General features: G+C 71.5%; 51 protein-coding genes, 1 tRNA gene and 1 riboswitch (2 of these 53 only partly in view). Of the genes, 30 read left to right on the forward strand and 22 right to left on the reverse strand.

The window, feature by feature from the left end:
• Nucleotides 1-605, reverse strand: the 5' portion of a protein-coding gene (locus IE272_RS11020) for a MarR family transcriptional regulator (RefSeq protein ID WP_229897266.1). It extends 460 nt beyond the left edge of the window; the window shows 605 of its 1,065 coding nt (coding positions 1-605); it begins with the start codon at nt 603-605; the stop codon falls past the left edge of the window.
• Nucleotides 606-1,034: 429 nt separating this feature from the next.
• Here IE272_RS11020 and IE272_RS11025 point away from each other — a divergent pair, with 429 nt between their 5' ends.
• On the forward strand, nt 1,035-1,697 hold the full coding sequence (locus tag IE272_RS11025) for an HAD family hydrolase (RefSeq protein WP_097937065.1): 663 nt from the start codon (nt 1,035-1,037) through the stop codon (nt 1,695-1,697).
• Here the strand turns inward: IE272_RS11025 and IE272_RS11030 are convergent.
• Nucleotides 1,678-2,940 (reverse strand): helix-turn-helix transcriptional regulator, encoded by a 1,263-nt coding sequence (locus IE272_RS11030; RefSeq protein WP_373304169.1) that lies wholly within the window; start codon nt 2,938-2,940, stop codon nt 1,678-1,680. The two genes, IE272_RS11025 and IE272_RS11030, sit on opposite strands and share 20 nt — an antisense overlap.
• Before the next feature lie 693 nt (nt 2,941-3,633).
• On the opposite strand from IE272_RS11030, the gene IE272_RS38660 reads away from it, so the two are divergent.
• The gene (locus tag IE272_RS38660) at nt 3,634-3,858 is read left to right on the forward strand and encodes a hypothetical protein (protein ID WP_079044207.1); all 225 of its coding nucleotides are present in this window, start codon (nt 3,634-3,636) and stop codon (nt 3,856-3,858) included.
• A gap of 124 nt (nt 3,859-3,982) precedes the next feature.
• Nucleotides 3,983-5,086 (forward strand): methyltransferase domain-containing protein, encoded by a 1,104-nt coding sequence (locus IE272_RS11035; protein WP_190006742.1) that lies wholly within the window; start codon nt 3,983-3,985, stop codon nt 5,084-5,086.
• Nucleotides 5,087-5,638: 552 nt separating this feature from the next.
• Here the strand turns inward: IE272_RS11035 and IE272_RS11040 are convergent.
• Nucleotides 5,639-5,791, reverse strand: a complete 153-nt coding sequence (locus tag IE272_RS11040; RefSeq protein WP_190006743.1) for a hypothetical protein — start codon at nt 5,789-5,791, stop codon at nt 5,639-5,641.
• A gap of 221 nt (nt 5,792-6,012) precedes the next feature.
• On the opposite strand from IE272_RS11040, the gene IE272_RS11045 reads away from it, so the two are divergent.
• Nucleotides 6,013-7,131, forward strand: a complete 1,119-nt coding sequence (locus tag IE272_RS11045; RefSeq protein WP_190006744.1) for a hypothetical protein — start codon at nt 6,013-6,015, stop codon at nt 7,129-7,131.
• Nucleotides 7,132-7,374: 243 nt separating this feature from the next.
• Here IE272_RS11045 and IE272_RS11050 read toward each other — a convergent pair.
• The 4 genes from IE272_RS11050 to IE272_RS11065 all read right to left on the reverse strand — a co-directional run bounded on the left by IE272_RS11050 (nt 7,375) and on the right by IE272_RS11065 (nt 9,161).
• Nucleotides 7,375-7,462: transfer RNA gene (locus tag IE272_RS11050), tRNA-Ser, on the reverse strand.
• Nucleotides 7,463-7,552: 90 nt separating this feature from the next.
• Nucleotides 7,553-7,981 carry a tRNA adenosine(34) deaminase TadA gene (gene tadA, locus IE272_RS11055; RefSeq protein ID WP_056702300.1) on the reverse strand — a complete coding sequence of 143 codons (429 nt, stop codon included), beginning with the start codon at nt 7,979-7,981 and terminating at the stop codon, nt 7,553-7,555.
• Between the two features lie 165 nt (nt 7,982-8,146).
• Nucleotides 8,147-8,701, reverse strand: coding sequence for a tRNA adenosine deaminase-associated protein (locus IE272_RS11060; RefSeq protein WP_050359959.1), 555 nt, complete (start codon nt 8,699-8,701; stop codon nt 8,147-8,149).
• Between the two features lie 217 nt (nt 8,702-8,918).
• A complete protein-coding gene (locus IE272_RS11065; protein WP_050360040.1) occupies nt 8,919-9,161 on the reverse strand; it encodes a hypothetical protein in 243 nt (80 codons plus the stop codon).
• A gap of 102 nt (nt 9,162-9,263) precedes the next feature.
• Here IE272_RS11065 and upp point away from each other — a divergent pair, with 102 nt between their 5' ends.
• Nucleotides 9,264-9,899 (forward strand): uracil phosphoribosyltransferase, encoded by a 636-nt coding sequence (gene upp / locus IE272_RS11070; protein WP_007446314.1) that lies wholly within the window; start codon nt 9,264-9,266, stop codon nt 9,897-9,899.
• Between the two features lie 139 nt (nt 9,900-10,038).
• On the opposite strand, the gene IE272_RS11075 is transcribed toward upp, so the two are convergent.
• The 4 genes from IE272_RS11075 to IE272_RS11090 all read right to left on the reverse strand — a co-directional run bounded on the left by IE272_RS11075 (nt 10,039) and on the right by IE272_RS11090 (nt 13,843).
• Complete coding sequence (locus tag IE272_RS11075; RefSeq protein WP_098890975.1) at nt 10,039-10,641, reverse strand: LytR C-terminal domain-containing protein; 603 nt, start codon at nt 10,639-10,641, stop codon at nt 10,039-10,041.
• A gap of 254 nt (nt 10,642-10,895) precedes the next feature.
• Nucleotides 10,896-11,192, reverse strand: a complete 297-nt coding sequence (locus IE272_RS11080) for a type II toxin-antitoxin system VapB family antitoxin (protein ID WP_007446323.1) — start codon at nt 11,190-11,192, stop codon at nt 10,896-10,898.
• A 219-nt stretch (nt 11,193-11,411) separates the two neighbouring features.
• Nucleotides 11,412-12,941 (reverse strand): M28 family metallopeptidase, encoded by a 1,530-nt coding sequence (locus IE272_RS11085; RefSeq protein WP_190006801.1) that lies wholly within the window; start codon nt 12,939-12,941, stop codon nt 11,412-11,414.
• 221 nt (nt 12,942-13,162) lie between these two features.
• Nucleotides 13,163-13,843: an HhH-GPD-type base excision DNA repair protein gene (locus IE272_RS11090; RefSeq protein ID WP_050359962.1), complete on the reverse strand. Its 681-nt coding sequence runs from the start codon at nt 13,841-13,843 to the stop codon at nt 13,163-13,165.
• A gap of 263 nt (nt 13,844-14,106) precedes the next feature.
• Between IE272_RS11090 and IE272_RS11095 the strand changes: the two genes are divergently transcribed.
• Nucleotides 14,107-15,039: an eCIS core domain-containing protein gene (locus IE272_RS11095; protein ID WP_373304164.1), complete on the forward strand. Its 933-nt coding sequence runs from the start codon at nt 14,107-14,109 to the stop codon at nt 15,037-15,039.
• A 113-nt stretch (nt 15,040-15,152) separates the two neighbouring features.
• On the opposite strand, the gene IE272_RS11100 is transcribed toward IE272_RS11095, so the two are convergent.
• Nucleotides 15,153-16,499 (reverse strand): COG1470 family protein, encoded by a 1,347-nt coding sequence (locus IE272_RS11100; protein ID WP_190006746.1) that lies wholly within the window; start codon nt 16,497-16,499, stop codon nt 15,153-15,155.
• A gap of 212 nt (nt 16,500-16,711) precedes the next feature.
• Between IE272_RS11100 and IE272_RS11105 the strand changes: the two genes are divergently transcribed.
• From IE272_RS11105 to IE272_RS11120, 4 genes are all read left to right on the forward strand, one after another.
• A complete protein-coding gene (locus IE272_RS11105) occupies nt 16,712-17,338 on the forward strand; it encodes a helix-turn-helix transcriptional regulator (protein WP_050359963.1) in 627 nt (208 codons plus the stop codon).
• 230 nt (nt 17,339-17,568) lie between these two features.
• Entirely contained in the window at nt 17,569-19,566 is a 1,998-nt protein-coding gene (locus IE272_RS11110) for an HYR domain-containing protein (protein ID WP_190006747.1), read from the forward strand.
• A gap of 31 nt (nt 19,567-19,597) precedes the next feature.
• Nucleotides 19,598-20,401, forward strand: a complete 804-nt coding sequence (locus IE272_RS11115) for a Pvc16 family protein (protein ID WP_056702309.1) — start codon at nt 19,598-19,600, stop codon at nt 20,399-20,401.
• Between the two features lie 139 nt (nt 20,402-20,540).
• Entirely contained in the window at nt 20,541-22,616 is a 2,076-nt protein-coding gene (locus IE272_RS11120; RefSeq protein ID WP_190006802.1) for an AAA family ATPase, read from the forward strand.
• Nucleotides 22,617-22,655: 39 nt separating this feature from the next.
• Here the strand turns inward: IE272_RS11120 and IE272_RS11125 are convergent, their stop codons facing one another.
• From IE272_RS11125 to IE272_RS11140, 4 genes are all read right to left on the reverse strand, one after another.
• Nucleotides 22,656-23,054 carry a DNA-binding protein gene (locus IE272_RS11125; RefSeq protein WP_097935685.1) on the reverse strand — a complete coding sequence of 133 codons (399 nt, stop codon included), beginning with the start codon at nt 23,052-23,054 and terminating at the stop codon, nt 22,656-22,658.
• Nucleotides 23,054-23,335, reverse strand: a complete 282-nt coding sequence (locus IE272_RS11130; RefSeq protein ID WP_073958331.1) for a hypothetical protein — start codon at nt 23,333-23,335, stop codon at nt 23,054-23,056. Before IE272_RS11130 ends, IE272_RS11125 begins: the two co-directional genes overlap by 1 nt.
• 118 nt (nt 23,336-23,453) lie before the next feature.
• Nucleotides 23,454-24,014: a hypothetical protein gene (locus IE272_RS11135; RefSeq protein WP_073958332.1), complete on the reverse strand. Its 561-nt coding sequence runs from the start codon at nt 24,012-24,014 to the stop codon at nt 23,454-23,456.
• A complete protein-coding gene (locus IE272_RS11140) occupies nt 24,011-27,904 on the reverse strand; it encodes a phage tail protein (RefSeq protein ID WP_229897268.1) in 3,894 nt (1,297 codons plus the stop codon). The genes IE272_RS11135 and IE272_RS11140 overlap by 4 nt, the downstream gene beginning before the upstream one ends.
• 293 nt (nt 27,905-28,197) lie before the next feature.
• Here IE272_RS11140 and IE272_RS11145 point away from each other — a divergent pair, with 293 nt between their 5' ends.
• The 13 genes from IE272_RS11145 to IE272_RS38665 all read left to right on the forward strand — a co-directional run bounded on the left by IE272_RS11145 (nt 28,198) and on the right by IE272_RS38665 (nt 40,841).
• Nucleotides 28,198-29,769 (forward strand): phage tail sheath family protein, encoded by a 1,572-nt coding sequence (locus IE272_RS11145; RefSeq protein WP_190006748.1) that lies wholly within the window; start codon nt 28,198-28,200, stop codon nt 29,767-29,769.
• Nucleotides 29,770-29,831: 62 nt separating this feature from the next.
• Nucleotides 29,832-30,275 (forward strand): phage tail protein, encoded by a 444-nt coding sequence (locus IE272_RS11150; RefSeq protein WP_018960795.1) that lies wholly within the window; start codon nt 29,832-29,834, stop codon nt 30,273-30,275.
• The gene (locus IE272_RS11155) at nt 30,275-30,736 is read left to right on the forward strand and encodes a hypothetical protein (protein ID WP_050359969.1); all 462 of its coding nucleotides are present in this window, start codon (nt 30,275-30,277) and stop codon (nt 30,734-30,736) included. The genes IE272_RS11150 and IE272_RS11155 overlap by 1 nt, the downstream gene beginning before the upstream one ends.
• Nucleotides 30,733-30,876, forward strand: coding sequence for a DUF6760 family protein (locus tag IE272_RS11160; protein WP_007457431.1), 144 nt, complete (start codon nt 30,733-30,735; stop codon nt 30,874-30,876). The genes IE272_RS11155 and IE272_RS11160 overlap by 4 nt, the downstream gene beginning before the upstream one ends.
• A gap of 1,426 nt (nt 30,877-32,302) precedes the next feature.
• Nucleotides 32,303-32,737 carry a hypothetical protein gene (locus IE272_RS11165; protein WP_050359970.1) on the forward strand — a complete coding sequence of 145 codons (435 nt, stop codon included), beginning with the start codon at nt 32,303-32,305 and terminating at the stop codon, nt 32,735-32,737.
• 45 nt (nt 32,738-32,782) lie between these two features.
• Entirely contained in the window at nt 32,783-33,220 is a 438-nt protein-coding gene (locus IE272_RS11170; protein ID WP_007457427.1) for a phage tail protein, read from the forward strand.
• Nucleotides 33,221-33,225: 5 nt separating this feature from the next.
• Nucleotides 33,226-34,050, forward strand: coding sequence for a CIS tube protein (locus IE272_RS11175; protein ID WP_050359971.1), 825 nt, complete (start codon nt 33,226-33,228; stop codon nt 34,048-34,050).
• Nucleotides 34,050-36,041: a VgrG-related protein gene (locus IE272_RS11180; protein WP_190006749.1), complete on the forward strand. Its 1,992-nt coding sequence runs from the start codon at nt 34,050-34,052 to the stop codon at nt 36,039-36,041. Before IE272_RS11175 ends, IE272_RS11180 begins: the two co-directional genes overlap by 1 nt.
• 38 nt (nt 36,042-36,079) lie before the next feature.
• Nucleotides 36,080-36,370: a PAAR domain-containing protein gene (locus tag IE272_RS11185; protein ID WP_050359973.1), complete on the forward strand. Its 291-nt coding sequence runs from the start codon at nt 36,080-36,082 to the stop codon at nt 36,368-36,370.
• Nucleotides 36,371-36,379: 9 nt separating this feature from the next.
• Complete coding sequence (locus IE272_RS11190) at nt 36,380-36,820, forward strand: GPW/gp25 family protein (RefSeq protein ID WP_050359974.1); 441 nt, start codon at nt 36,380-36,382, stop codon at nt 36,818-36,820.
• A gap of 34 nt (nt 36,821-36,854) precedes the next feature.
• Nucleotides 36,855-38,837, forward strand: coding sequence for a putative baseplate assembly protein (locus IE272_RS11195; RefSeq protein WP_056702324.1), 1,983 nt, complete (start codon nt 36,855-36,857; stop codon nt 38,835-38,837).
• A 4-nt stretch (nt 38,838-38,841) separates the two neighbouring features.
• Nucleotides 38,842-39,393 (forward strand): phage tail protein, encoded by a 552-nt coding sequence (locus tag IE272_RS11200; protein WP_190006750.1) that lies wholly within the window; start codon nt 38,842-38,844, stop codon nt 39,391-39,393.
• 533 nt (nt 39,394-39,926) lie between these two features.
• Complete coding sequence (locus tag IE272_RS38665; RefSeq protein WP_229897269.1) at nt 39,927-40,841, forward strand: discoidin domain-containing protein; 915 nt, start codon at nt 39,927-39,929, stop codon at nt 40,839-40,841.
• A gap of 124 nt (nt 40,842-40,965) precedes the next feature.
• Here the strand turns inward: IE272_RS38665 and IE272_RS11210 are convergent, their stop codons facing one another.
• Both IE272_RS11210 and IE272_RS11215 read right to left on the reverse strand, forming a co-directional pair.
• On the reverse strand, nt 40,966-42,219 hold the full coding sequence (locus tag IE272_RS11210; protein WP_190006751.1) for an RNA polymerase sigma factor: 1,254 nt from the start codon (nt 42,217-42,219) through the stop codon (nt 40,966-40,968).
• 20 nt (nt 42,220-42,239) lie between these two features.
• A complete protein-coding gene (locus IE272_RS11215; protein WP_050359979.1) occupies nt 42,240-42,650 on the reverse strand; it encodes a YciI family protein in 411 nt (136 codons plus the stop codon).
• A 277-nt stretch (nt 42,651-42,927) separates the two neighbouring features.
• Between IE272_RS11215 and cbiE the strand changes: the two genes are divergently transcribed.
• From cbiE to IE272_RS11240, 5 genes are all read left to right on the forward strand, one after another.
• Nucleotides 42,928-44,199: a precorrin-6y C5,15-methyltransferase (decarboxylating) subunit CbiE gene (cbiE, locus tag IE272_RS11220; protein ID WP_190006752.1), complete on the forward strand. Its 1,272-nt coding sequence runs from the start codon at nt 42,928-42,930 to the stop codon at nt 44,197-44,199.
• Nucleotides 44,196-44,945 (forward strand): precorrin-4 C(11)-methyltransferase, encoded by a 750-nt coding sequence (gene cobM / locus IE272_RS11225; protein WP_050359981.1) that lies wholly within the window; start codon nt 44,196-44,198, stop codon nt 44,943-44,945. The genes cbiE and cobM overlap by 4 nt, the downstream gene beginning before the upstream one ends.
• A 299-nt stretch (nt 44,946-45,244) precedes the next feature.
• A complete protein-coding gene (locus IE272_RS11230; RefSeq protein ID WP_056702336.1) occupies nt 45,245-45,673 on the forward strand; it encodes a hypothetical protein in 429 nt (142 codons plus the stop codon).
• A gap of 5 nt (nt 45,674-45,678) precedes the next feature.
• Complete coding sequence (locus IE272_RS11235) at nt 45,679-47,808, forward strand: NACHT domain-containing protein (RefSeq protein WP_229897280.1); 2,130 nt, start codon at nt 45,679-45,681, stop codon at nt 47,806-47,808.
• A 74-nt stretch (nt 47,809-47,882) separates the two neighbouring features.
• Nucleotides 47,883-48,935 carry a DUF6801 domain-containing protein gene (locus IE272_RS11240; RefSeq protein ID WP_190006754.1) on the forward strand — a complete coding sequence of 351 codons (1,053 nt, stop codon included), beginning with the start codon at nt 47,883-47,885 and terminating at the stop codon, nt 48,933-48,935.
• Between the two features lie 120 nt (nt 48,936-49,055).
• On the opposite strand, the gene IE272_RS11245 is transcribed toward IE272_RS11240, so the two are convergent.
• On the reverse strand, nt 49,056-50,177 hold the full coding sequence (locus IE272_RS11245) for a cobalt-precorrin-5B (C(1))-methyltransferase (protein ID WP_056702343.1): 1,122 nt from the start codon (nt 50,175-50,177) through the stop codon (nt 49,056-49,058).
• 17 nt (nt 50,178-50,194) lie between these two features.
• Here IE272_RS11245 and IE272_RS11250 point away from each other — a divergent pair, with 17 nt between their 5' ends.
• On the forward strand, nt 50,195-50,980 hold the full coding sequence (locus IE272_RS11250) for a cobalt-precorrin-6A reductase (protein WP_190006755.1): 786 nt from the start codon (nt 50,195-50,197) through the stop codon (nt 50,978-50,980).
• Here IE272_RS11250 and IE272_RS11255 read toward each other — a convergent pair.
• From IE272_RS11255 to IE272_RS11265, 3 genes are all read right to left on the reverse strand, one after another.
• Nucleotides 50,965-52,482, reverse strand: a complete 1,518-nt coding sequence (locus tag IE272_RS11255) for a precorrin-2 C(20)-methyltransferase (protein ID WP_373304165.1) — start codon at nt 52,480-52,482, stop codon at nt 50,965-50,967. The two genes, IE272_RS11250 and IE272_RS11255, sit on opposite strands and share 16 nt — an antisense overlap.
• A 23-nt stretch (nt 52,483-52,505) precedes the next feature.
• Entirely contained in the window at nt 52,506-53,132 is a 627-nt protein-coding gene (locus IE272_RS11260; RefSeq protein WP_057664194.1) for a precorrin-8X methylmutase, read from the reverse strand.
• A gap of 64 nt (nt 53,133-53,196) precedes the next feature.
• On the reverse strand, nt 53,197-54,564 hold the full coding sequence (locus IE272_RS11265) for a ferredoxin-like domain-containing protein (protein ID WP_190006756.1): 1,368 nt from the start codon (nt 54,562-54,564) through the stop codon (nt 53,197-53,199).
• A gap of 412 nt (nt 54,565-54,976) precedes the next feature.
• Nucleotides 54,977-55,056: riboswitch (cobalamin riboswitch) on the forward strand.
• 117 nt (nt 55,057-55,173) lie between these two features.
• Here IE272_RS11265 and cobN point away from each other — a divergent pair.
• Nucleotides 55,174-56,805 carry the beginning of a cobaltochelatase subunit CobN gene (gene cobN, locus IE272_RS11270; protein WP_073747165.1) on the forward strand. 1,974 nt of this gene lie beyond the right edge of the window, so 1,632 of the gene's 3,606 nt are visible here — the first part of the coding sequence; the start codon lies at nt 55,174-55,176; its stop codon lies off the right edge, out of view.

Below are 56,805 nucleotides of genomic sequence, written 5' to 3' on the forward strand. Positions count from 1 at the left end.
GGGGCATGGGGCGTCGCGGGCTCGGTGTCCGGTGCGCGGGCCGGGGTGCGTTGCTGCGGTACGGCGGTGGGGTCGGGGGTCTGTTCCGTACGGGGACGCTCCGGTGCAGGCGGCAGCAGTTCCTCGGCCGGGGCCCACGGTGGCGGTGGTGCCGTGTCGAGGGTGGAGGCTTCCGGTACGGGGGCTGCGGCCAGGGCGGCCTTCTCGGTGGCGAGGTAGGTGTTCCACCACTCGTTGTCGCGTGCGGTGCGGGACCAGAAGGTGCGGAAGACCCAGCGGGTCTCGTCGCCCGCGCCGACGACCGCGCACCGTACGCGCCGCAGATGCCCGGCGACGGACAAGGCGGTCAGCGCGGTGGAGATGGCCTGCTGGCCGTAGAGCGGGAGCTGTTTCGCCAGGGTCTTCACGCTCATCGCGGCACCGTCGGGGAGGTGGTCGACGAACCCCGCGACGTACCGCTCGCGGGTCGGCAGGAGGGCGAAGTCGTGGCGTGTTCGGGCCTGTTGTTCCGGTGCGGAGCGTTTGCCGTAGCCGGGCTTGGCCATCGGGTACGCGGCGGAGAGTGCGGGGGCGTGCAGGGCGGAGCTAGGGTGCTGGGTAGCCACGGGATCGGCTTTCTGGGTTATCGATCTTGCGGTAAGACCCCGGCTCGGTGTGCAACCACCGGTCGGGGTCGTTTGGTTCTCGCACCGTAAGCAGTCGTGACGCTGTGCCGCAAGCCGTCACGATTAGTCATATTTCCTGGCCGTGACGGGGCAGGGAGGTAGGGGAGGTTTTCCCCAAACCCCTTCTTCTGCCCACCGGTTAAAGAAGACGCTCGAACCCCGGGTCCCGCATCCCGACACCCGAATCCCGGCACCCGAGCTTCGGGCCAGGGCCCCATCCACATACCCCCGCAGGAGTGACCGGACGCTCCCGAAGCCCGAAGCTCAGGGCTCGGGATCCGAGCTTCGGGGGAGGGCGGGGCGGCCCGGCCTGCGAGTGCAAGGTGCCTTCCATCTCGCGATCATCCGGCCGCCGCCTACGATCGCAGCATGATTCGTGCAGTCGTGTTCGATGTCGGTGAGTGCCTGGTCGACGAGACCCGTGAGTACGGCACTTGGGCTGACTGGCTCGGTGTTCCTCGCCACACCTTTGCCGCGCAGTTCGGAGCTGTGATTGCTCAGGGCAGGGACTACCGCGAGACGTTTCAGGTCTTCCGCCCCGGGTTCGATCTCTACGCCGAGCGGGAGGCCCGGGCAGCAGCGGGGCAGCCTGAACACTTCGACGAGTCGGATCTGTACCCCGACGTACGCGACTCCCTGGCGGCCTTGCGCGCGGACGGCCTGTGGCTCGGTATCGCCGGTAATCAGACGGTTCGGGCGGGCGGCATCCTGCGAGCTCTGTTCGCTCAGGACGTCGACCTGATCGGTACGTCTGACGACTGGGGTGCGTCGAAGCCTGACCCCGAGTTCTTTGTACGCGTCGCCGAAGTCGTCCCCGCCGAACCCGACGAGATCCTCTATGTCGGTGACCGCGTCGACAACGACCTGCGGCCGGCCGTTGCTGCGGGCATGTGGACCGCGCTTGTGCACCGCGGGCCGTGGGGGACGATTCAGTGGGAGACGGAAGAAGCGAGGAGGCTCCCCACCTTCCGAGTGGAGAGCCTTGTCGAACTGTCGCCGCTGATCAAACAGTTCAACGAGCGAGAGCGCTGACGGTCGTCGACCAGTCGTAGAGTCGTTCGTCCAGATCCCGCACGCACTGTTCGTGTTGGTGGGCGACCAGGGCTTGGCGAACATCGCGCACCCGGTCCATGCCGGTCGCGTACCAGGTGCGCTTCAACTGGTCGAGTGCGCGGACAGCGTAGTGGCACGCCGCATCGACGTCGCCCGCTGCGGCCTCGACGGCGGCGAGATCACCCAGTACGACGGACCGCTGCTTCTCCTCCGCCTCGGGCAGTTGGTCGAGGGCAGCGGACAAAGTGGCCCGAGCCTGAGGCAGATGTCCCGCCCGTAGCTGCGTGTTGCCTTTGAACGCGGCCAGACGCGGAGCGCTGAACCAGTCGAACCATTCGGGCACGGGGTGCTCGTTGCCCGCTGCGAGCGCGTCTTCCCCATGGCTGATGAGGTGAAGAGCGGTGCGGGTGTTGCTCGCCCGGGTCTCGCACTCGGCTTCGACGGCATCGAGCCATGCGAGGAGCAGCGCCGGGGAATCACCGCGACGAGCATAGGTTCGCGCCGCGACAATCCGCCGTGCGGCCTCATCCCGGCGCCCTTCCCATCCCGGAACGAAGGCCATGTGTGCAAGTGTCGCCGCCCCGAGGAGATGATCCTCGGCCTCCCGGGCCGCCTGCAGGCCGCGCAGCCATGTCTCATCCGCTTCGTCGGACTCCCTGAGGTCGAAGAACTGAATGCGCCCTGCGAGTAGCCACGTTTCCGACAGCGAGGAAGCCACTGACTGGCGGGTACGGCCGACCGTTTCCGTCAGCAGGACACACCCGAGTTCCGCGTGCCCGATCACGGTCGGGTAGAGGGCTGTCGGCGCGACGGACCAGTAGAGGTTCCGATGGGCACGGGTAACAGCGGCGAAGTCGCTGCCGACCGACACCGGTTGGATCGTGGTTGTCGACTGGACGGGTACAGCAGCCAGGCCCTTCCCGGCGGCGTTCATTGCGGAGTGCGGTCGCTGCCCGCCACTCTCCCTTCCCGGCGGCGGGGCGAACCCAAGCTCCTCCATGCTCTGGCCCAACAAGTGGACGAGCGCTGACTGCAGATCCGGGTGGGGCCACGGCGGTGCCGAGGACTCCCAGCGCCTCACCTGCCGTACTCCAACGCCGAGGGCTTCTGCGAGCGCCTGTTGTGAGTGATATCCGGCGGCTACGCGCGCCGACCTTAGGCGGGTGTTGATTCGTGGTTGGGGCACCGTGCACCTCCGTAGCGGTTGTACTGATGGTGACAGTAGGCCCGCTCTGATCCAGGCGATCCCTCAAATGGTGGCAGATAAGTCCTCTTTGGCACCTCGAAGGGTCCTATGAAAGTCCTCGAAAGTGGTCATTGATAGGGCCAGTCTGGGCTTTCGTCAGACACCACGCAGCGAGGAAGACCATGATCGGCGCTCCGACATCACAGCAACGCCACGGGAAGCCACCGGCGGACGAGGAGGTTCGACCACCTTCTCCCCGCACTCCAGAACGGAAGGTTCTTGCCCTGATCACCTTGTCCAAGCGCGCAGCCGCACCGGATGCCGCGTACCGCACATTGCTCGGTCACACCACGACCTGCGCTGCGTGCCGCGAGGGAGTCTCCTGTCCGACGGCCGTGCGCTTGGGGCGGGCTTGGCGGAAGGCCCGACGCGGATGAAGTGCTACGCGGGCGAGGAAGCACACGAGTTGCCGATTGAGGGCGAGTCAGGTGCCTACTGTCCGGAGCATGAGGTGACGTTGCTGTGGCGGGGTGATCCGATCACGGCCGCCGATGCGACCGGGGGTGCGGGCGTCGGCCTGGACGGGTTGTCGGCGGGTGCGGACGGTCCGTACGGCGTTGTCTGCCGCAGTGCGTTGGTGACGGGTCTGGCCGACGTGCACGCCCTCTGCCTGCGGCCGGACTGTGTCTGCCCGTGTCATGCGGTCGCCACCGCTCTTCGGGAAGCCGGATGAGCATCAACTTCTCGGCAACGGATGTCCGTACGTGCGAGGCGTGTTGGCGCGCACCGGTCACCGCCGTACGGCACACCGAGGGCGGCCGGGATCTGCTGTGCCGGGCGTGCGCCGAGAGTGGCCGTCCGCGCCGGGTCGATCTCTTCCCTCCGTACGGGATCTACCGGCTTCACGCCCCTGCCAACCAATCAGCTTCACCGATCAGAGGAGATGAACGATGACCACCAACCCCGTACAGGTCGATGCTGCCAAGCATGGCGGGTCGCCTTCGGACAAGCCGTGGACACCGCCGTCGGAGCCGAAGCCGTCTCCGGACGGCAGCCGCCCCCAGTGCTTCCCGCAGCCATGAGCACCGCACACCCGGCATCCACCTACCCCGCCCTGGTGCAGGAGTTGGCCGATCGGGGGCTGCTCTCTGCGCGGTGGCGGCGGGTGTTCGAGGCTGTTCCGCGCAGTCGGTTCGTTCCGGAGACTGTGTGGCGGCAGTTGCCCGACCGGTGTGAGCCGGTGGTGGGGACGGATGCGTGGCTGGCGTTGGTGAACAGCGACGAGCCCGTCGTCACCCAGCTCGACGACGGAGCCTTGGGCGGGCCCGGTGTCGCGACGTCGTCGAACTCGATGCCCTCGATGGTCGCCCGGATGCTGGGCCTGCTCGACGTGCGCGACGGCCACCGGGTACTGGAGATCGGCACCGGCACCGGGTATGTCTCCGCGCTGCTCTGCGAACGGCTCGGTGACGATCTCGTCCACAGCGTCGAGCTGGACCCGGTCGTGGCCCGCCAGGCGGCCGACGCCCTCGCGCAGGCCGGGTACCGGCCGCACCTGCGCGTCGGGGACGGCGAACAGCCGTGGCCCGGCCTCGGGTTGGTGGACCGGCTGATCGCCACCTGCGCCCTTCGGTACGTCCCGTACAACCTGCTCCGCCAGATCCGGCCCGGAGGGGTCGTCGTGGCCCCCCTCGCCCGGGAGTTCTGGTCCGGAGCGCTGGTCCAGCTCCGCGTACAGGCTGACGGCACCGCGACCGGCCCGTTCTGCGGCGGGGCCACGTACATGCCGATGCGAGCCCACCGCGTCCCCGACCTCCACGATGTACGGGGCAAAGGACGAGCGCGCGCCGCCGGCCTGGACCCCGCCCGGCTCCTCGACCTCGGGTTCGCCCTGTACGCCGGGGCGCGCCTGCCCGGCGTACGGCTCATCCACCGGAGCACCCCCGACGGTGTTCAGGTGTGGGTGACCCGCGAGAACGGATCCGGAGCGACGGCCGCCACCGGGGAGGAGGTCTGGCAGTACGGGCCCGGGTTCCTGTGGGAGGAGATCGAGCAGGCCTGGTGGGAGTACGAAGCGGTCGGGCGGCCCGACGCCCAGCAGTTCGGGTTGACCGTGACCGGCCGGGGCCAGGAGGTATGGCTCCGGGACCCGGACGAGGCCATCCGGCCCAGCCGGGTGTGAAGGCGACCCCGGGCCGGCGGAAAACGGAAACCGGGGCTAATGCCAGAAGGGGCGTCCGACTGATCTCAGTCGGACGCCCCTTCCACAAGCGGTAGCGGTGGGGATTTGAACCTGTCCGCGTGACGGGTCTCACCTGCTGTTTTTCCTGAGAGTCGGAAAATCTGGCGCTATCCATCCTGCTGAGTTCTGTTGCATCCTCTTGCGTCGTGCCCCGTGTGGACATGCCTACGGGGGGATCAAGGTGCGCTCCTGGTGGCTCCGTGGCCCGGATCGGCTCCTCTGCATAGAGAAGCACCTACCCCCGAAAGGGATGGGCGCCTTGGCGCCCATCCGCCTGAAGCGCTCTCAGGGACGGGCTCGGGGCCCGAGTAGCCGAGCAGTTTCAGTGACAGAGAGTGAGGTAGCGGCGCGGAGTTCGACGCTGCTCTGGTCGTGTGACTCGCCTAGATGGCGGTTCTGGTGCCGTCCGGGGAGGGGCCCAGAAGTACGTCCCGCTCGGCGTGAGCGTGCCGAGCGGGACGCGGCGTGCCTTCGTTGAGACGGGCGCCGCGGTCACGCCCGCAGGACCATGGCCGTGATCGCGGCACCCGCCGCGTACCCCACGATGTCCACCTGCCACCCGGCGCATCCGCTGCGGACCGCCCACCGCTGCGCGTACGTCCGCGCGACCGCCGCCGCCACCACTGCGACCATCTTCTTCGACACCACAGAGTCCTCCTCATGCACGGGGGCTGACCGCCCCGACGAACCGGTGCCACCCGTTCGGCCGGCCGGTCCTCTGACACAAGCACCGCGCTGTCCGTCCCGGCAACGGCCGAAGCCCCGGATGCGAGATACCAGGGGTCTTTCCGGGAGTACCTCCCCCTGCTTGCCCCCACCGCCCCTGTTTCCCGACTCCTCGGCCGGGAGTGCACTAGGCTGCGCCGATGAACGCCGCCACGCCCCCGGCGCCGCGCCGTCCGGGCCCGGACAGTGCAGACCTTCTCCGGGCAGCCCGCTGCGCGGGGTATCCCTTCACCGATCGACAGCTTGAGACGCTACGTACACAAGGGCTCATCCCGCGCCCGCACCGGGCCCTGAACCGAGGGGTCACGCCGGTCTGGGTCTACCCGCCTGGCACCGAGCGGCAGATCGTGTTCCTGGGACGCTGGCGGCAACGCACGAAGGACCCAGAGGTACTCCGTGTCCTGTTGTGGCTGGAGGGCTTCCCCATCCCCACTGAGGCTGTCGAGATCGCTCTCCTCCGCTGCCTTCTCGCGGTCGGCGCCTTGGAGGACCGCATCGCTCCGTCTCCGGATTCGGCCGCGGCACCGGAGCTGGACACAGGCCGGGACCCCATCGAATCCCTCGCCGCCGAACTCGCCGCGAAGCGCGGGCCCAAGGCTCTCCCCCGCCCGATCCGGCAGTCGGCCGCCGAGCGGGCCCGCGCCATCGAGCTGATGTTCCGCACCTTCGGACGCGGTGAATCCATCACCGTGACCGACGACGAAGCCTTCGAGCTCGAACGACTTCTCGGCCTCGCCCCGGGACGGCGACACAAGGTGGACGGCGTCGGCCCATGGATCACCGGCTCACCCCATCAGCTGCTGGATCTTGCCCGCACCTTCGCCCCGCCGGCCCTGTTCAAGACGATGCTGACCGTCACGGAGGCCGAACTCGAAGAGGCCCGCCCCTTCGCCCACACCCTCTTCTACGGGATGCCCCTTGCCGCCCGCCTCCTGGGCGCGATTTACGGCAACGACAACTACGCGGGCTTCGGGTTCCTCGCCAACCAGGAGGAGAAACCCTTCCTGGCCCCTTTGATCCTTGCCGTGGTGGTGGCCGTACGCCGCACCGACCCGAAGATGACCGCCAACCTCACCGCCCTCCACTCCTCCATGCAAGCCCTCCCCGACACGATGGCAGAGATCAAGAACATGCTGGAGATGCCCCAGTCACAGATGGACCAGAACCTTGCCAAGCAACCAGCCGCGGCCCGACGTCAGCTCTCCCGAGTGATCGAGGCGGCCCTTGAAGGAAAGTTCGAGGGTGGCCTTGCCCTCTGACCCCCTCACCAGAGGCTGAGCGGGCACCCACCGCTGCGGCCGTTTCGATGCGGCGCCGGATGTCTTCTTCGGCCTCACAGGCAGCCCGATCGGCCCGGACAGCCGCGCCAGAGGCCCCACCGGAGCTTTCCGTGCCACTCGCAACGATGGTGTTCGCCCCGCTCGGGTGTGGACACGTCCATACCGTGTCCACATGCAAAACACCCCCTGATCGCGTTTCCGCAGATCAAGGGGTGTTAGAAGCGGTAGCGGTGGGATTTGAACCCACGGTGACGGGTTACGCCACACTCGCTTTCGAGGCGAGCTCCTTCGGCCGCTCGGACACGCTACCGAGAGAGAGCTTAGACCATCCCGGGGCGTGGACAGAAATCGGTTCTCGGGAGCGGGGCCCTACCTGGTCAGGAGGTCGGGCCGTACCTGGTCAGAGCGTGCGGAAGAAGGACGTCAGCTGCTCGGCGCACTCGTCCTCCAGGACGCCGCCGATCACCTCCGGGCGGTGGTTGAGGCGGCGGTCGCGGACGACGTCCCAGAGGGAGCCGGCCGCGCCCGCCTTCTCGTCGCGGGCTCCGTAGACGACCCGGTCGACGCGGGACTGGACCAGGGCGCCCGCGCACATCGTGCAGGGCTCCAGGGTGACCACCAGCGTGCAGCCGGTCAGGCGCCACTCGCCGTGGGTCCCGGCCGCCCGGCGCAGGGCCAGGATCTCGGCGTGTGCGGTCGGGTCGCCGGTGGCCTCGCGCTCGTTGTGGGCGGCGGCCAGCTCGGCGCCGTCGGGGCCGAGGACGACGGCGCCGACCGGCACATCGCCGGCCGACGCCGCCCGCCCGGCCTCGGCCAGGGCGCGGCGCATCGGTGCCTGCCAGGGGTCGCGTACGGGGTCGGGCTCGGGTACGCGTACGGGATCCGGGGCGGGCTGCGGTGAGGGGTCCGGCGGTCGTGCGGTCACCTGCGGGACCCTAACGGACAGGGTGGGACGGGACAGGAGGAGGGAAGGGAAGAGGGGCGTACGGGCCGGTCAGCGGACCGACTCCAGGACCTCCGCCGCTCCCACGGCCTCCGCGATCTCGGAGAGTGCGTCGGTCTGCAGGGTGAGCAGCTCCTTCTCGGACATCCCGAGGTCGGCGAGGACCCCGAGCTCACCGATCGGTCCCGCCGGCACGGCGTCCGGGTCGGGGCCGTCCTCGTCCGGGTCGGCGGCCGCGGGGGCGGACCGTTCCGGTTCGCCGTCCTCGGTGCCGTCGAGGTCGACGAGCTCCTCCAGGGCGGCGATCTCGTCCTCGGCCCCCGGTTCGCGGCCGAGCATTTCGTCGGTGAGCAGGATCTCCCCGTACGAGGAGCGGGCGGCGGCGGACGCGTCCGAGACGTAGATTCGGGGGTCCTCCTCACCGTCCACCCGGACGACGCCGAACCAGGCGTCCTCCTGCTCGATGTAGACCAGGACCGTGTCCTCGTCCACCGAGGCCTCCCGGGCCAGATCCGTCAGATCGGACAGGGTTTCCACATCGTCGAGCTCTGTATCGCTCGCTTCCCACCCGTCTTCGGTGCGCGCGAGCAGTGCGGCGAAGTACACCGTGACTCTCCCACTGGTCATAGGCGAATCGGTCCGACGGGAGGGCGAACGGTGATCCGTCCGTCCTGAGCCCCGCCCAACCGGCATCGTGGCAGAAACAAGCGCCGTGCGAGACCTCTTCGGCCGTTGCGTCGGCCACCAGTTCCAGGAGTGCCTGGTCGGCCGTCGCCCTGACGGGCGGATCGGCGGGGGAGTGCGCCGGTGGTACGAGGAGGATTCACCAGCGGAACGTTCGCATCCGCATCTGTTGCCGCATACGGGCCGCACGGGCCCGGCGCGGCTGCACCCGGTCGCGCAGCTGCTTGGCCTCGTGGAGCTCACGGAGGAACTGGGCGCGTCGGCGGCGGCGGGCGGCGTCACTCTCCTGCGCGTCCTCGACGTCATTCACCGCGCCCTCGGCGTCGCGCCCGTCGCGCGACCCGCGCGAGGCCGGGTCGCGCCGCAGTTCCCCGTCAGCCATCGACACACCACCCCAGTGCTGGGTCCGTATGCCCCCACCTTCCCCCCGAACAGGTGGTTGATGCCAGCGCAGAGTGCCGGGCGGCGCGGTTACTGTTGACGCATGCGGATCCACGTCGTCGACCACCCGCTGGTGGCGCACAAACTCACCACGCTGCGCGACAAGCGCACCGACTCCCCGACCTTCCGGCGGCTCGCCGACGAGCTGGTCACCCTTCTCGCCTACGAGGCCACCCGGGACGTGCGCACCGAGCAGGTCGACATCGTGACCCCGGTGACGCCCACGACCGGGGTGAAGCTCTCGCACCCCCGGCCCCTGGTCGTCCCGATCCTGCGCGCCGGTCTGGGCATGCTGGACGGCATGGTGCGGCTGCTGCCGACCGCCGAAGTGGGCTTCCTCGGCATGATCCGCAACGAGGAGACGCTCCAGGCGGAGACGTACGCGACCCGGATGCCCGAGGACCTCTCCGGCCGCCAGGTCTATGTCCTGGACCCGATGCTGGCCACCGGCGGCACCCTCGTCGCGGCCATCCGCGAGCTGATCAAGCGCGGGGCCGACGATGTCACCGCCGTCGTGCTTCTCGCGGCGCCCGAGGGCGTCGAGGTGATGGAGCGCGAGCTGGCCGGGACCCCGGTCACCGTCGTCACCGCCTCCGTCGACGAGCGGCTCAACGAGAACGGCTACATCGTGCCGGGCCTCGGGGACGCGGGCGACCGGATGTACGGCACGGCCGAATAGGTCCGGACTGGGCCGTTCCACGATTGCGCGCCCCGTCCCGGCGTCGTACGTATCCGTACGGTGCCGGGGCGGGGCGCGCGTCGTGTGCAGGGGTCCAGCAGGAGCGTGTGCGGGGGTTCAGCAGGAGCGTCTGCGGGGTTCAGCAGGAGGGGGACGGGGCCGGGGCCGGCTTCGTCAGGGCCGTCATCGCGGCGGTGGCCTCCTGCGGGGTGCTGAACGCCTTGAACTTCGCCCCGAGGATCAGGTCGACCTCGCCCGTCCTGCGGGTGTCCGTCTTCTGCACCGTGCCCGCCAGCTGGGTGCCGAGCACCGTGAAGCTGCCGTTCGTCGCGGTCGGTGCGCCGAGCAGCACGCCCGTGCCCGGCACCTTCTTGTCGTACGCCTTCGTCGCGTTGCCCACCTCGCCGATGGTGAAACCGCGCTTCTTGAGCTCCTCGGCCGCGGACTTGGCCAGCCCGCTGCGCGTCGTCGCGTTGTAGACGTTGACCTTGATGGCGGCCGGCTTCGGCAGCGCCTTGACCGGGGCCGCCGACGGCTTCGCGGTGGGGCAGTCCCGCTTGTGGTCGGCCGCGCTGGCGCTCTTGTCGCCGCCGGTGAAGACGTCGATGAGCTGCAACGTGCCCCAGCCGGCCAGGCTGAGGGCGACGACGGCTCCGATGCCCGCGAGGACCAGCCTGCGGCGGTGCCGGGGGCGACGCATACGGGGATAGGCGTCGCCCGTGATGCGGTACTTTCCGCCCATGCCGGGGGGAGTGAGCATGCTCATGGACGCAGCGTAGTGCGACCCGATGACGATGCGTACAAAATGATCAACGTATGGCACCCGGATGAGCGTGAAAACACCCGAAAGGCCCGAATCCGGCCTCGGTGGGGTGCGGAACCCGGGTGGGGTGTGCGTGCCCGTGTATCGCGGCGGTGTGCGCGGGCGGCCGGGGGTGCGTCAGCCCATGCCCCCGGGGGCCCCGGGGAGGCGTCAGCCCATGTCCCGGGGCGGTGTCAGCCCATGTCGAGGACGCGGGCGTGCAGCACCTGGCGCTGCTGGAGCGCGGCCCGGACCGCCCGGTGCAGGCCGTCCTCCAGGTAGAGGTCGCCCTGCCATTTCACGACATGGGCGAACAGGTCGCCGTAGAACGTGGAGTCCTCGGCGAGGAGGGTCTCCAGGTCCAGCTGGCCCTTGGTGGTCACGAGCTGGTCCAGGCGAACCGGACGCGGCGCGACGTCCGCCCACTGGCGGGTGCTTTCCCGGCCGTGGTCGGGGTATGGCTTCCCATTTCCGATGCGCTTGAAGATCACACGGAAAGCCTACCGGGCAAGGGCCACCGGGCGCAGCCAGGGAAGCTCACCGCGACGCCGGTGCAAAGGCCGTATTGCGCCGAATAGGGCGGGATACCGGGACAGGGGGCGCGTGAGTGAGCCCGGTACGGAATCGATCCGGAGGGATTCCGTACCGGGCTCACTGCCGGTTCACCGTGGGTGCGGTGCGCCGTTCACGGGGCCTGGGGGCCTGGGCCGCTACTCCGCGACGCGGCCGTGCCCCTCGCGCAGGCCGCCACCGCTGCCACCGCTGCCGGGCGTGCCCGTGCCGGTGTCGGGGGTGACCGGGCGGGTCAGGGAACGCAGGTCGTGGGCGTACGTCCCGACGGCGTTGGCGATCACGTCGATGTTGGTGTCGAAGTGACCCATGTCGATGTTGTCCAGGTCGTCGCAGGCCGCGTGGTAGCAGGGGTCGTACGCGATCCCCGCCTCGCCGCCGAACACCTCGGCCTGGGCCGCCGTCTTGATGCCCTCCGCCCCGGTGTCGGTACCGCCGGACGGGATGCCGACCTCGATGAACGGTCCGTAGTCCGAGCGGCCGGTGAAGTCGGTGCCCTCGTGCGGCTTGCCCTTGCCGTCGAGGAACTCGTTGATGTCGCGCTCCAGTTGGGCCGAGCCCTCCGGGCCGGGGCCCTCGCCGACCTGGTCGGAGTTGTCGCCGTCGAAGACGAACTGCACGCCGTTGGGCGAGGCGATCATGTCGAAGTTCAGGTAGAGCGCGATCTGCTCGCGCTGCTTCTCGGAGAGCGCCGCGACGTACTTCTCCGAGCCGATCAGGCCGTTCTCCTCGGCCGACCACCAGGCGAACCGCACCTTGTTGGCGGGGTTGCTCTTCGACTTCGCCAGCTTCAGGGCGACATCGAGCAGGCCGGCGGAACCGGAGCCGTTGTCGTTGATGCCGGGGCCCTCGGTCACCGAGTCGAGGTGGGCGCCGAGCATCACGGTCCGCGCCGTGCTGCCGCCGGGCGTCTCGGCGATGACGTTGCGGGTGGGGCGGTCCTGCTGGAGCTCACGTATCTCGAAGGAGACCGTGACCTCGCCGCCCGCGAGGTCGGCGGCGAGCTTCTCGCCCTCCTCCTGGGTGAGGCCGCCGGTCGGGATCCTGCCCGCGGCGACCTCGCCGAGCGTGCCGGAAAGGACGCCCTCGACGTTGTTGTAGATGACCGCCCCGGCCGCGCCCGCTTCGGCGGCTGCCGCCTGCTTCTCGGCGAAGGAGCAGCCGCCGCGCTTGATCAGCGCGATCTTGCCGGTGAAGGTCGAGGACGCGTAGTCGGCGGCCTCGCAGCCCGTCGTCCCGTCGACGGGCACCGCGACGAGCGCTGCCGTCAGGCCGCCCACCTCGGTCGACGGCGTGTACGTCATGGCCTTGATCGAGACGTCGCGGGGCGTCGGCGTCACCACGGAGAGCTTCTCGGCCAGCGTCTCCGTGTAGGTGAAGCGGAAGTTCTCGTACGAGACCTTGTACCCGGCCCGCTGGAGCTGGCGGTAGACGTACGCCGCCGATGCGTCGTGGCCCAGCGAACCGGCGGCGCGGTGACCGTCGGTCGAGTCGGCTATCGCCTGGAACTGCTGGAGGTGGCGGTAGGCGTCGCGTGCGGACGCGTTCCTCACCAACTCCCGTGACAGCTTGGCGGCTTCCTTCCCCGGGTCGTGCGCGGGGCGTCCGGGGTTCGGGGACGCGGCCAGGAGGAGCGGTGTGGCCAGGGCGGTGGCGGCCACGACAGCCATGGCTCTGCGACGTGTTGCGTGCACAGGAGTCCTTCCGGTCTGAACGGCTGGTGCTCTGAGCGGCTCAGTACCTGAATCGCCGGCGCTCCGAGCGGCTCAGTATCTGAACAGCTGAACGAATGTGCTGCGAAAGCTAGCGAGTGGGGTGACGCCTGTGAACAGATGTGGCCGGATTCGATCGGTGGGAGGGAGGTGTCGGCCTGATTCGGCGCTCCACCCCATCACTTATCGGGCGACGAACGGCCCGGCTTCTTCGCCGCTTTGGCCGTCCTCGTCGTCTTCGCCGTCGTCTTCGCAGCCGTCTTCGTAGCCTTGGCCGCCGCCTTGGCCTCCTGCTTGTACGCGCGTACCTCGGCGAGCGACTCCGGACCCGTGATGTCGGCGACCGACCGGTGCGATCCGGCCTCCCCGTACGGTCCCGCCGCCTCCCGCCACCCCGTCGGGCGTACGCCGAATTGCTTGCCGAGCAGCGCCAGGAAGATCCTGGCCTTCTGGGTGCCGAAGCCGGGCAGCGCGTTGAGGCGTTTCAGCAGATCGTCGCCGGTCGCCGCGGACCGCCACACCGCGCTCGCGTCGCCGTCGTACTCCGCCACCAGGAACTGGCACAGCTGCTGCACCCGCTGGGCCATGGAGCCGGGGTAGCGGTGCAGGGCCGGTTTGGTCGTGAACAACTCGGTGAAGGCGTCCGGGTCGTAGGCGGCGATCCGCCCCGCGTCCAGGTCGTCGGAGCCCATCCGTTCCGCGAGGGTGTACGGGCCCGTGAACGCCCACTCCATCGGAACCTGCTGGTCCAGCAGCATGCCGACCAGGGCGGCCAGCGGGCTGCGGCCGAGAAGCTCGTCGGCCTCCGGATTCTGGGCGATCCGCAGGGTGATGTCCTTGCCGCTGTCGCTCGTGGTCATGCTGCCGATCATCGCGAGCGCGGCGGACGACGGCGACCGGGACTGCGCCGATGGCCGCTTTCCTGTCGGCCGAAGGGAGTAAGTCGGCCGAAGGGAGTAAAGGAGGAGCGGGACGGCCGTGGCGTGCGCGTCCGTCCGTGCCGCCGCGCTGCCCGATGAGGCAGTTCCGGATGCCCCGGCCGGGCCGGGGCACGGGCTGGACGGCCCGGGGGCCGCGCCGTAATCGTGGAATGCCGAGGACGGTGCGGTCAGGGGAGATGAGCATGGACGCGCACGACATCGAGCAGGAACACCACGAGCCCCACGGACCCGGTGGCCACCACGGACACGGCGGGCGGGACCAGGCCCACGAGCGCGATGAGCAGCGCGGCGAAACCGCTGCCGAGGCGCCGGGCGAGCGGGACCACCACGTCTTCCGGGCCGCCGCCGCGGGCCGGGCCGATGTGGTCGGGGCGGCCGGGATGGGGCTGCTCCAGCGGACGGCCGGAAACGGCGCACTCGGGGCGATGGTCCAACGGGCCCGGTCCGCAGCCGCCGCACCCGCCGCCGAGCAGGCCGAGCAGGCCGAGCAGGCCGAGCAGGCCGAGCAGACGGGGCACGCGGGGCAGGCCGAGGAGCAGCGGTCGCCGGTGCACGACGTGATCTCCTCCGGCGGTTCGCCCCTGGACACCGACACCCGTACGGACATGGAGAGCCGGATGGGCGCGGACTTCTCCGACGTGCGCGTCCACCACGACTCCGCCGCGCACGAGTCGGCGAAGGGCGTCGGGGCGCACGCGTACACCGTGGGCAACAACGTGGTGTTCCAGCGCGACGCCTACGACCCCGGGTCGCCGCAGGGCCGCACCACGCTGGCCCATGAGCTGACCCATGTGATCCAGCAGCGCAACGGCCCGGTGGAGGGAACCGAGGCCCCGGGCGGCATCCGGGTCAGCGACCCTTCGGACCGGTTCGAGCGGGAAGCCGTCGCGAACGCGGACCGGGTGCTGTCCGATCCCGCGCCGGAGGCGGCCCCGGTCCCGGCCGCGCCCGTGTCCGCCCCCGCTCCCACCTCCGCATCCGCGGCTTCCGCCGTGCAGCGGGCGGCCACGGAGGACGAGGACGAGCAACCCGCCGACGTACAGGGATCGTTCGTGCAGCGTGCGGCGGAGAAGAAGCCGGGGGAGGAAGAGGAAGAGGAGACTCCCCCGGCTTGAGGGAGCCCGCTTCGGGCGGTTGGTCGGGTGGGCGGTCGGACCGTCGCTCGGGCGGTCGCTCGGGCGGTCAGGCGGTCGGACTTTCGGTCGGGCGGACCGTCCCGGTGCGGGTGTCAGCCCGCCGTGTCCGCGCGCATCGTCCCGCCCAGGAACATCGAGGACGAGCACCGAGAGGGGGCCGGAGCACCCACCGGCTTGCCGACCCGCCTGCAGTCGATCGTCATCGTGACCTTGCCGCCGGCGGGCACCAGGATCGGGGTCACGAAGTGGTAGTCGGAGTCGCGGAAGTTCTCCAGGCCGAGGCTCAGGACGCGGGTGTCCTCGCCGGCCGTGACGGTGACCGTGCCCGCGTCGCCCTGCGGGTTCTGCACCACGATGTCGGTGAGCTGGAAGGTGTGGCCGGCCGGTACCTGCAGGGCCGTCCCGGTGTTCGGGCCGCCGCCCACCCCGTCCTGCACCCGGGCCTGCGCGCTGGTCGGGGCGCCCGACGCCGCGTCACCGCCCCCGCCGCTGCCGCCCGAGGCGGAGGGCCCCGGCGACGGAGTGGGGCTCGCCGAGCCGCCGCCCGTGCCCGCCCCGGCGGAGTCGCCGCCTCCGGAGCCCGCACCGCCCGGTTCGCCCTCTTCCGGAGCCTTGCTCTTGTCGGCCGCGGCGGCCGACCGTACCGCCTCGGGAGTGACCGCCTCCCGGGCCGCGGACTTCACCGCCGGGCGCAGCAGCGCGTACCAGAGCCCCACCAGGACGAGGAGCAGCAGAGCTGCGGTGAGCAGGGCCCGGGGCAGCCAGCGCGGCAGGATCGGTTCCTGCTGGTAGGAGCCGTCCACCAGCACCGGGGCCGGTGCCTCCTCGCCCTCGGGCGGCTGCGGGGCGGCGAACACCTGGAAGGCGTGCGTCACCGGCGTACCGCGCCACATCCGTTTGACCGGGCGGACCCGCAGCTTCGCGAACTCCGCGTGCCCCGGCTCGATCCGCAGCTCGGAGGCGGCGAACACCACCCGCGCCTGCTCCGTACCGGGCTGGGCTCCGAGCCGTACGGTCACCGGGGTGTTGCCCCGGTTGTCGACGGCGAACTGGTGCCGTCCGCTCCGGGAGCCGTTCGAGCCGCGCGGGACCAGTTCGGCGGTCGTCTCGGTGAACGGCAGGACGGTCACCCGGCCCTCGGGCACCACGGTGTCGCTCCGGTCGCCGGTCGGCATCACCCGGATCCCGAACGTGCTCTCGCCCGCGAGGACCGTCGCTTCGCGGGGCGGGCGCATGACCAGGGAGACGGTTCCGGAGTCGCCGGGGTACAGGGAGAGGACCGCGGGCTCCATCGCCGACCAGGCGGCACACGTGCCGACCACCTCGAAGTGGTATTCCTCGACGGTCCGGCCGGAGTTGAGGATTTGCAGGGGAAGGGTCGTCTCCTCGCCCGGTGTGACGGTGACGGTCGACGCGTCGAGGCTTGCGGTAAGACTCATACGCGGACCGTAGGACCGGGCCGGGGGGCGGGCACCGGTCACGGAGGAACACTTTCGGGCAGATGTGATGCCCGAGGCAACCTTTCAGTTTCCTCGCCGGTAAGAAAGGGAATCTTTAGACCGCCTCACAACGGATGGGGCAGACGAATACAGCTGTGGAGCTTGTGCCTGCAGTGTGATGCTTCCGGCTGGTGCCCAGGGGGAGCATTCGCATGGAGCGCATCACTGTCGTTTTACGTGCGCAAGACCCGATTTCCCAGGCCGGAGTGGCCAGCCAGCTACGGGCCCGCCCCGAGGTCAGCGTCGTCGAGCGGGACGACGGCGAGCCGACGCCCCAGGTCGTGGTCATGGTGGTGGACGCGGTGGACGACGAAGTGCTGCGCGTCCTGCGCAACATCCAGCGCACCAGCACCTGCCGCACGGTGCTGGTGACCACGGACATCGACGAACAGAAGCTGGTCAGCGCGGCGGAGTGCGGGGTCGCCGGGGTCATCAGGCGGTCCGAGTCGACGCCGGACCATCTGGTGCAGGTCATCGGCACGGTGGCGCGGGGCGAGGGGCATCTCCCCTCCGACCTGCTCGGACGCCTCCTCGAAGAGGTCGGCAGGCTCCAGGGTCAGGTGCTCGGTCCGCGCGGCCTGCACTTCACCGGCCTGGCCGCGCGCGAGGTGGACGTGCTGCGCCTGGTCGCCGAGGGGTACGACACCGCGGACATCGCGACGAAGCTGGCGTACTCCGAGCGCACGATCAAGAACGTGCTGCACTCGGTGATGACCCGTCTGCAACTGCGTAATCGCTCCCACGCGGTGGCGTACGCGATGCGTCAGGGGCTGATCTGACGGCCGGCCTGTCTGATGGCTTGTCGGTCTGAGGCCGATTCACGAAGGCCTCTGCACCATCGGGCAGTTCGGCCTTCCCGCGGAAGTGACTCGTCTCTCTCCGCGCCCGGCCGGTCGGTGCGCGACGGTGGCCTCCGGGTATCGGGCGGGACGCGGGGAGGGGAACTGTGCGGTGGTTTCAGCGAGGAACGGGACCGCGAAGGCGAGCGGCCGGGCTCGTTCTCCTGCTGTTGGCCGCCGGCCTCGCCCCCGCGTCCGGCGTGAGCGGTGTGGCGTCCGCCGTGCCCGTGCCGGAGCCGTGGGTCACTCCGGCGACGCTGGAGGAGACGCTCGACCCGGGCGGTTCGACGGGCGTGGACAAGCAGGTGCGGACCCCGGCGATCCCGCCCCGGCCGGATGTGGTCCTGCTGGTGGACGGTACGGCGAGCATGGCCGACCCGATCAGGAGCGTCCGGGAGAACCTGCCCGCCATCACCGGCAAGATCCTGGCCGAGCAGCCCGACTCGCATTTCGCGGTGGCCACGTTCGGCGACCAGGAGGGCGACGTCAACGCGGGATTCCAGGTGCTCACGGGGCTGACCGACGACCTGGTGAAGGTGCAGGAGGGCGTCGACAAGCTGAAGACCGACCTCGGCGGGGCGAGCCGGGGTCCTTCGGAGGACTGGATCAACGGGCTGTGGCAGATCGCCGACGGTGCGGGCGGCACGACGGTGTTCCGCGACGGGTCGAGCCCGGTCGTGGTGCTCGTCGGGGACGCCTCCAGCCACTCGCCCAGCAACGGCCACACCATCGACGACACGATCTTCGCGCTCCAGGACAAGGGCGTACGGGTGATCGGCGTCGATGTCGAGAGCACGATCGGCGACGGCCTCAACGGCAACGGCGACGCCGGAAACCCGGACTACGTCGAGGATCCGCCCACCACGCCGGGCCAGGCGACCCGCATCATCGAGGCCACCGGCGGCCGGCTGCTCGGAGGCATCGACGGGGACCGGGTCGCCGAGGCGATCATCGAAGGTTTCGACAACCTCCCCACCTCCGTCGGCTACCGCCTCGACGCCTGCGACCCGCATCTGACCGTCGCTCTCGACCCGCCCACCCGGCAGCTCACCAGCGGCGAGACCGCGCACTTCGCGGAGACCGTCGATGTGTCGGAGGACGCTCCGCAGGGCACGACGCTGACCTGCACCGTGCAGTTCCTGCTCGGCACCCAGGTGCCGGGGACGGACACGATCGGGCCGGCCGCGGTGCCCGATCCGGACTTCCAGCAGCAGATCAGCATCGCCGTGAACGACATCGACGTCCCCGTCGTCACCGTGGACGACCGTACGGCCAGGGCGCCCGACGACGACGGCGCCCGCATCGAGTACACGGCGACGGCGACGGACCCGCAGGACGGGGCGCTGCCGGTGACCTGTACCCCGCCGTCCGGATCGCTCTTCCCGGTCGGAACGACGACGGTCACCTGTTCCGCCACGGACTCGGCGGGCAACACGGGGGCGGACACGGCCCGGTTCGAGGTCCTGGAACCCGTCGTCCCGCCGGACCCGCCCACTCCGCCGCCGCCCCCGCCCCCGGCCTCGGACATCGCGGTACGGGCCGATGTCAGCCCGGACCGTACGTACGTGGGGCGGCCCGCCACCGCCCGGTTCACGATCACCAACGCGGGCCCGGACACGGCGACCGGCGTCGTCCTCGGGACGGTCTGGCCGAGGACGGGCGAGTCGAAGGACCGGAGCCTGTCCGGTCCGAGCCGGTGCACGGCGGCGCGGCCCTGCACGATCGCCGCCGGGGGCCGGATCGAAGTGACGCAGACGGCGACCTACCGGGCGGCGGTCACCGGTGACGTACGGGCCACCGTGCGCGGCACCCTGCCCGACGGGCGCAGGGCGAACAACCGGGACGCGGACCGGTTGAGGGTCCTCAAGCCCTCGCTGACGGTCACCCCGCAGGTGGCGAAACCGGGGCAGCCGGTACTGGCCCGGGGCAAGGACTTTCCGCCGGGCGAGACCGTACGTTTCACGTGGAACATCGGGATCACCGCGGACCGGTCCGGCGTACGGGTCGGCCGGGACGGCACCTTCGAGGTGCAGGTGCTGGTCCTGCGCAAGGACACGCTGGGCCCGCGCGTCCTGCGGGCCGAGGCCCGGGACCTGCCGCGCCTGCGGAAACCGGTGCTGGTCGTCCAGCACAACCTCCAGCCCCCGGACTTCGCGGGCCGGTCATGAGTGGGCTCTTCGCTTCGGAGGCGGTCACCGGATGATCCATGAGGTGGACGACGTCCTGCGGGCCATGATCCGGGCCGAGGTGCTGGAGGGCCGCCAGATCGCGGTGGTCTTCGACGCCCCGACCCGGGAGTGGGCGGCCAAGGTCAACGCCCCGATGGTCAACCTCTACCTGTACGACATCCGCGAGGACATGCGGCGGCGGGAGCGCGGCCTGCACAACGAGTACGACGAGCGCGGGGCGATCGTCGCGCGGCGCCGCCCGCCGCGCTTCTTCAAGCTGTCGTACCTGATCACGGCATGGACGAAGCGCCCGGAGGACGAACACCGGCTGCTCTCCTCCCTGCTGGCCTGCCTGCTGCGGTACGAGGCGCTGCCGCCGGAGCGGCTGGCGGGCTCGCTGGCCGAGGTCGGGGCCGCCGTTCCGATGTCGATCGCGCTGCCGCCGCCGGAGGACCGGTCGTTCGCCGATGTGTGGAGCGCGCTCGGGGGCGAGCTGAAGCCCTCGCTGGACCTGGTGATCAGCGTTCCGGTGACGGCATCCCCGGTCTACGAGGCGGGTCCGCCGGTGGGCGACGAGGGGCTGCGGGCCGAGTTCGGGGACGTACCCGCGTCGGCGCCAGGGGCGGGCGCGGGCGTGGGCGCGACGGAGGCGCAGCCGGGCCGGCCGGGTCTGCCGGTGTACGGGTCGCGTCCCGGCCGACCGGCCCGGGAGCCTTCCTCCGCGCCCCCGGGCGGGGCGCGTGGACGGGCGGTGTCCCTGCGGATCACGGAGCGGCGGGGGAGGCCGGTGGAGGAAACCGGCGCGCCCACGCCGCCTTCGGGACGGGACGCATGAGCGGGCCTTCAGGACGGGACGCATGAGCGAGGCCGCCGGGACGGGACACAGGAACGGGGCCTTCGGGATGGGACGCATGAACGGGGCCTTCGGGACGGGACACACGAGCGGGCTGGATGCCGACGGGGGCGCGGAGCACATGACGTCGCGGGATGCTGTCGATCCGGACCTTTGTCACCTGCTCGCCCGGGCGGCGGCCGTGGAGCGGCGCATCCGGCACGCGGTGGAGCTGAGGCGGAGCACCGATCCGGACCCGGACGACGACTTCCGGGGGCTGTATCTGACGGACGAGAACATCGTGCGGCTGCTGGACGAGACGGGGGCCAGGGGGTTCCCGGCACTGGAGGAGCCGCTGGCCGGGGGCGAGTCGAGCCCTGCTCCGGCCGAGGAGGAGACGGGTTCCCGACTGGCCCGCCTCGCGCGGGAGTTCGGCCTCACCGCGCTCGACACGGAGATCCTTCTCATCGCGCTCGTACCGGATCTGGATGATCGCTTTGAGGCGTTCTACGGCTATCTGAACGACGATGTGTCCCGTCGCCGCCCGTCCATAGGGATGGCCCTGGGCCTGTGCGGCGTGGCCCTCTCCGACCCGGCGGCCCGTGCCCGGCTGGCCGCGGGGGCGCCGCTCCGGGCCGGCGGCCTGCTCCTGGCGGAGGACCTGAACCGCCCGTTCCTGAGCCGTGCGCTGCGGGTGCCGGACCGGGTGGCCGCGCACCTGCTGGGCGACGACACCCCGGACCCGAGGCTGGCGGACCTGCTGGCCCCGTGGCAGGCCGTGCCCGGGGTGGGCGACCCGGCCCCGCTCGCCGGGGTCCTCGCCGACGGCATCCGGCTGGCCTACCTGAGCGAGGACCAGGGCGGCGCGGGCACGGCGCTGGCCGCGTCGGCGCTGACGCGGGCGGGCCGGGGGGTCCTGGGCCTGGACCTGGCCCGGCTGGCGGAGGACCCGTCGCCCGCCGAGGCGGTGAGCGCCCTGGTCCGGGAGGCGCGCCTGACCGGGGCGGGCCTGGTCTGCGCGCCGCTGGACGCGGTGTCCCGGGAGCGCCCGGGGCTGCTCAGGCTCCTCACGGCCACCCCGGTCCCGACGGTCCTGGTGGGGCGGGCGCCCTGGGACGCGTCCTGGTCGGTCGCCCCGCCCCTGCTGCTGCACGCGCCCCGGGTGGAGCCGTCGGCGCGCGGGGCGCTGTGGCGGGACGCGTACCGGCTCCGGGAGGACGCGCCGCTCCCGCCCGCCATCGCCCCGGACCACCTGCTGGCCCCGTTCCTCCTCACCCCGGAACAGATCACCGGAGCCGCCCGCTCCGCCGCCCAGGCGGCCCGGCTGGCGGGCGGCGAGCTCACCGCGGACCACGTACGGCGGGGGGCCCGCGCCCAGAACGCGGCGGGCCTGGACCGCCTGGCCCGCCGCATCGAACCTGCGGTGACCTGGGACGACCTGGTCCTCCCGCCGGACACCCACACCCAGCTCCGCGAACTCACGGCCCGCGCACGGCACCGCGACCGGGTGCTGGGGGAGTGGGGGATGCGGCCGGGCGGGGGCCGGGGCCGGGGGGTTTCGGCGCTGTTCGCGGGCGACTCAGGCACGGGCAAGACGATGTCGGCCGAGGTGATCGCCGCCGACCTGGGACTGGACCTGTACACGGTCGACCTGGCGACGGTGATCGACAAGTACGTGGGCGAGACGGAGAAGAACCTGGAACGGATCTTCACGGAGGCGGCCGGGGTGAACGGCGTGCTGCTCTTCGACGAGGCGGACGCGATCTTCGGCAAACGCTCGGACGTGAAGGACGCGCACGACCGCTACGCCAACGTGGAGAGCGCGTACCTCCTGCAACGCATGGAGTCCTTCGACGGCCTGGCCATCCTCGCCACCAACCTCCGCGCCAACCTGGACGACGCCTTCACCCGCCGCCTGGACCTGGTCATCGACTTTCCGGTCCCGGACCCCGAACAACGCCTGCTCCTCTGGGACCGCTGCCTTGGCCCGACACTCCCGCGCGGCACGGACCTGGACCTGCCCTTCTGCGCCGAGAACTTCGAGCTGGCGGGCGGCAGCATCCGCTCGATCGCGGTGACGGCGGCATACCTGGCGGCGGACACGGGGGGCGCGGTGACGATGGAGACGGTGATCCACGCGATCCAGCGGGAGTACCAGAAACTGGGGCGGCTGACGCTGGCTTCGGAGTTCGGGCCGTATCTGGGGCTGGTGACCTGAGGACGGGGCCAGTGAGTGGGGCGGCCCCGAGTGCTGGGATCAGACCTTGACGATGCGCACGCGGTCGCCGCAGAGCATGGTCAGGTCCTCGGGATCGGAGGTCAGGACCACGGCCGGCTTCGGAGCGTGGAGCGCGGTGGCGGCGACCACGGAGTCGATGGCGTACTTGTGCCCGTGAAGGCCCGCATCGACGAGCAGCGCCATCGCCGTACGCCCGATCTCCTCGGTGACCGGTTCCACATTCAGCCGGGACACGGCCCAGTTGAAGCGGGCTGAGTTCACCCGTGCGTGGTGTGCCTCGATGAGGGTGAGGATGCTGGTCACGACCCGCATGTCCTCCTGCTCGGCCCCGCGCACCAGGGCCATGACCCGGCGGTCGTCGGCGACCACCTTCGACAGCCCTTCGCTGTCCAGGACGAGGGTGCCCGGCCGGTTCATCAAGCCGCGCTCCCCACGCCGCCGTCAGCGTCTCCGCGCAGCAGGGCGCGGGCGGCGTCGACCTCCGCCTGGCTGAACTCACCGTGCTCCGCCTCGTGGGCGGCGGTCAGCTCGGCGAGGTTGTCCCGCTCGATCTGGCGCTGCACGGCGGCGTCCACGTAGGCGGAGAACCCCCGCTTTCCGACGCGCGCGCGGATGGCGGCGATGTTGCCGGAGTGCAGGCTGACGGAGACGTTGGCGGTGGGGCCTTCACCTGGTCTGTAGGTGACTTCGTCGCTCATGGGCTCATTCTAATAGCTTCTCTAGTAGAGGGGCGCGCGATCCAGCGCGAATACCGGCAACTGAGCCAGTTCGGGCCTTGACCGGGGGTGGTGCGAGTGTGAGGTGTGATGCACGAGTTCAGTATTCGGTAACGGAGTCGCGCAGGCCCTCCCAGTCCTCCTGGTGGGCGGCTTGCCCCGAGGGTGCTTCGAGCGGGCGGACTGCCACCGGAGCGGCGGGAAGGGTGATTTCGACGCCTTGCGAGTGACGCCAATGAACCGGAGGAGAGGCCTTGTCGAAGTCTTCTTTGTACGAAGCGATGATCTTCAACTCACCCGCCACCTCGGCAGCATGCAGCAAGCCGCCGTACGACTGGGCTGTGCTGGCCCTGTCGCCGCTCGTGAAAGCCGCATAGAGCCTGTCTCCGTCAGGCCCTCGGTATTCAGCGACCATGAACAGTGTTCGCCGCGCCAGGTTCACACTCCGAGCCAAATCTGCCACCTGATCGGGATGCATTCCCATGGGCCGCCCGAAACTTGGTGACAGGGTTGCCCCTGGCGATGCCTGCCAGAATGTCATGCTCCTGGCACGGAGTTCTTTCACCACCTCGTCCGACGCTGAATAGATGGCTACATTTCCCTCGTGCTCGACGTCCAGGTAAGAATTGAAGAACGTCACGGCATCGTCGATGGGTGTCACAGGGCTGCGCTCCTTTTTATGAACAGGTGGTCATCGGACTCGATCGTGCGTACGTCACCTTCGGCCGGTATATCTGAAACCCTGGACGCAAACGTGTACACGTAGACAGCGCCCATGACGCGCCTCACCGGCGGATTCATCAGTGTGTTTATGAGCTTTTTCAGTTGAGCCTCTGATTTCGCCTCGCCGCGTTTATACCATTCCTGCTCCTCGATGTTCCTCAGGAAGACGTCTTTCAGTAGCTCTCCGAAGGTGACGGTCACCTTGAGGTTCATGGAGACCTGCGCTCGGGTCAGGCCGTGCTTCGTAGCGAAGGCCACTACTTCGCTCGCGATATCCGACTCCGCATCACCCATGATTCGCTTGTTGTAGTGATCGCTGGCTGTCACCAAGTTCAATGCTTCCCGGTAGCCAGAGCCTCCGAACCAGTCGGCGATCACATGGGAACGGTTGAGTTGCTGATTCGCAAGGAATCCCGGTGAGTCCTGTGTCACTCCTCGCGGGTCGCCGGGCTCCTTGAGGTGCAGGTCCTCACCTTCCACCGTGAGCGACAGGCCGGACTTGATGTCCTGGGTGACGGTGAACGTCTTCCCAGCGGCCGTCGTCACCGTGATTACCCTCGTGTCGGATGTACTTCTTCCTTCGTCCAAAACGACGGAGACGGGGCGGAACTCAGTGTGGTCGCGCTCAGCGGAAAACTCGGGGGAAGGGTCATATTTTCCATAGGTTTCCTGCTCGGGATGGAAGTCCATCGAGTTAAGGGCGGCAAGTGTCTCTGGTGTGTCGTGGGCGGCTATGATCCCCTTTGCTTTGAGCTCCTTCAGGGCCCCCGTGCCGAGGAGCTTGATGAGCTCTTTGCGTATTCCGCTCTTCACGCCGAAAACATATCCTTTAAATGCATCGCTGTTTACTTTTCGGTTGTTTCCGTCGTAGAATTCCTTCTTTACGTCCAGGGCGGTGTCTTCTTTTTCGAGATACTCTGTTGCTGGACCGTCGGTCTGATTGAGTACGGTGTCTTCCCATAGTTGGCCGGATGCGATCTTTGGTCGCCTTATCTGTGATTCCCACCAGTGGGTGTGTACCTTCCTTATGAAATCCGGCCCGAATCTCTTTAGCTGCTCCCTTATGGCTTTCGTCTCGCTGTACGGTCCCAGCGGATGATTGCTCGCTTTCATGGAGAAGTTGGATCCGGTGGCCGTTTTCGTCGCGCTGAAGCCCTTGATCCAGGGAAACTTTCTCCGCATTTGCATCAATTCGGCGGTGACCGTTTCCGTTGGCGAATCATTCTTCTCGTGCTGATTGACAATGGATTTCGCTTGAGATATTGCCTCGGGCAGCTCCTTCTCCTTTTGGTCGCTCTTTGTTTTGTTGCCCCCTGGCTCCTTGTGATCCTTTCTGTCGTTATCCTTGCCCTTGTGTTTCCTCCAAAGCGATTTCCCCTTCTTGGCGATGAAGTCGACGATCTTGTCGATGGCTCGCGTGACTGGTCGTGACACCGACTGGAAGACCGACTTGACCTTGTTGGCCAGGCCGCCGATGCCCAGCAGGGCGGCGAGGAAGCCGATCAGGAGCGGGACGCTCGATGCGAGGGCGGCTTCTATGAGCTTCGGGACGCCGGCCTGGCCGCCGTTGGCTATGGCGATGACCGCGTCCAGGACTGCGTTGACGAAGTCCGCGATCTGGGCGCCCTGCGTCACGATGAACGTGACGATGTCGATGATTCCCTTGACCGCTCGGACGAACGCGGAGGCGGGGTTGAGCAGGGAGATGATCCAGGTGATGCCCGCGATGAGGACGGTGGGGATCAGGTAGGTCGTGAGTTTGCCGAGGATGGTGGCCTTGAGGTCGCCCGCTTCGGCCTGGATTTCCTTGACGGCTCCGGCGGGGCCTTCGGCGGCGAGGTTCTTCGCGACCGGGACGGAGGTTTCGACCGCCGACATCGCTTCGTCGGGGACGCCCTTGCGGGTGACGCGGGTGCGGATGTTGTCCCAGGTCAGGCCCAGCATCGAGCCGATGAGCTGGATGATCCCCTTGAGATCGAATTTCGCCGGGAGGTCCAGGCCGGCTTTGACCGCTGTGCCCAGCAGCCAGGAGACGACGCCGGTCTTGAGGTGGTCGGCGATGTTCGTGATGAAGAGGTTCAGGCCCGCGCCGACCGCTTTCACCAGGTTGCCCAGGAACCCGATCGGGTCCTTGATGATCTTCATGATCGCGGAGGCGGCCTTGGCGAGGATGCCCAGGAGCAGGTTCTTCAGCTCGTTGATCGTCTTGATGGCGCCGACGATGGCGTCCTTCGCCTTGTCGATCAGGCCCTTGTTGGCCTCCTGGAGCTTCTTGATCTCCTCGTCGATCTTGTTGAGCGCCGCCGTGTATTTCTGGGCGAGGTCCTGGACCAGCTGTTCCGATTTCTCGTTGACCGTCGCTTCCAGGTCGTCGAACTTGCCTGCGAAGTCCTTTGCCGCCTCCTCGCCGAACTGCTTGAGGTCTGCGGGGAGTTTGTCTACCTCCGCCTTCAACTCCGTGCGGCCCTTGGCTATCCGGGCCTTCGCCTTGCCCAGCTCCGCGCCGATGATGTCGGCCACCGAAGAGATGACCGTCTGCATCTTCGAGACGTAGAGCTTGCGGGACTCCTGGTAGAGGTCGTTCGCCGCCTTCGGCAGGCCGGCGAACTTGTCCTTGATCCAGCGGCCCTTGCCCATGAGGCCCGAGTACCGCTTGTCCTTGTACTTCTTCATCCGGCTCTTGTGGTCGGCCGTGAACGCGTCCCGCGCCGACTTCTCGCCCGACGTGAACGCCGAGTCCACCTTCTTGTCCAGGCCGGACAGGGTGTCCTCGACGTCCTTCTTCGTGCCGTCGTAGACCTTCTGGAGTTTCGCCGTGACCTCGGCGCGCTTCTTCTCGTCCTTCGACTTCGTGTCGTTCTTGCCGCCGTCGACCTGTTTGCCGGCGGCTGCGCGGGTCGAGGTGAGACCCGCCATCGCCTGGGCCCCGGAGGCCGCCGCGTTCTGTTTCGCGGTGGAGAGCTGCTGGTCCTCCGCCGCCTTCCCCTTCGCGGGGGCCTTCGCCGCGTCCGCCTCGGAGGTCTTCTTCGCCGACAGGGCCTCGTTGAACTCCGGTTCGTTGCCCTTGGCGAGCTGTTCCTCGGTGACCTCGGCGTCCGCCATCGCCTGATCGTTCCCGGCCGGTCCTTCGGAGAAGTCCGTGACGGCCGCGGGCTGCTTCTCGGGGACCGCGTCCGTCGCGGACGGCGCGCCCGGGTTGCCGGGGGCCGCGTCCGGGGTGAGGGGGGTGACGTCCTTGTCCTTGGCGGCCGAGGTGTCGGGCGGGGCCTTGGTGGCGGTGTCGATGTCCTTGGCCGACGACTCCTTGCCGTCGGTGACCTTGCCGTCGACCTCGGCCTTGACCTGGTCAGCCTTGCCGGACTTGGCGAACTTGTCGGCCTCGTCGAGGTTCTTGGGGGCCTGCGAGTCGATCGCCTTGTTCACCGCGTCGATGAACGCCTTCTTGTCGAACTCCCCGGGCTTCGCCGCGTTCATCTTCTCGGCGTTCGCCGCCTTGCCCTGCGCCTCCTTGTCGTCCGGCGGGGCCACCGCGGCGTCCTGCGACGCCTTCGACTCCGCCGCCGCCGGGGCATGCGCCGCGAGCCGGGTCTTCTTCCCCGCCACATCCGCCTTCATGGTGCGGAAGCGGGCCGACTGCGCCGGCGGCGTCTTCACCGGCGCGGTGTAGCGCTGGGCGACCAGCCGCGACACCGCCCCGTTCCCCGCCAGCCGTTGAAGCCGCTGGATGGAACGACGGTCAGGGGGTGAAGGGGCCGGCTGGGGTGCCGTGTCCGTTCGCGGTGCGCCGGAGCGCGAGGTCTCGGAAGGCTTCTCCGGAATCGCCTTCATCCGCCGCCCCTCCCGCCCTCCCGCTCCCGCCGGCCAGGAGGCCGCCCGGACGTGGTGCATGCGTGGTGGCCGCCAGCGTGCCGGGGAATCCGGGGACGTACGCAGCACGGGCGGACCGCGTACGGGGCACAGCCGGGCGGCACCCGTGGCGCGGTCGCGTTGCCTCATCGGGCAGCCCGCCCTGCGCGGCAGGGCGGCCGACCGTCCGTTCCCGGTGATCGCCGCAGTCACGAGAATGGCCCGCGTCCCACGGTCGAGCAGTGCGTCCAGGAGTGTGTCGAGGAGAGGGCCCTATGCCGTCGTACCTGTCCCCCGGCGTCTACGTCGAAGAGGTCGAGTCCGGATCCCGGCCGATCGAAGGGGTGGGCACCTCGGTCGCCGCCTTCGTCGGCTTCGCCCAGAAGGGCCCGTTCGACGAGCCGACGCTGATCACCAACTGGAGCCAGTTCGTCGCCACGTTCGGCGACTTCGTCGACGGCGCGTACCTGGCGTCCGCCGTCTACGGCTTCTTCGCCAACGGCGGCGGCGTCTGCTACATCGTGCGGGTCGACGACGGCACGGCAGAGGCGGAAGACGGTGAGCAGGGCGGGCGCGCCACCGGCGAGGCCGGGCAGGCCGGTGAGCTGCCCGTCGGCTCCGAGGTCCCGGTCGGGCCTTATGCCGTACGGCCCCGGCCGGGTGTGAGCGGGGAGATCAGTGTGGAGGTCGCCCCGGTGGAGGGCGACGATCCGCCCACCGACGTCTTCCGGCTCCTCGTGAAGCGCGACGGCCAGGTCGTGGAGACGTACGCCTCCGTCACCACCAAGCGCAGCAAGGACAACGTCGCGACCCGCGTCAACGCCAAGTCCGAGCTGATCGAGGTACGGGAGTCGGGGCGCGGCGCCGCACCCGCCCCGCCCGCCCCGCAGACGGTGATCCTCGCCCCGGCCGCCCCCGCCGCCGGCAGCTCCGGTGCGATGGCCCCCGAGGTGTACGTCGGCGACGCCGACCGCCGCACGGGGCTCGGCGGCCTCGAAGCGGTCGACGAGGTCACCATGATCGCCGTGCCCGATCTGATGAGCGCGTACGAACGCGGGCTGCTGGACCTGGAGTCGGTCATCGCCGTCCAGCAGGGGCTCATCTCCCACTGCGAGCTGATGGGCGACCGGGTGGCGATCCTCGACCCGCCGCCCGGCCTCACTCCGCAGCAGATCCGCGGCTGGCGCACCGGGCAGGCCAACTTCGACTCCAAGTACGCCACGCTCTACTACCCCTGGATCAGCGTCGCCGACCCCGCGTCCGGCCGCGCCACCCTCGTACCGCCCAGCGGCCACATCGCCGGGGTCTGGGCGCGCAACGACGACACGCGCGGGGTGCACAAGGCCCCGGCGAACGAGGTCGTCCGGGGAGCCGTCGCGCTGGCGACCCAGCTCACCAAGGGCGAGCACGACCTCCTCAACCCGATCGGGCTGAACTGCATCCGCGCCTTCCCCGGCCGGGGCATCCGGGTGTGGGGCGCACGGACGCTGGCGTCCGACCCCGCGTGGCGGTATCTGAACGTCCGGCGGCTCTTCAACTACCTGGAGGAGTCGATCCTCGCCGGTACGCAGTGGGTCGTGTTCGAGCCGAACGACGACGCCCTGTGGGCCCGTGTCCGGCGCACCGTCTCGGCGTTCCTCGTCAACGAGTGGCGCAAGGGGTCGCTGTTCGGGCTGACCCCCGAGGAGGCGTTCTACGTGAAGTGCGACCGCGAGACGAACCCGCCGGAGAGCATCGACGCGGGTCAGGTCATCTGCGAGATCGGGGTCGCCCCCGTCAAACCGGCCGAATTCGTGGTGTTCCGGCTCTCCCAGCTGACCGGCGGCAGCGGTGGTGTCGACGAATGACCGGCCGCCGCCCCCGTTGGTCGCTGACAGCCCGTTCCTGAGTCCGGCGTAAGGAGTCTGCTGTGCCACTTCCCGATCTCGACAGTTCCGTCGGGCATTCCTTCGGCCTCGAATTCGACAGCGTCATCATCAAGCAGATCACCGAGGTCAGCGGTCTGAAGATGGAACAGGACGTCATCGAGCTGAAGCAGAACACCTTCGACGGCAAGTACGCCATCAAGAAGCTGCCCGGCCGCCCCAAGGCGGGCGAGGTCACCGTGACGCGAGGGCTCACCGAGGACAACAGCTTCGAGCGGTGGATCAAGGACTCGCGGTTCGGCCGCATGACGAACGCCCGCCGCAACGGCGCTGTCATCGTCTACGACTACGAGGGCCTGCCGATCAAGCGCTACAAGCTCATCAACGCCTGGCCGAAGTCCCTGGAGATCGGCACCCTCAAGGCCGGCGACACCTCGGTGCTGACCGAGAAGCTGGCGATCACCTACGAGGCGATGGAACTCGACTGATGCGCCGCTCGGTCCAGTTCCAGAGCCCGGAGCAGGTCGAGGCCGGGGCAGCGGCCGGGGGCCGGGGCGGCCCCGCGCGCCAACAGGAGACGTTGCGCACGGAGTTCGGCTTCGAGCTGCCGCGCGGTTACGTCGACGAGTCGGGGACCGTCCACCGCACGGGCGTGATGCGCCTCGCCACCGCACGCGACGAACTGGTCCCCCTGCGGGACGACCGGGTCAGGGAGAACTCCGCCTACCTGTCGGTGGTCCTCATCTCCCGGGTCGTGACGCGCATCGGCACGGTCGAGGACATCCACCCGGGCGTCATCGAGGATCTGTTCGCCTCCGACCTGGCCTTCCTCCAGGACTTCTACCGCCGGATCAACGCCGAGGGCCACACCCGTGCCGCCGTCACCTGCCCGTCCTGCGACGAGGAGTTCGCGGTGAATCTCGCCGGTGGCCGCCTGGGGGAATCGTGACGTACGCGGCCGACCTGCTCTACGAGGAGGTCGCGTACCTCGCCTACCACTTCCACTGGCCGCTGGACGATCTGCTGGACCTGGAACATCCGGAACGCCTGAAGTTCGTCGCGCAGGTCGCCCGTCTCAACGGGCACTAGCCGGCGGCCGGGCGGGACACACCGTGCAGGGGAGAACGAGGAGCTCATGGGGTTGATGTCCTGGCTGCGGGGTGGCCGCGGTGGTGCCGCCCGCTCCGACGATTTCCCCGCCCCCGCGCCCATGCCCGCGGCCGATCGTGGCGAACGGGTGGACGTGAACCGGCTGGAGCCGATCCAGCGGATGGTGTCCGGGCAGCAACTGACGGTGGGACCTCAGGAGTTCGAGGCGTCGCTCACCACCCGTCAGGACACCGCTCTCGGGACCCCGCTCGGGCACCTGGTGAGCCCTGATGCTCCGGCCGGGCTCGTTCGCGGGCTCGGTGTCGGCGTTGGGGCCGGTGTCGCGGATTCCGCCGCGTCGCCTTCGTCGTCGGTCGCGGCTCAGCGGTCCGTGGACATGCCGGTGCGGGGGTCGGTGACACACTTCGGCCGGGCCGGTGGGCCCGAGGCCGTACCGGGGACGGTGTCCGCGCCCGGACACGTACCCGTACCCGTACAGCGTCTGTACGGCGGTGAGACCTCGGCCATGACGTCCTCCGCCGGGGCGGAGAGCGGTCCCGGGGGCGGGGAGGAGCTGCCCGTACGGCGGCTGGTGGGGGAGCGGCCCGTCGTGGCGGAGCCCGCGTCTCCGGTTCCGTCGCCCGACCCGCCGCCCGCCCCGGCCTCCGGCAGCGTCGACGTTCAGCGGGCTGCGATGCCTCCGGCGGGGGAGCGGCCCCGGCGGGCTCCCGGGCTCGGTGCGCCGCTGCCCGGTCTGCCGCCTACCGCCCAGCGTCGGGCCGCCTCCGGCCCGGAAGCCTCCGGGGGCGAGGTTCCGCCTTCGGCCCCCGCCGTGCCCGGCCTGTCCGATGACGTTGGGTCGGGGGGAGCGGACCGGCCCACTGCCCCCTTGCTCGGTGACGATCCGCTGGTGGGGGAGGTGTCCCGGGGCCGTTCCGATGACCTGGCAGGGGGAGCGCCTGCTTCTGCCGGTGGGGCGAACGATGTCGGCGGGGCAGGCGATGCGGGTGCCGCCGGGGGTGCCAGTGGTTCGGGTGGTGCCGGTGGTGCTGGGAGTTTCGTGCAGCGGTCGGACGGTCCGCCTTCCCTCTCCGGGCCGTCCCCCGCCCTGCCCGCCCTGCCTTCCCCGGCTGCCCCGGCTGACAGCGGGCCCGTCGCCCCCCTCCTGGGCGACCGGCCCCTGGTCCCGCGGAACGTCGACGTACAGCGCGCCGCGGAGCCGCGTTCCGGGCCCGCCGGGGGGTCCGCGCCGGACCCGGGCGGGTCCGCCTCGCCCCCCGAGGGCGTACCGGTCCGGTGGACCGGGGCGGAGGACGGGGGGCCGCCGGCCGGTCCCGGTGTCTCCGTGGGGAACGCGCTCCCGGGGGCGCCCCCTGCCGGACCGCCCTCCGCGTCCCTTCAGCGGCGGGCAGCCGAGGGGCCTCCGGTGCCGGCCTCGGTGGCGCGTTCCCTGCCGGGTTCCGGCAGTGCGCGGCGGCTGCCTTCGGCCGGTGCCGTGGCGGTGGCGGCCGGGGTGGCGCAGCGGATGGCCGACGGCAGTGTCGTCTTCGGGGGTGCGCCGGTCTCCGGTACTTCGCGGCCGGTCGTCCAGCGGGAATCCGAAGTCGCCGAGGTCGTCGAGGAACCGCCGCCGCCCGAACCCGATCCCGTAACGGAACCGGAGGACGGCGCGGAGCCCGGGCCGGCCTCCGTAACGGAGACGGGGAGCGGAGCCGGGGCTGCACCTAAGGACGGCAAGGGGGCTCCCGCCGTCACGGACGAGCTGGTCCGGGCCCTGTACGCCCCGCTCAGCCGGCTCCTGAAGAACGATCTCCGGCTGGAACGCGAACGCGCCGGTCATCTCATCAACACCCGCCACTGAACGCCCGATCGCTGAACAGCCCGACCGAACTGAGAGGCACGTGTCATGGCCACCGCCCAGGACAGCGACCCCGCCGTCAGCGTCTGCTTCGTCGTGACGATCGACGACATCGAGCTCGGGTCGTTCAACACGTGCGAGGGCCTCGGCTGCGAAGTGGTCCTCGAAGCACGGGAGGAGGGCGGCAACAACGGGCATGTGTGGCAGCTGCCGACCCGGCTGAAGTACTCCAACGTGAAGCTGTCCCGGCCGCTCACCCGGGAGACGGAGAAGGTGGCGCGCTGGTTCGCCACGATGACCACCGGGTTCAGCCGGAAGACCGCGCACATCGAGGCGCGGACCGGGGACGGGCAGAAGGTCGCCCAGTGGGGGCTGCTGGAGGTCGTGCCCGTGCGGTGGACCGGGCCCTCGTTCACGCCCGAGTCGCCGAAGGTCGCGATGGAGACCATCGAGATCGCCCACCACGGTTACGTGATGGAGGGCTGAGGACGATGAGCGGTGCGGGCCCCATCGCGTTCAGCGCGGCCGGTACGTCGGGGGTGGCCTCGGCGGCGAAGGGCGGCTCGGCGCGGCCCAAGCTGGAGCACGCCTACCTGGAGCTGCGGACCCCGCCGACCGGGGGCGGGCTGACGCCCGGGGGGCCGTGCGGGCGGATCGACTTCCAGTTCAACCCCAAGGAGCTGAGCCTGACCAAGGCGGCTTCCTGGAAGCGGAGTCCGGCGAAGGGGGCGAAGAGTTCGGGCCCGCCGGAGTACCAGGGCTCCCAGCCCAGCAAGCTCACCGTCGAGATGTTCTTCGACGCCAGCGACACCCAGGACACCCGGGTCGTCACCTCGGTGGAGCAGCTCTTCGCCTGCTGTGTGCCGACGGACGAGACCCGGCAGCAGCAGCGGTCGTCCCCGCCGTGGGTCGTCTTCCACTGGGGCGGACTGACGGGCTTTCCCGGGTACGTGAGTCAAGTCGCCGCCAAATACACGCTGTTCACGACCTCGGGCGTGCCGATCCGGGCGGTCTGCCAGGTCACCATGGAGGAGATCAGCGGCGAGACGCCCGGCCAGAACCCGACCTCGGGCGCGCTGGCCGCCCGGCGCGTCCACCGGGTCGGCTCGGGCGACTCGCTGCCCTCGCTCGCCCACCGGGAGTACGGGGACCCCGGGGCCTGGCGGGTGATCGCCGAGGCGAACGGGATCGACGACCCGATGCGGCTCGCCCCCGGCACCCAGCTCCTGCTGCCCGCCCTGGACGAGCTGGCCCGGCTCAGGGACTCCTCGGACAAGGACGCCGCCAGGGCCGGCCGGGGCAGGGGGCGGGGCTGATGGCGCAGCAGGGGGTTTCCACGGCGCTGACGGTGGAGTTCGGCGGTACGCCGCTGCCCGCGAAGTTCGTGAACACGCTGGTCGAGGGCTATGTCGACGACAGCCGTACGCTCCCCGACCTGTTCCTGCTGCGGTTCCGGGACCCCGACCGGGTGCTGCTGGAGCAGGCGGGGCTGAAGATCGGCACCGAGGCCCGGCTGCTGGCCCGCGCGGGCGGCGGCACCGAGCCGAAACCGCTGCTGGAGGGGGTCGTCACCGCGCTGGAGGTGGAGCTCGACGAGTCCGGCACGTTCACCGTCGTCCGGGGGCTCGACGAGTCGCACCGGCTGTTCCGGGGCCGCCGGGTGGCCAGCTACCAGAACATGACACTCGCCGACATCTGCGGCCAGGTCGCCCAGCGTGCCGGGCTGAAGCCGGGCCCGGTCGACATCGCCGGGCCCGTACTGGAACACATCGCCCAGCCCAACATCACCGACTGGGAGTTCGTGCGCGGTCTCGCGGAGGAGGCGGGCGCGCAGGCGTACGTACGGGACGGGCAGCTGCACATCACGAAGCCGGCGGAGGCGGGCGGCGCGCCCGACGCCTCGGCGCGCGCCGACCGCGACCCGCTCGTCCTGGAGCTGGGCAGCAATCTGCTGCGCTGCCGGGCCGGGGTGTCGGCCGCCGAGCAGGTCTCCGAGGTGGAGGTGCGCGGCTGGGACGTCCAGGCGAAGCAGCCGCTGGTGGGCCGGGCCCCGGCGGGCACGTCCCCGACGCTGGAGCTGGGGGTGACGGCGGCGGAGGTGTCGGCCCCGTTCGGCGAGGCCCGGTTCGTGGTGACCGACGCGGCGTACGGGGCGCAGGCCCAGGTCGACCAGGCGGCGAAGGCGCTGGCGGAACGGATCGCCGGGTCGTTCGCGGAGCTGGAGGCGGTGATCCGGGGGAATCCGGAGGTGCGGGCGGGCACGGCGGTGGCGCTGAACGCGGTGGGCGCGCCGTTCGAGGGCCGGTACACGGTGACGACCTCGCGCCATGTCTTCGACGCCGTACGCGGGTACGAGACCTGGATCACCGTGTCGGGGCAGCAGGAGCGGTCGCTCTTCGGGCTGACGGGCGGCTCCCCGGCGACGGCGGGCGGTTCGCGGTGCGCGGGGCTGGTCAGCGGGACGGTGACGGACACGCAGGATCCGGAGGGGTCCGGGCGGGTCAAGGTGCGGTTCCCGTGGCTGTCCGACGAGTACGCGAGCGACTGGGCGCGCACGGCGCAGTCCGGCGGTACGGGGGGTGGCGAGGCGTTCATCCCGGAGGTGGGCGACGAGGTGCTGGTCGGCTTCGAGCACGGGCATCTGGACCGGCCGTACGTCCTGGCGGGGCTGTACAACGGGGTGGACCGGCCGGGGGGTGGAGGCGGGGGCGGGAGCCCATCTGCCGGTGCGCCCGGTGCGGCTGGTGCATCAAGTGCTTCCGGCACCCCTGGTGCTCCTGGTGCTGCCGGTGCTTCTGGAGGTACAGGAGGCGCAGGCGGCGCAGGAGGTGCGGGAGGCGGTGGCGAACTCGTCGATCCCACCACCGGTGCGGTGAACCGCCGCGCCTTCGCGTCGAAGAGCGGAAACCAGCTGGAGCTGCTGGACGCGGCGAACGGTCCGCAGGGCGTCCGGCTCCGTACCGGTGACGGCAAGCTCACCATCGACCTCGACCGCAAGGGCACCGCCATCGTCATCGGCAGCGACGGCAGCGTGACCATCGAGGCCAAGGAGCAGGTCTCCATCCGGGCGGCCGACGGCGTCGCCCTGGACGCGGGGCGCGGCGCGCTCGAACTGAACGGCGAGAGCGTCACGCTGACCGCACGGAAAGGCGTGTCCGTGGACGGCGGCACCGGGAAGGTCGGCATCACGGCCCAGGGCCCGGTGGAGGTGCGGGGCGGCGAGATCACGGTCGACGGAAGCCGCCGCACAGAGATCAAGAGCGGGGGCTCGGTGAACGTCAACGCGCCCATGGTCAAGCTCAACTGACGCCACATCATGCACCACGTGCGGGAGGAGTGCACAGCATGTCCGACGCAACAGCCGCTCCGGCGGCCCGGGTCGGCGACCCCACCGGCCACCCCGGCACGGTCGGGCCGCCCGGCGTCCTGTCCGTGCTCATCGGCGGCAAGCCCGCCGCCACCGTCGGGACCGCCCACCTGTGCTCCTCGCCCGCCGCCCATCCGCCGACCGCCCTCGCGCCGCCCGGCAGCTCGACGGTGTTCATCGGCGGGCAGCCGGCCGCCCGCGTCGGTGACCTGGCGGGCTGCGGCTCCCCGGTGCTCTCCGGCTGCCCGACCGTACTGATCGGCGGGTGAACCGGACCCATGGGACAGCAGTTCATCGGCGCGGGCTGGGCGTTCCCGCCGCGCACCGACGCCACCGGGTCCATCGCCCTGGTGCGCGGCGAGCACGAGCTGGAGGAGTCGATCCGGCTGATCCTGGCGACCTCGCCGGGGGAGCGGCCCATGCGGCCCGAGTTCGGCTGCGCGGTCAACGACTACGTGTTCGCCCCGGCGGACGCGGGGACCGCCGGGCAACTCGCGTACGAGGTGCGGCTCGCACTGGAGCGCTGGGAGCCCCGGATCGAGGTGACCGAGGTCGTCGTCCGGTTCGACGAGGCGGACAACGGCGTCCTCTACATCGACATCGGCTACACCGTGCGCGGCGCGAACGACCCGCGCAACCTCGTCTTCCCGTTCTACGTGATCCCGCAGCACGCCGAGGCCACCGAGGCATCGGCCGACGACGAGGAGGCGGGCGCGTGACGCTGCCCGGCCCGCACGACGAGGAGGAGAGGGCGTGACCCTGCCCAGCCCGCATCTGGACGACCGCACCTTCCAGGGCCTGGTCGACGAGGCGAAACGCCTGGTGCAGCAGCGCTGCCCGGAGTGGACCGACCACAACGTCTCCGACCCCGGGGTGACGCTGATCGAGGCGTTCGCGACCATGGTCGACCAGCTCGTCTACCGGGTGAACCGGGTCCCGGAGAAGAGCTATCTGACCTTCCTCGACCTGATCGGGGTACAGCTCCACCCGCCGACCGCCGCCCACACCGAGGTGACGTTCCGGCTCTCCGCCCCCCGGCCCGAACCGGTGCTGGTGCGCGCGGGAACGGAGGTCGCCACCGTCCGTACGGAGACGGAGGAGGCGGTCGTCTTCACCACCTCCGAGCCGCTCTCCATCGTGCCGTGCGCCTTCGCCCACCTGGCCACCTGGCCCTCGCCCGGGGAGGCCGTCGACCGGACCGAGGAGCTGACGCTCGGCCGGGACGTGCCCGTCTTCGGGGCCACGCCCGCCCCCGGCGACTGCCTGTACGTCGGCCTGTCGGCCGCCGTGCCCGCGGGCGTACTGGCGCTCCGGCTGGACTGCACGGTCGACGGTGTCGGGGTCGACCCGGCCCGGCCGCCGATCCTCTGGGAGGCCTGGGACGGGTCCAGTTGGGCGGTCTGCGAAGTGGAGAAGGACGACACCGGCGGCTTCAACCGGTCCGGCGAGCTGATCCTGCACCTGCCGAGAACCCATGTCCCGGCGGCCGTCGTCCGCCGGACCGGGGGCTGGCTGCGCTGCCGGCTGATCGAGGCGGAGCCGGGCCAGCCGACGTACATGGCCCCGCCCGTCGTGCGCGGCATCACCGCGTTCACCATCGGCGCGACCGTCGCCGCCGAGCACGCCGAGACCATCACCGACGAGGTGCTGGGCCAGGCGGAGGGCGTCCCCGGGCAGGTGTTCCGGCTGGCCAGGCCGCCGGTGGTGCCGGGGGAGTTCGTGGTCGAGGTGACCGACCCGGCCGCGCCCGACGCCGTCGCCGGCTCGGACGTCACCCACTGGAGCCGGGTCGACGACTTCGCGCACTCCGGCCCCGAGGACCGGCACGTCACGCTCGACCCGAACGCGGGGCGCGTCGAGTTCGGCCCCGCTGTACGCGAACGGGACGGCTCCGTACGCCATTACGGCCACGTCCCGGTCAAGGGAGCCACCGTCCGGGTCCGCTCCTACCGCAGGGGCGGCGGGCTGCGCGGCAACGTCGCCCGCTCCACGCTCCGTGTCCTGCGCAGTGCGATCCCGTACGTCGCCCGGGTCGAGAACCGCCGGCCGGCGCTCGGGGGCGTGGACGGCGAGAGCGTCGACAGCGCCCGGGTGCGCGGGCCGATGACGCTGCGCACCCTGCACCGGGCGGTCGTCCCGCACGACTACGAACTCCTCGCCCGGGAGATCGCCCCGGACGCGGCCCGGGTCCACTGCATCCGGGCCGGTACGCAGGACGGCGCGGAGGCTTCCGACGCGGGCGGGGTGCGGCTGCTCGTCGTCCCCGCCGGGAGCGGCGACGAACAGGGCCGGATCGAGTTCGACGAGCTGATCCCGCCCGCGAACACGCTCGCCCTGATCGCCGGCCATCTGGACGCCCGGCGGCCGATCGGGGCCCGGCTGGTCGTCGAGCCGCCGTTCTACCAGGGCGTCACCGTCGTCGCCCTGGTCCAGGCGGAGCGCGGGGCGGTCGCGGAGAAGGTGCGCGAGAGCGCGCTGGCCGCGCTGTACGGGTACTTCAACCCGCTCACCGGCGGGCCGGCCGGGGACGGCTGGCCGTTCGGCAGGCCCGTCCAGTCGGGGGAGGCGTTCGCCGTGCTCCAGCGGGTGCCGGGCGTCGACCTGGTGGAGGACGTCCGGCTGTACCGGGCCGACCCGGTCACCGGCGAACGCACCGACGCCACCGCGAAGATCGCGCTGGACCCGCACGCACTGGTCTTCAGTTACGAGCACCAGCTCCGGGTGAGGGGGGCCTGATCCGATGCGCAACGGAATCCCGGGTCTGCCGACCCCGCACCCCCTGATCGACCGGCTCCCCGCCGTCTACCTGGAACAGGACTTCCTCCAGCGCTTCCTGACCGCCCTGGACGACGTCCTGGCCCCCGTCCTCCTCTCCATCGACAATCTGCCCGCGCACCTGGACCCCCGCAGCGCCCCCGACGACTTCCTCGACTGGCTGGCCCAGTGGGTGGCCGTCGACCCCCACGGAAGCAGCCCGCCGGAGCTGCGCCGGGCGGCGGTGCGCGGCGCGGTCGCCCGGCACGCCCGACGCGGCACGGTGGGCGGCCTGGCGGAGGCGCTCCGGCTGGAGACCGGTACGGAACCGGAGATCGTCGAGAGCGGCGGCACCGCCTGGTCGACCGGCTCCGGCACCCCGCTGCCGGGCCAGGGCCGCCCCTGGGTGACCATCCGGATCCGGGCGGCCGGCGGCGGGGACCGGGGCGGCGCCCGGCAGCCGGACCGGGTGCGGCTGGAGGAGCTGATCGGCGCGGAGGTCCCGGCGCACGTCGGATTCACCTTGGAGCTGCTGTGACCTGCGACGAGTGCGGACACCGGAACCCGCCGGGGCGGGAGTTCTGTGTGGCGTGCGAGGCGTTCCTGGGGTGGGAGGAGGGGGAGGGCTCACCCGGGCCGAGCGCGGCGGCCGGGCCGAACGTGTCTACCGGGCCGAGCGTGTCGGCCGGGCCGAACGTGTCGTCTGCGTCGCCCGGGCCGAGCGCGCTGTCCGGGCCTGCTGCTTTCGCCGGGCCTGCTGCTTCCGCCGGGCCCGGCGGTCCCGGGCCTGGAGGCTCCACCGGGCCTGGCGCTTCCGGCCCGCCCGCACCCGGTCTGCCGCCGCCCGGCGGGTCCGCTCCCGCGCCCGGCCCGCCCGGCCGGCCCGCGCCCGGAGTACGGTCCGAGCCCGCTCCCGTAACACCTCCCGCTCCCGTAACACCGCCCGTTCGCGGGGCATGGCCCGCTTCCGGGCCCCCTCCCGCGGCACCGCCCGCGTCCGGTTCCGGGACGCCGGCCGCGTCCCCCTTCGTGACGCCGCCCGCGCCCGCCCCTGTGGCATCGCCCGCGCCCATGCCCGTAACGGCCCCGCTGCCCCCGGCCCACACGCCCCCCGGACCGCCGACGTCACCGCGGGCAGCGGCCCCCCGGCGACCGGGAGAGGGCCCGCCCGGTCCGGCTCCCGGTCCCGACGCGTGGCCGGACGCCGGACCGGGGCCCGCCACCGAGCCGCCCGGCCCGGAACCCGTCGGCGCGCCGGTCGTCTGCCCCAACTGCCGTACGGAGAACGCCCCGGGCCGCACCCTGTGCATCCGCTGCGCCCTGCTCCTGGACCCGGGGCCCGCCCCCGAGGGCCGGCTGCCGTGGTGGCGGCGGATCCTGCGCCGCCGGCCCCGGCAGGCGCGGGTGGCGGGGGCGCGTCCGCGGCGCGGGTGGCGGCGGCCGAGGATCGGGCTGCCCATCGTGCTGATCCTGCTGGCGGTGGGCGTCTGGTTCGCGCTGCCGCACCTCTCGGGCCTGTTCGGCTTCGCCAAGGAGGAGACCGGGACCCCGGAGTCCGTACCGCCCGCCGTCTGCCGGGGTTCCAGCGAGGCGGACGGGCACCCGGCGGCGGCGGCGGTCGACGGGTTCAACAACCGTTACTGGGCACCGGAGAAGACCGGCGAGGGGGTCGGGGAGCACCTGGAGTGCGACTTCGCGCAGCCGGTGCGGATGATGAAGATCGTGGTGTTCTCCGGGACGTCGGCGCGCCAGAACGAGTTCCTGACGCAGGGCCGCCCGGCGCGGCTCACGGTGGAGCTGACGTCGAAGGACGGGGAGAAGACCGACCGGACGATCCGGCTGCGCGACCAGGCGGGCCAGCAGACCTTCGACGTACGGGGTTCGGACACGGTCAAGGCCCGGCTCACGGTCGAGTCGGCGTACGGCTCGGGGAAGGACCGGCGGACGGCGGTCGCGGAGATCGAGTTCTTCGGAAGGCGGGAATGAGAAAGGGGTTCTCAGGGAGGCGGGGGGTTCCCGAGGAGGCGGGAGTTCTCAGGAAGGCGGGGGTTCCCAGGGAGGCGCGAGCTCTTCGGAAGGCCGGGGCGAACGGTCGTACGGGGGAAGCCTGTTACGGGTTCAGCCGGTCCGCGCGCATGCGCAGATAGCGGGCCTCGGGTTCGCTGAGCGTGCCGTCGGCGGCCGCGCGGTAGGCGGCGCGGGCGGCGTCCGGCTCCCCGGCCCGCTCCAGGAGATGCCCGCGTACGGCGTCGAGCCGGTAGTGACGCTCCACCGTCCCCGTCAGGGCGTCGACCGCGGCCAGCCCCGCCCGGGGCCCGTGCACCATGGCCACGGCGACCGCCCGGCCCAGCGCGGCGGCGGGGTCGGGGGTGCGCCGCACGAGGAGGTCGTAGAGGGCGAGGATCTGCGGCCAGTCGGTGTCCTCGGCGCGCTCCGCCTCGTCGTGGAGGGCGGCGACGGCGGCCTGGAGCTGGTAGTCCCCGGCCGGGCCCTGGGCGAGCGCCTCCTCGGCCAGCGCGGTGCCCTCCGCGATGGCCGTACGGTCCCAGAGCGCCCGGTCCTGTTCGTCGAGCGGGACCAGCTCGCCGTCCGGCCCGGTGCGCGCCGGGGTGCGCGCCTCGGTGAGGACCATCAGCGCCAGCAGCCCGGTCACCCGCCCCTCGTGGGGCAGCAGCCGGCGGACGGCGCGGGTCAGCCGGATCGCCTCGCGCGCCAGGTCCGTGCGGTGGAGGTCGGGGCCCGCGGTGGCGGTGTAGCCCTCGTTGAAGATCAGGTAGAGGACCTGGAGCGCGGCGCCGAGCCGCTGGTCGAGGTCCTGGGCGTCCGGCCGCCGGAACTGCGTACCGTGCACCGTCCGCTTGGCCCGGCTGATCCGCTGCGCCATCGTCGCCTCCGGCACCAGATGGGCGCGGGCGATCTCCGCCGTGGTGAGACCGCCGACCGCGCGGAGGGTGAGCGCGATCTGGGCGGCGGGGGTGAGCGCGGGGTGGCAGCAGAGGAAGAGCAGGGTGAGCGTGTCGTCCTCGGAGGGGGCCCGGCCCGTGCCGGAGGGGCCCTCCCCGGGCGGCGGCGCGACGAACGCGTCCGCCGGGGTGAGGGCCGCCGCCGTCTCCTCCCGCCTGCGACGGGCCTCGTCGCTGCGGAGCCGGTCGGTGAGGCGGCGGGAGGCGACCCGGATCAGCCAGCCGCGCGGATTGTCGGGGACCCCGTCCTGAGGCCACTGCTCGGCGGCCGCGATCAGGGCCTCCTGGACGGAGTCCTCGGCCGGGTCGAAGTGCCCGTACCGGCGCACGAGCGCGCCGAGGACCTGCGGCGCGTGGCGGCGCAGCAGGTCCTCGATGATGACGTCGGTCGTACGGTCCATCCGCGTCCTCGGGTGGTACGTCAGTCGTCGATCCCGCCGCCGATGGTCCGGATGAGCACCGGGTAGTCGGGCGCCCCGGCCGGCTGCGGACAGCGTGCCACGCGAGCCGCGATCTCGGTCACCCTTTCCAGGCTCTCGCAGTCGAGCACCCAGAACCCGGCGAGCAGCTCCTTCGTCTCGCTGTACGGCCCGTCCGAGACCACCGGCCGCCCCTCGGCGTCGACGCTCACGGCCCGTCCCTGCGCGGGCTCCGTGAGCCCGTAGCCGGTGACCAGCTCGCCCGACTCGGCGAGGTCGTCGTTGATGCTGCCCATGTAGGCGAACATCTCCTGCATGGCCTTCTCGTCCCAGGCCGGGCTGTCCGCGTTCCCCTTGCCGGTCTGGGCCTCGTAGTCCGCCTGGCTGCCCTGGACCATCACCAGATACTTCATGACCGTCGCCTCCTGGTCGCTCGTTCGCTCGTGGTTCTTTCTTCCTCTTACACAGGGGACGTCGGGGCCGGTGCGGGGTTCTCGACACCACGCGCGAAGTTTCTTCCGGATTCACCCGCTGGAGGGTCGGGGCGGGGCGCTCACCCGCCGGAACGGTCGGAACGGGGTGTTCAGTAAAGTTCGGCTGCGCCTCGTTTCCGCTCGTCGCGCCTGCTCTCCTCCCTCCTCCCTCCTCCCTCCTCCCTCCTCCCTCCCCCGAACGACGAGGTCCCGGCCCGTGTCCCCATCCCCAGCCCCGCTTCCTCACCCCGTCTCCGTCGTGGGGATCGGCGCGGACGGCTGGCCCGGCCTGTCCGGTACGGCACGGGAGGCGCTGCGCGCGGCCGAGGTGCTGATCGGCGGAGCGCGCCAGCTGGACCTGCTCCCGCCGGAGTGCGCCGGTGCCCGGGTGGGCTGGCCGTCCCCGCTGAGGCCGGCCGTCCCCCGGCTGCTCGCGGAGCACCGGGAGCGCCGGATCGCGGTGCTGGCCAGTGGGGACCCGATGTTCTACGGGATCGGGCGCGCGCTGGCGGAGGAGCTGGGGCCGGAGGGGCTGCAGGTGCTGCCGCACCCGTCGTCCGTCTCGTACGCCTGCGCGCGCCTCGGCTGGCCGCTGGAGGACACGGAGGTCGTGACGCTGGTGGGCCGTCCGGCGGCACGTCTCGCGGCGTCGCTGCACGAGGGCCGCCGGCTGCTGGTCCTGAGCGCGGACGCCGGCACGCCCGCCGCGGTCGCCGCGCTCCTCACGTCCCACGGCTTCGGCCCGAGCCGGCTGCGGGTGCTGGAACAGCTCGGCGGCGAGGACGAGAGGCACGTCGACGGCATCGCGGCGGAGTGGGCGCACCCGCCGGGAGACCGGCTGAACGTCATCGCGATCGCCTGCCGGGCGTCGGCGGACGCGCTGCGGCTCGGCACGGTCCCGGGTCTGCCGGACGAGGCGTACGAACACGACGGCCAGCTCACCAAGCGCCACATCAGGGCCGCCACGCTCGGGGCCCTGGCGCCCGCGCCCGGAGAACTGCTCTGGGACGTGGGCGGCGGCTCCGGCTCGATCGCGATCGAATGGCTGCGGGCACACCCGTCCTGCCGGGCGGTGAGCGTGGAACGGGACCCGGTGCGGGCCGAGCGGATCACCCGTAACGCGGACCGTCTGGGGGTCCCCGCCCTGCAGGTGGTGACCGGCCCGGCTCCCGCGTCCCTGGCCGGACTGGAAGCGCCGGACGCGGTGTTCATCGGCGGCGGCCTGACCGCGCCGGGCCTGCTCGACGCGTGCTGGGAGGCGTTGCGCCCGGGGGGCCGGCTGGTCGCGAACACGGTGACGCTGGAGTCGGAGGCGCTGCTGGCCGAGCGGCACAAGGCGCACGGCGGCGAGCTGGTGCGCCTCGCGGTGGCGCACGCCGTCCCGGTCGGCGGCTTCACCGGCTGGCGTCAGGCCATGCCCGTAACGCAGTGGTCGGTGACCAAGCCCCCGGATTCCGGGGCACGTTCGTACAAGGGAGATCGATCATGACGGTGTACTTCATCGGCGCGGGCCCCGGCGCGGCCGACCTGATCACGGTGCGCGGCGCCCGGATCCTCGCCGCCAGCCCGGTCTGCCTGTACGCGGGCAGCCTGGTCCCGGTGGAACTGCTGGCCGAGTGCCCGAAGGACGCCCGCCTGATCGACACGGCGAACCTGGACATCGAGCAGATCACCGCCGAGCTGGTCCGGGCCCACGCGGACGGCCACGACGTGGCGAGGTTGCACTCGGGCGACCCGTCGGTGTTCAGCGCGGTGAACGAACAGATGAAGCGCCTGGACGAGGCGGGCGTCCCGTACGAAGTGGTCCCCGGCGTCCCCGCGTTCGCGGCGGCGGCAGCGGCACTGAAGCGCGAGCTGACGGTCCCGACGGTCGGCCAGACGGTCATCCTGACCCGCATCGCGCAGCGCGCCACGGCGATGCCGGAGGGCGAGGACCTGGCGACGCTGGGCCGCAGCGGCGCACTGATCGTGCTGCACCTGGCGGCGCGCTACGTGGACCGCGTGGTGGATGAACTGCTCCCGCACTACGGGGCGGACTGCCCGACGGCGGTGGTGGCGATGGCGTCCCGCCCGGACGAGATCATCCTGCGCGGCCCGCTGGACTCGATCGCCGAGCAGGTGAAGGCGGCGGGGGTGATCCGGACGGCGGTCATCATGGTGGGCCGGACCCTGGGCGCGGAGCAGTTCCGGGACAGCCACCTGTATGCGGTGGGGCGGGACCGGGGGGAGTGCTGAGGCTCCGCCCGACGAGGAGACGCCGACCTGGTTCGCCTCCGTCACGGTGCGGGAGGAGGGCGGGCTCTGCGGGCTGAACTCCCCTGGGGACAACCGGGCAAGGACCGCGAGCGCGAGCGGAAACGGGAGAAGCGGGACGGCTGTGCCCCATGAGAGGAAACCGGTGTCGATCATCGAGTGGCCCAGGACCGTGCTTGAGGCCCGTCATCCGCGGCATCGGATTCGCGCATCGGGCTGATAGCGCCCGGCCGGATTCAGTAGCATGCGCTTTCCGACCGGGGCTGCGTGAGGGGGACGCCGTGCTGGAGACCGACGCACTGCTCGACCGGATCATGAAGGAGACCGAGGCCGACATCATCGCCCATGGTGCGCATGGGCTGATCATGGCGAGGGACGAGACCGCCGGGACGCCCGTACGGCTGGGGCAGCAATTGTTCGCCAGGATCACGAACCGACGGGCCGAGGACGCCCGCGTTCTCGCGGTCCGCGTCGCCGGCCTGGCAGAAGCGGGCGAGGACCGGGAGCTGTTGGCGCTGCGGCGCGCAGAGTTGCGCATCGCGCTGCGGGACGCGCTCAGAGGCCATGCGGGCCTGGCCGAGGAGCTTGCGGAACTCCTGCCGAAGGGATCCGCCGGGCGGGCCGGGGGCGACCGCAGCGTCTTCGTGGGACGGGACAGCTCCGGAGTCATCTATGTCGGTGACGGCGCGCACATCACGTTGCACCGGTGACCGGGATGACCGACCCGCAGCAGGAGGGCGGCGACAGGTCGGTGACGGTGTGGAACAACAACGACGGCACCATCATCACCGGCGATTACCCGACCATCAACCACTTCACTCTTCCCCCCGAGAGCCCGCCTCCCCCCGAGAACTCACCGGCCGGGAAGGCGAACCTGCTGGCGGAGGTGGTCGGCGGGTTCCTGAAGAGCGAGGAGGAGCAGCTGCGCTTATGGGATCCGGCGCCGTTGCCGTTGCGCTTCCGGGCGGTGTCCCCGGAGTTGGCCGCCGGCTGCAACATCGGTCCGGGCCTTCGGACCGGATCGTCAGAGGTTCTCCCCCTCGACCAGCCGTTGAAGGATCTCGCGGCTGCCTACGAGGGAAAGAAACCCGGCAGGCTTCTGGTGCTGGGCAGGGCGGGTTCGGGAAAGACCGTGCTCATCCGCCGTTTCGCGATGGACCGGCTGAAAGCTCGTGGTCCGTACGGCAGTGATCCCGTACCCGTGATCTTCAGCCTGGGATCGTGGGACCCCCACAAGACGAGTCTCCGGAATTGGCTTATCGGCCGGTTGGAGCGGGACTATCCCTTTCTGGCCGGGGACGGTCCCGGAGGGCGGTCGTGGGCGGACACACTGGTGATGACCGAATGTGTGCTCGCGATCCTGGACGGATTCGACGAGATCGCCGATGGTCTGCACAAGAAGGCGCTGCGGGATCTCTCCGCCGTCACCCTGCCGGTGCTGCTGACGAGCCGCCGCCCCGAGATCGAGGCCGCCGCCGCGAAGTCGTCCGTGTCCTTCGACGGTATCGAACTGACCGACCTCACCCTCGACGACGTCGCCGGCTATCTGCTGCCCGGGGCCGGTGCGGCCCGTGGCACGGATCCGCCCGCCACCGGCACGACCGGGTGGGAGTACGTACTGAACCGGCTGCGGCTCCATCCGGACGAACCGGCGTGCGCCCGTCTCACCGCGGTGCTGACCACCCCCCTGATGGTCGAGCTCGCCCGTGCCGTCCACCGGTCCGGCCGTGATCCGGCGAGGCTGCTGACCGGTCGTGAACTCGACACCCGCGAAGCCCTGGAGGACCATCTCCTGGACCGCTTCGTTCCCGCCGCGTACGCCCGGTTCCTCTCCGCCCGGTCCGACCGGAAACACCGGACCTGGCCCGCCGAACGCTCGCGGCACTGGCTGGGATACCTCGCCACACACCTGAGGCAGCTCGACACCCACGACATCGAATGGTGGCGGCTGGGAACAGCCATGAGCCTTTCTTCGCGCATGGTCGCCTCCGGAGCGGTGATCGGCTTCGTATCAGGGGTGCTGACCGTACTTCCCTCCGGATATCTGATCTCTTTGCATGTCATCATTGTGACTTTTCTGAACATGCTGGGCAGTGGACTGGCATTCGGGTTCCTTCAAGGATTGATGTCAAGTGCCGGGGCCGGAGGCGGATTTCAGCCGTCGCGTATGCATATACGGATCCGTGGCGGGTCGAAGAGAGTCAAGCAGAATCTCCTTCCCCGGATTCGGAGCGGGCTCGCGGGCGGTCTGGTATTCGGGGTCGTGTACGGCCTCGGAAACGCTGTCTACGTGGCAGTCGCGGGTTTCCCGTGGCTCAACGTCTTTCTGGTCTTCATGGATTGGTTCCTGGTCGGGCTCGGCGTCGGGCTGGGGACCGGCCTCGTCCTCGGGCTCATGACCGGGGTCGAGGCGGTCATCGAGACGAAAGCCTCGGTCAGCCCGGCGGATCTGCTGAGGACGAACCGGACGACCGTGCTCACTCAGATCCTTGTGACGGGCCTGATAGCCGGTATCGGGTTCGGCGTCGTCGTCACAGCGATCAATGGATTCGCCATCGGGGTCGGGCATGGAATCACGATGGGAGTCATGGTCGCCCTCGGATCCTGCACCTTGACCGCATGGGGCCGGTGGATCGTCCTGGTCCGTCTGTGGCTGCCCCTGACCGGGCGGCTCCCGTGGGCGGTGAACGCCTTTCTCGACGACGCCTGCCAACGGGGGGTGCTGCGTCAGGCGGGCGCGGTCCACCAGTTCCGCCACGCACGGCTCCGGGACCGCATGGCCGAGGTCCACGGACGGCGCGAATGCGAACGTGAGCAGCCGACAGAGGCGACGGGGGTCAGCTGATGGAAGCGAAGCACCGGACATTACGTGGCACGAGGCGCTGCCGGGGCAGGGCAGGCCGGGGGATCTCGGCGACCGTGCTGTCGGTCACCGCCGGAATCCTGGGGCTGCCGGGCTCCCCGACCGCTTCCGCGGAACCGGTCGGACTCACGCTGGGCTACAGCTGCGCCTTCACCGGCATCGGCAGGGTGCCCTTGACCATGCGACTCCACACGGACATCCCGGACACGATCCCCGTCGGCACGACCAGTCCGAAATCCGCCCTGAACGGAGTGACGACCGTGAACGCGGCCATCACCCGCTGGGCCGCCCTGGTCGGTGCGAAGACCGTGGAGGGTTCCCTGAACGGGGCCGCGACCGTCACCGCACCGCAGGGCGACATCCCGCTGGACGTCCCCATGACGATCCCCAAGACCCCCGTCCCGCGCTCCGGTCCGGTCGACGTGACTGCCAAGGGCGCCGCCCCCTCCCTCTCCTTCACCCGGCACGGCAACGCGCAGGTCATCGTCGGCGACCTCACCCTGAGTCTCATCCCGAAACGCGCGGACGGCACGGCCCCCGTACCCACGCTTCAGGCCTCCTGCACCCTGAATCCCGGGCAGAAGAGGGTCCTTCAGTCGGTCACCATCACCGAGCCGGTGCGGCCCACCGCGACGGCGACCGGCACGGGCTCGTCCGGAACAGCCGGAAGCGGAAGCGGAAGCGGAACCGGCCCCGGAGCCACGGGAGGAGGCGGCGGGGGCGGAGGAGCCGGAGGGGGCCGAGGGGCCGGAGGCGGAACCGGCGACGGTACGGCCCCGGGCACCCGGCCCGGTGGCGGCTCCGGCGGCTCGGCTCCGGCCTCGGCTTCGCCGGACGCCTCGGCCACGCCGAAGACACCGCAACCCACCCCGACGGGGCCCGAGCCCCGTACCCTTCCCCCGTCGCCCGGGGGGCTGCCCCTGGACCCGGTGCCGGACGGCACGGGCGAGGACGGGCACGCGGCCGGCGCTCTGGATCCCAGGAGCCCGATCGTGCTGGCGGCGGGCGTCCTCGTCACCGGCGCCGCCGCCGCCCTCATCGCCTTCGGTCCCTGGCTGAGGAAGCGGCGCTCCGGCGACCCGGACGACCAAGATGCTGACCGAGGATGACGCGCACGTGCGGTCGGTCGGGAGCGGGCACGCCCGCTGAGCTGTCGGAGGGCCCCGGCCACCGGGCCGAACGGGCCGCCTCAGCGCAGTCGTCCCTTCCAGGACTACGGCGTCGGCCGGCTATCCCCGCCCCACCACCACCCCCGCCCGGTCGATGCAGATCACGTCGACCGCGACCGGCGCACCCCGCAGCACCGACAGCGCCTCGTCGCGGGCCCGGGCGGCCACCAGGTCGCCGAGCGGGACGTTCGCCGCTTCGCACAGGCGCAGGGCCTCCAGGCCCGTGTTGGCGGTGGCGATGCGGGTGGCCAGGGTCGCGTCCGCGCCGCCCCGGCGGGCCAGGTCGGCCAGGAAGGGTTTGTCGACCTGGGAGCGGGCCGAGTGGAGGTCCAGGTGGCCCGCCGCCAGCTTGGAGAGTTTGGCGAAGCCGCCGCAGATCGTGAGGCGGGCGACGGGGTGTCGGCGTACGTATTTCAGGACCGCGCCCGCGAAGTCCCCCATGTCCAGCAGCGCGATGTCCGGCAGGCCGTACTCCGACACCACCGTCTTCTCCGACGTCGAGCCCGTGCAGCCCGCCACATGGGTCAGGCCCGCCGCCCGCGCCACGTCCACGCCCCGGCGGATCGAGTCGATCCACGCCGAGCAGGAGTACGGGACCACCACCCCCGTCGTGCCCAGGATCGACAGGCCGCCCAGGATTCCCAGGCGGCCGTTCCACGTCGAGCGGGCGATCTCCTCGCCGTGGTCGACCGAGACCGTGATCTCCACGTCCCCCGTCCCGCCGTGCTCCGCCGCCACCCGCTCCACGTGCTCGCGCATCAGCCGGCGCGGCACCGGGTTCACCGCGGGCTCACCGACGTCCAGCGGCAGGCCGGGGAGGGTGACCGTGCCCACGCCCGGGCCGGCCCGGAACACCACGCCGGAGCCCGGCGGCAGTCTCCGTACGGTCGACCGGACCAGTGCCCCGTGGGTGACGTCCGGGTCGTCGCCCGCGTCCTTCACCACTCCGGCCATCGCCACCGCCCCACCCGGCCCGGCCGTCAGCTCCTCCAGCGCCAGCGCGAACGCCGGTGTCTGGCCCTTCGGCAGCGTGATGGTCACCGGATCCGGGAAGTCGCCGGTCAGCAGTGCCGTGTACGCGGCCGTCGTCGCCGCCGTCGCACAGGCACCGGTCGTCCAGCCGGGGCGCAGGCCGGTGTGTTTGAGTTGGGCACTGCGACCGCCCCGCGCCTCAGCGTTCATGAGATGAGTCCGTTCCGATGCCTGTGCCTGCTGCTGTGCATGTTCTTGTTCTGGGGGGTACGACCGAGGCGCGCCGGCTGGCCGAGAACCTTGCCGCTTCTGCCCCGGGCTCCCGGGTCCAGGTCCGGGTCACCACCTCGCTCGCCGGGCGCGTCTCCGCTCCCCGGCTGCCGCCCGGTGACGTGCGCGTCGGCGGGTTCGGGGGGCCCGACGGGCTCGCCGCCTGGGTGCGTGAGCACGATGTGGACGTCCTCATCGATGCCACCCACCCCTTCGCCGCGACCATGAGCCGGAACGCGGCCGAGGCCGCCGCCCGGGCCCATGTTCCTCTCCTCGCCCTCCGCCGGCCCGGCTGGGTCGCCCAGGGCGGCGACCGCTGGCACGCCGCCGGATCGCTCGCCGAGGCCGCCGAGCTGCTGCCCGCGCTGGGGGAGCGGGTCTTCCTCACCACCGGGCGGATGGGGCTCGCCGCCTTCGCGGGAGCGGCACTCGACGATCTGTGGTTCCTCGTGCGGTCCGTCGACGCTCCCGAGCCGCCCTGCCCGGCCCGGATGGAGGTCCTGCTCGACCGGGGGCCGTTCACGCTGGAGGGGGAGCGGGCGCTCATCCGCCGCCACCGTCTCGACGTGCTCGTCACCAAGGACAGCGGTGGGGACGCCACGGCCCCGAAGCTCACCGCCGCCCGTGAGGCCGGGATCCCCGTCGTCGTCGTGCGGCGGCCACCGGTACCGGAAGGGGTGCCGGTGGCCCGTACGCCCGACGAGGCCGTGGAGTGGGTGCGCCGGCGCTACGCCTCCGGGTAGCGGCGGGGCGTCCACACGATGGACCGGCCGGTGCCGGAACCGCCCCGCTCGATCCACCGGGTCTGCGACGAGCCCACGATCAGCAGCGTCCGCATGTCCACCTCCGCCGGGTCGACGTCGGCCAGCCGTACCGTCCGTACGCTCTCCGTCGGGCCGCCCACATCGCGCGCCAACACCACCGGGGTGTCCGGGGAACGGTGCTCCAGGAGCAGGTCGCGGGCCTTGCCCACCTGCCACGTACGGGACTGGGAGCCCGGGTTGTACAGCGCCAGCACCAGGTCCGCCGAGGCCGCCGCGCGCAGGCGCTCCGCGATGACCTCCCACGGCTTGAGCCGGTCAGAGAGGGAGATCGTGGCGTAGTCGTGGCCCAGCGGCGCACCCGCGCGGGCCGCCGCCGCGTTGGCCGCGGTGACGCCGGGCAGGACCCGTACGGGGATGTCCGCGTACTCGTCCTGCGAGGCCGCCTCCAGCACCGCCGTCGCCATCGCGAAGACCCCCGGGTCGCCGCCGGACACCACCGCGACGCGGTGGCCCCGCCGGGCCAGGTCCAGGGCGAACTCGGCGCGCTCCGACTCCACCTTGTTGTCCGAGCCGTGCCGCGCCTGACCCGGGCGGACCGGAACCCGGTCCAGGTAGGTCGTGTAGCCGACCACGTCGTCGGCGGCGGCGAGCGCTCCGCGCGTCTCCGGTGTCAGCCACAGCGGGCCCGCCGGGCCGGTGCCCACGACCACGACCTCGCCGCCGGCCTTCCCGGAGGGGCGCGGTGTGTCGACGCGGCTCGGCAGGACCGCGACCGAGAAGTACGGGACGGACGCCGGGTCGATGTCCGCCAGGTCGCCCGTGCGCTCCCCCGCCATCGTCGCGCGCTCCACGTACCGCGCCTCCGCGAGCCTCCCGGACGCCTCGAACGCCCCGCGCACCGCCGGGAACGTACGCCCCAGCTTCATCACCACGGCCGTGTCCGTGGCGGCGAGACGGGCCGTCAGCTCCTCCTCCGGCAGCGTGCCGGGCAGGATCGTGAGGATCTCCTCGCCCTCGACGAGGGGGGTGCCGAGCCGGGCCGCCGCCGCGCTGACGGAGGTGACACCCGGGATGACCTCGGTGGTGTACCGGTCGGCCAGGCGCTTGTGCATGTGCATGTACGAGCCGTAGAACATCGGGTCGCCCTCGGCGAGCACCGCGACGGTCAGGCCCGCGTCCAGATGCGCCGCGAGACGGGCGGCGGCCTTCTCGTAGAACTCCTCCAGCGCGCCCCGGTAACCGCCCGGGTGGTCCGTGGTCTCCGTCGTGACGGGGTAGACCAGGGCCTCCTCGATGTGGTCGGGCCGCAGATGCGCCGCCGCGATGGACCGCGCGATCGAGCGGCCGTGCCGTGCGCTGTGGTACGCGACGACGTCGGCCTCACCGATGGCCCGGACGGCCCGCAGGGTCATCAGGTCCGGGTCGCCGGGGCCGAGCCCGACACCGTAGAGCCGGCCGGCGCCACTCTTGATCCCGTTCACTGGAGAGGTCACTGGAGAGGTCACTACTCTTCCTCGCTGGCGATGGCGTTGAGCGCCGCGGCGGCTATCGCGCTGCCGCCGCGCCGGCCGCGCACGATCAGGTGCTCCAGGCCCGAAGCGTGCTCGGCCAGGGCCTCCTTGGACTCGGCCGCGCCGATGAAGCCGACCGGGACGCCGATGACGGCCGCCGGGCGCGGGGCGCCCTCCTCGATCATCTCCAGCAGGCGGAACAGGGCGGTCGGGGCGTTGCCGACCGCGACCACCGCGCCCTCCATCCGGTCCCGCCACAGCTCCAGGGCCGCCGCGCTGCGCGTGGTCCCCATCTTCGCGGCCAGCTCAGGCACGGACGGGTCGGACAGCGTGCACACCACGTCGTTGTCCGCGGGCAGCCGCTTGCGGGTGACCCCGCTGGCCACCATCGCCACGTCGCAGAGGATCGGCGCCCCGGCGCGCAGGGCCGCGCGGGCGTCGGCCACTGCGTTCGGTGAGAAGGCGAGGTCGCGTACGAGGTCGACCATGCCGCAGGCGTGGATCATGCGGACGGCGACCTGGCTCACGTCGGCGGGCAGCCCGGCCAGATCCGCCTCCGTGCGGATGGTGGCGAAGGACTGGCGGTAGATCGCCGGTCCGTCCTTCTCGTACTGGTGCACAGTGCTGTCGCTTTCTTCTGCCGGTAGGGGAGGAGGGTAGGAGGGGGGAGCTGGGGGAGCGTGCTCAGGCGCGGGCCCCGGACACCGCCGACGCGAGTGCCGCCGGGTCGTTCCGGACCACCGTCCGGGGGTCACGGTGTTCGCCCCGTACGTGCGAGATCCGGTGCCCCTCGGGTGTGACGACCACGTCGATCCACTCCCCGTGGGGGTGGCCGCAGCGGCGTTCGCACCCGGACCAGTACACAGGGAGCCGCCCGACCGGTCCGACAGCGGCCCCCGCTTCGGCCCGCACGTCGGACAGCGACTTCGCGCAGCCGGGGTGGCCGATGCAGGCGCCGACGCCGGTCCACGGGGAGTCCGGGCCGGTGATCAGACCGGCCGCCGCCAGGGCGTCGAGCGCCTCTGCCGCGCGCCCGGACTGCCCGGACTGTGCGGGCTGCGTGGACTGTGCGGACTGCGTGGAAGGTCCGGGCGGTCCGAAGGGGCCGGGGATGACGATCCCGCGCCACGGGGTCAGCCGCAGCTCGTTCCCGTACCGCCGGGCCGTTTCGGTGAGCAGCCGCCACTGGGCGGGGACGAGCCGGCCCAGCGGTACGCCGACGCTGATCGCGGTCACGGTCGTTGCCGTTGTCGCGGGCGTGCTGCTGTCCGGTGCGGTGACCGGGCCCGGGGCCGGAGCCTTCGCCGTACGCGGACGGGGGCGGTGGACGACCGGGCCCACCGTCGCCCCGACGGCGCGCACCAGCGCGGTGCGTACGTCGTCGGGCAGGTCCTTCACGCGCCACGCGCCGGAGTCCCGGGCGGCGCGGAGGAACAGCTCGGCGGCCAGGAGCGCGGCGCGCGGGCCGTCCGCCGAGGGCAGGCGGAACACCTCGTCGGCGGCCCCGACCCGCAGGAGGCAGTCGCCGCCCTCCGCGATCAGCGTCATGTCCGCGCCCAGCGCGTCCACGTCACCGCGACCGGAGTCCAGGGCGAAGAGGAAGCGGCCGGAGAGCGCGGCGGCGGCGGCCGACCCGCACACCAGGGAGTCCAGCTCGGACAACCAGCCGCCGACCGGGGGCGATCCGTCGAGTCCGGCGAGCGGCGAGGCCACGATGTTGCGGGCCCGTTCGTGCGCGGCCGACGGCAGCAGCCCGGCGGCGCCGAGCAGTTCGGCCGGCCCGCCGCCGCACTCCGCGTCGAGGCCGCGCAGCTGTACGTTGCCCCGCGAGGTGAGATGCAGCTCACCGTCCCCGAACCGGCCGGCCACCGCGAGCAGCGCGTCCGCCCGGTCCGCGCTCAGCACCCCGCCGGGGATGCGTACCCGGGCCAGCGCACCGTCGTCGGCCCGGTGCAGCCGCAGCGTTCCCGGGCAGGCGTCGCCGCCGTCGCGGGGGGATGTGCCGCCCGCGGAAAGGGGCGAGGGGGCGGAATCGGGCATGGCGGCGAGCATACCGACCGGGCCGGTCCGGTAGACGGGCCCGCTCCTGTGACCTGCGGGACAGCGCGTGGCCGGCCGGCGGGGCAGGGCGTGGCCAGCCTGCGGGGCTGTGGTGTGGCCGTCCTGTGGGGCGGTGGTGGCCCCGGGCCCTGCGGGATGGTGGTGGACCCGGCCTGCGGGACGGTGGTGGCCCCGGGCCCTGCGGGATGGTGGTGGACCCGGCCTGTGGGGCGGCGGTGGCCCCGGCCCTACGGGATGGTGGCGGCCCCGGCCCCGCGCGACGGGAGGTACGGAGAGTCCGCCCCGCCGCGCGCCGGTCGCCGTGATCATCACCGCACCCCTGCCCCCTGCCCCCGCCCCACCCCCGCCGCTTAGGATGCAGGCGGTGGTCCGTTCAGGCCGCCATCGCCAGACGGCGACAGGGGAGGAAGCCCGGTGAGATTCCGGCGCGGTCCCGCCACTGTGAGCCCGGCCGCCACCACCGGCCGGGCGAGTCAGGAACTCCCTTCCCCGAGCGCCCGGTTTCCCACCGGGTGCGGCTCCCGGCCCTCCGCCGGGTGTCCGGGGAGACCCTCCGACACCGCCCGGGGCGTGGACACCCCGAGGAAGGCCTGACGCAGCATGATCCTGCTCCTGTCGACGTCCGACACCGACCTCCTGAGCGCCCGCGCTTCCGAGGGACCCGTCAGCTACCGGTACGCCAACCCCTCCCGCGTCTCCCTCGACGGACTGCCGGACCTCCTGGACGGCGTCGACCTCGTCGTCGTACGTCTTCTCGGCGGGGTACGGGCCTGGCAGGAGGGGCTGGACGCGGTGCTGGCCACCGGCCGCCCGGTCGTCGTGCTCACCGGTGAGCAGGCCCCCGACGCCCAGTTGATGGCCGCCTCCACCGTGCCGATCGGCATCGCCGCCGAGGCGCACGCCTACCTCGCGCACGGCGGGCCCGCCAACCTGGAGCAGCTCGCCCGGTTCCTCTCCGACACCGTGCTGCTGACCGGTCACGGCTTCGAGCCGCCCGCCCCGGCCCCCGCGTGGGGCCCGCTGGAGCGGGAGGCCCGCGCCGTGGCCGAGGGTGCGCCGACGGTCGCCGTCCTCTACTACCGCGCCCACCACATGAGCGGGAACACCGCGTTCATCGACGCCCTGTGCACGGCGGTGGAGGACGCGGGGGCCCGGCCTCTTCCGCTGTACGTCGCGTCCCTCCGTACGCCCGAGGCCGAGCTGATCGACGCGCTCCGCGCCGCCGACGCCATCGTGACGACCGTCCTCGCGGCGGGCGGCACCAAGCCCGCCGAGGCGTCGGCCGGCGGCGACGACGAGTCGTGGGACGCGGGCGCGCTCACCGGGCTCGACGTGCCGATCCTCCAGGCGCTCTGCCTCACCAGCCCGCGCAGCGCCTGGGAGGAGAACGACGAGGGCGTCTCCCCGCTGGACGCGGCCACCCAGATCGCGGTGCCGGAGTTCGACGGGCGGCTGATCACCGTCCCCTTCTCCTTCAAGGAGATCGACGAGGACGGGCTCCCGGCGTACGTCGCCGACGCCGAGCGCGCGGCCCGGGTCGCCGGGATCGCCGTACGGCACGCGAAGCTGCGGAACATCCCGAACGCGGAGAAGCGCATCGCGCTCGTGCTCTCCGCCTACCCGACCAAGCACTCCCGGATCGGGAACGCCGTCGGGCTCGACACCCCCGCCAGCGCCGTCGCGCTGCTGCGGCGGCTGCGCGCCGAGGGGTACGACTTCGGGCCCGAGGAGGACATCCCGGGTCTGGTCTCCGGCGACGGCGACGAGCTGATCTACGCGCTGATCGAGGCGGGCGGCCACGACCAGGAGTGGCTGACCGAGGAGCAGTTGGCCCGCAACCCGGTCCGTATCCCGGCCGCCGACTACCGCCGCTGGTTCGCCACGCTCCCCGAGGAGCTGCGCGGCGCGGTGGAGGAGCACTGGGGCCCGGCCCCCGGCGAGATGTTCGTCGACCGGTCCGCGAACCCGGAGGGCGACATCGTCCTCGCGGCCCTGCGGCGCGGGAACCTCCTCATCCTCATCCAGCCGCCGCGCGGCTTCGGCGAGAACCCGATCGCGATCTACCACGACCCCGATCTGCCGCCCTCGCACCACTACCTGGCCGCCTACCGCTGGATCGCCGCGTCCGCCGACGACAACGGCTTCGGCGCGGACGCCATGATCCACCTCGGCAAGCACGGGAACCTGGAGTGGCTGCCCGGCAAGAACGCGGGCCTCTCCGCCGCCTGCGGC

The sequence above is a fragment of the Streptomyces anulatus genome (assembly GCF_014650675.1).
GTDB lineage: Bacteria > Actinomycetota > Actinomycetes > Streptomycetales > Streptomycetaceae > Streptomyces > Streptomyces anulatus.

Excerpts from the sequence above, each read along its gene's own strand:
- IE272_RS11025 (WP_097937065.1), top strand. The coding sequence starts at position 1,035 with ATGATTCGTGCAGTCGTGTTCGATGTCGGTGAGTGCCTGGTCGACGAG.
- IE272_RS11140 (WP_229897268.1), bottom strand. The coding sequence starts at position 27,904 with ATGAAGGCGATTCCGGAGAAGCCTTCCGAGACCTCGCGCTCCGGCGCA.
- IE272_RS11085 (WP_190006801.1), bottom strand. The coding sequence starts at position 12,941 with ATGGCTGTCGTGGCCGCCACCGCCCTGGCCACACCGCTCCTCCTGGCC.
- IE272_RS11095 (WP_373304164.1), top strand. The coding sequence starts at position 14,107 with ATGGACGCGCACGACATCGAGCAGGAACACCACGAGCCCCACGGACCC.
- IE272_RS11045 (WP_190006744.1), top strand. The coding sequence starts at position 6,013 with ATGAACGCCGCCACGCCCCCGGCGCCGCGCCGTCCGGGCCCGGACAGT.
- IE272_RS11090 (WP_050359962.1), bottom strand. The coding sequence starts at position 13,843 with ATGACCACGAGCGACAGCGGCAAGGACATCACCCTGCGGATCGCCCAG.
- IE272_RS11115 (WP_056702309.1), top strand. The coding sequence starts at position 19,598 with ATGATCCATGAGGTGGACGACGTCCTGCGGGCCATGATCCGGGCCGAG.
- IE272_RS11105 (WP_050359963.1), top strand. The coding sequence starts at position 16,712 with ATGGAGCGCATCACTGTCGTTTTACGTGCGCAAGACCCGATTTCCCAG.
- IE272_RS11035 (WP_190006742.1), top strand. The coding sequence starts at position 3,983 with ATGAGCACCGCACACCCGGCATCCACCTACCCCGCCCTGGTGCAGGAG.
- IE272_RS11155 (WP_050359969.1), top strand. The coding sequence starts at position 30,275 with ATGCGCCGCTCGGTCCAGTTCCAGAGCCCGGAGCAGGTCGAGGCCGGG.
- IE272_RS11200 (WP_190006750.1), top strand. The coding sequence starts at position 38,842 with ATGCGCAACGGAATCCCGGGTCTGCCGACCCCGCACCCCCTGATCGAC.
- upp (WP_007446314.1), top strand. The coding sequence starts at position 9,264 with ATGCGGATCCACGTCGTCGACCACCCGCTGGTGGCGCACAAACTCACC.
- IE272_RS11180 (WP_190006749.1), top strand. The coding sequence starts at position 34,050 with ATGGCGCAGCAGGGGGTTTCCACGGCGCTGACGGTGGAGTTCGGCGGT.
- IE272_RS11250 (WP_190006755.1), top strand. The coding sequence starts at position 50,195 with ATGCCTGTGCCTGCTGCTGTGCATGTTCTTGTTCTGGGGGGTACGACC.
- IE272_RS11170 (WP_007457427.1), top strand. The coding sequence starts at position 32,783 with ATGGCCACCGCCCAGGACAGCGACCCCGCCGTCAGCGTCTGCTTCGTC.
- IE272_RS11100 (WP_190006746.1), bottom strand. The coding sequence starts at position 16,499 with ATGAGTCTTACCGCAAGCCTCGACGCGTCGACCGTCACCGTCACACCG.
- cobM (WP_050359981.1), top strand. The coding sequence starts at position 44,196 with ATGACGGTGTACTTCATCGGCGCGGGCCCCGGCGCGGCCGACCTGATC.
- tadA (WP_056702300.1), bottom strand. The coding sequence starts at position 7,981 with ATGCGCCGCGCCCTGGCCGAGGCCGGGCGGGCGGCGTCGGCCGGCGAT.
- IE272_RS11145 (WP_190006748.1), top strand. The coding sequence starts at position 28,198 with ATGCCGTCGTACCTGTCCCCCGGCGTCTACGTCGAAGAGGTCGAGTCC.
- IE272_RS38660 (WP_079044207.1), top strand. The coding sequence starts at position 3,634 with ATGAGCATCAACTTCTCGGCAACGGATGTCCGTACGTGCGAGGCGTGT.
- IE272_RS11210 (WP_190006751.1), bottom strand. The coding sequence starts at position 42,219 with ATGGACCGTACGACCGACGTCATCATCGAGGACCTGCTGCGCCGCCAC.
- IE272_RS11265 (WP_190006756.1), bottom strand. The coding sequence starts at position 54,564 with ATGCTCGCCGCCATGCCCGATTCCGCCCCCTCGCCCCTTTCCGCGGGC.
- IE272_RS11215 (WP_050359979.1), bottom strand. The coding sequence starts at position 42,650 with ATGAAGTATCTGGTGATGGTCCAGGGCAGCCAGGCGGACTACGAGGCC.
- IE272_RS11130 (WP_073958331.1), bottom strand. The coding sequence starts at position 23,335 with ATGAGCGACGAAGTCACCTACAGACCAGGTGAAGGCCCCACCGCCAAC.
- IE272_RS38665 (WP_229897269.1), top strand. The coding sequence starts at position 39,927 with ATGCCCGTAACGGCCCCGCTGCCCCCGGCCCACACGCCCCCCGGACCG.
- IE272_RS11125 (WP_097935685.1), bottom strand. The coding sequence starts at position 23,054 with ATGAACCGGCCGGGCACCCTCGTCCTGGACAGCGAAGGGCTGTCGAAG.
- IE272_RS11185 (WP_050359973.1), top strand. The coding sequence starts at position 36,080 with ATGTCCGACGCAACAGCCGCTCCGGCGGCCCGGGTCGGCGACCCCACC.
- IE272_RS11065 (WP_050360040.1), bottom strand. The coding sequence starts at position 9,161 with ATGGCTGACGGGGAACTGCGGCGCGACCCGGCCTCGCGCGGGTCGCGC.
- IE272_RS11190 (WP_050359974.1), top strand. The coding sequence starts at position 36,380 with ATGGGACAGCAGTTCATCGGCGCGGGCTGGGCGTTCCCGCCGCGCACC.
- IE272_RS11120 (WP_190006802.1), top strand. The coding sequence starts at position 20,541 with ATGACGTCGCGGGATGCTGTCGATCCGGACCTTTGTCACCTGCTCGCC.
- IE272_RS11075 (WP_098890975.1), bottom strand. The coding sequence starts at position 10,641 with ATGGGCGGAAAGTACCGCATCACGGGCGACGCCTATCCCCGTATGCGT.
- IE272_RS11175 (WP_050359971.1), top strand. The coding sequence starts at position 33,226 with ATGAGCGGTGCGGGCCCCATCGCGTTCAGCGCGGCCGGTACGTCGGGG.
- IE272_RS11235 (WP_229897280.1), top strand. The coding sequence starts at position 45,679 with ATGACCGACCCGCAGCAGGAGGGCGGCGACAGGTCGGTGACGGTGTGG.
- IE272_RS11245 (WP_056702343.1), bottom strand. The coding sequence starts at position 50,177 with ATGAACGCTGAGGCGCGGGGCGGTCGCAGTGCCCAACTCAAACACACC.